At 71.1% G+C, this 56265-nt stretch carries 53 protein-coding genes, 1 tRNA gene and 1 riboswitch (1 of these 55 only partly in view); of the genes, 32 read left to right on the top strand and 22 right to left on the bottom strand.

The features are described from left to right. The first annotated feature begins 24 nt into the window (after positions 1-24). On the top strand, positions 25-1491 hold the full coding sequence (locus tag ACF08F_RS00735) for an aminopeptidase P family protein (protein ID WP_392296344.1): 1467 nt from the start codon (positions 25-27) through the stop codon (positions 1489-1491). Between the two features lie 246 nt (positions 1492-1737). Here the strand turns inward: ACF08F_RS00735 and ACF08F_RS00740 are convergent, their stop codons facing one another. Beyond that, entirely contained in the window at positions 1738-2199 is a 462-nt protein-coding gene (locus tag ACF08F_RS00740; RefSeq protein ID WP_392296345.1) for an ATP-binding protein, read from the bottom strand. Between the two features lie 203 nt (positions 2200-2402). Here ACF08F_RS00740 and ACF08F_RS00745 point away from each other — a divergent pair, with 203 nt between their 5' ends. The 9 genes from ACF08F_RS00745 (at position 2403) to ACF08F_RS00785 (ending at position 12245) form a co-directional block, all read left to right on the top strand. Further along, positions 2403-3176: a hypothetical protein gene (locus tag ACF08F_RS00745; protein WP_392296346.1), complete on the top strand. Its 774-nt coding sequence runs from the start codon at positions 2403-2405 to the stop codon at positions 3174-3176. 113 nt (positions 3177-3289) lie between these two features. Beyond that, positions 3290-4078 (top strand): YcnI family protein, encoded by a 789-nt coding sequence (locus ACF08F_RS00750; RefSeq protein ID WP_392296347.1) that lies wholly within the window; start codon positions 3290-3292, stop codon positions 4076-4078. 36 nt (positions 4079-4114) lie between these two features. Next, positions 4115-4834, top strand: coding sequence for an SCO family protein (locus ACF08F_RS00755; protein WP_392296348.1), 720 nt, complete (start codon positions 4115-4117; stop codon positions 4832-4834). Then, complete coding sequence (locus tag ACF08F_RS00760) at positions 4831-5283, top strand: copper chaperone PCu(A)C (RefSeq protein ID WP_392296349.1); 453 nt, start codon at positions 4831-4833, stop codon at positions 5281-5283. The genes ACF08F_RS00755 and ACF08F_RS00760 overlap by 4 nt, the downstream gene beginning before the upstream one ends. A 24-nt stretch (positions 5284-5307) precedes the next feature. Further along, complete coding sequence (locus ACF08F_RS00765) at positions 5308-7308, top strand: copper resistance CopC/CopD family protein (RefSeq protein WP_392296350.1); 2001 nt, start codon at positions 5308-5310, stop codon at positions 7306-7308. Between the two features lie 68 nt (positions 7309-7376). Then, the gene (gene efeB / locus ACF08F_RS00770) at positions 7377-8624 is read left to right on the top strand and encodes an iron uptake transporter deferrochelatase/peroxidase subunit (RefSeq protein WP_392296789.1); all 1248 of its coding nucleotides are present in this window, start codon (positions 7377-7379) and stop codon (positions 8622-8624) included. 96 nt (positions 8625-8720) lie between these two features. Then, positions 8721-9656 carry a prephenate dehydratase gene (gene pheA / locus ACF08F_RS00775; protein ID WP_392296351.1) on the top strand — a complete coding sequence of 312 codons (936 nt, stop codon included), beginning with the start codon at positions 8721-8723 and terminating at the stop codon, positions 9654-9656. A 496-nt stretch (positions 9657-10152) separates the two neighbouring features. Then, complete coding sequence (serS, locus tag ACF08F_RS00780; protein WP_392296352.1) at positions 10153-11442, top strand: serine--tRNA ligase; 1290 nt, start codon at positions 10153-10155, stop codon at positions 11440-11442. Beyond that, the gene (locus tag ACF08F_RS00785; RefSeq protein ID WP_392296353.1) at positions 11439-12245 is read left to right on the top strand and encodes an HAD family hydrolase; all 807 of its coding nucleotides are present in this window, start codon (positions 11439-11441) and stop codon (positions 12243-12245) included. The genes serS and ACF08F_RS00785 overlap by 4 nt, the downstream gene beginning before the upstream one ends. A 113-nt stretch (positions 12246-12358) precedes the next feature. Here the strand turns inward: ACF08F_RS00785 and ACF08F_RS00790 are convergent. The 3 genes from ACF08F_RS00790 to lpdA all read right to left on the bottom strand — a co-directional run bounded on the left by ACF08F_RS00790 (position 12359) and on the right by lpdA (position 14628). Next, positions 12359-12443: transfer RNA gene (locus tag ACF08F_RS00790), tRNA-Ser, on the bottom strand. An 83-nt stretch (positions 12444-12526) separates the two neighbouring features. Beyond that, entirely contained in the window at positions 12527-13189 is a 663-nt protein-coding gene (locus ACF08F_RS00795; protein WP_392296354.1) for a rhomboid-like protein, read from the bottom strand. A 35-nt stretch (positions 13190-13224) separates the two neighbouring features. Continuing rightward, positions 13225-14628 carry a dihydrolipoyl dehydrogenase gene (gene lpdA, locus ACF08F_RS00800; RefSeq protein ID WP_392296355.1) on the bottom strand — a complete coding sequence of 468 codons (1404 nt, stop codon included), beginning with the start codon at positions 14626-14628 and terminating at the stop codon, positions 13225-13227. A 123-nt stretch (positions 14629-14751) separates the two neighbouring features. On the opposite strand from lpdA, the gene ACF08F_RS00805 reads away from it, so the two are divergent. Further along, positions 14752-15441, top strand: coding sequence for a FadR/GntR family transcriptional regulator (locus tag ACF08F_RS00805; protein WP_392296356.1), 690 nt, complete (start codon positions 14752-14754; stop codon positions 15439-15441). 179 nt (positions 15442-15620) lie between these two features. Beyond that, complete coding sequence (locus ACF08F_RS00810) at positions 15621-16823, top strand: CynX/NimT family MFS transporter (RefSeq protein ID WP_392296357.1); 1203 nt, start codon at positions 15621-15623, stop codon at positions 16821-16823. 168 nt (positions 16824-16991) lie between these two features. On the opposite strand, the gene ACF08F_RS00815 is transcribed toward ACF08F_RS00810, so the two are convergent. Genes ACF08F_RS00815 through ACF08F_RS00830 form a run of 4 tightly spaced genes read right to left on the bottom strand, consistent with a single transcriptional unit; the run spans position 16992 to position 20507 of the window. Then, the gene (locus ACF08F_RS00815) at positions 16992-17711 is read right to left on the bottom strand and encodes an ABC transporter permease (protein WP_392296358.1); all 720 of its coding nucleotides are present in this window, start codon (positions 17709-17711) and stop codon (positions 16992-16994) included. A gap of 14 nt (positions 17712-17725) precedes the next feature. Continuing rightward, positions 17726-18637 carry an ABC transporter ATP-binding protein gene (locus ACF08F_RS00820; RefSeq protein ID WP_392296359.1) on the bottom strand — a complete coding sequence of 304 codons (912 nt, stop codon included), beginning with the start codon at positions 18635-18637 and terminating at the stop codon, positions 17726-17728. Further along, positions 18634-19545, bottom strand: a complete 912-nt coding sequence (locus tag ACF08F_RS00825) for an ABC transporter permease (RefSeq protein ID WP_392296360.1) — start codon at positions 19543-19545, stop codon at positions 18634-18636. Before ACF08F_RS00825 ends, ACF08F_RS00820 begins: the two co-directional genes overlap by 4 nt. Next, complete coding sequence (locus ACF08F_RS00830) at positions 19542-20507, bottom strand: ABC transporter ATP-binding protein (RefSeq protein WP_392296790.1); 966 nt, start codon at positions 20505-20507, stop codon at positions 19542-19544. The genes ACF08F_RS00825 and ACF08F_RS00830 overlap by 4 nt, the downstream gene beginning before the upstream one ends. Positions 20508-20758: 251 nt before the next feature. On the opposite strand from ACF08F_RS00830, the gene ACF08F_RS00835 reads away from it, so the two are divergent. The 6 genes from ACF08F_RS00835 to ACF08F_RS00860 all read left to right on the top strand — a co-directional run bounded on the left by ACF08F_RS00835 (position 20759) and on the right by ACF08F_RS00860 (position 26533). After that, positions 20759-21604 (top strand): M24 family metallopeptidase, encoded by an 846-nt coding sequence (locus tag ACF08F_RS00835; RefSeq protein ID WP_392296361.1) that lies wholly within the window; start codon positions 20759-20761, stop codon positions 21602-21604. Beyond that, positions 21604-23442, top strand: a complete 1839-nt coding sequence (locus ACF08F_RS00840; RefSeq protein ID WP_392296362.1) for an SDR family oxidoreductase — start codon at positions 21604-21606, stop codon at positions 23440-23442. The genes ACF08F_RS00835 and ACF08F_RS00840 overlap by 1 nt, the downstream gene beginning before the upstream one ends. An 80-nt stretch (positions 23443-23522) precedes the next feature. After that, complete coding sequence (locus ACF08F_RS00845; protein ID WP_392296363.1) at positions 23523-24452, top strand: MerR family transcriptional regulator; 930 nt, start codon at positions 23523-23525, stop codon at positions 24450-24452. A 116-nt stretch (positions 24453-24568) separates the two neighbouring features. Further along, entirely contained in the window at positions 24569-25111 is a 543-nt protein-coding gene (locus tag ACF08F_RS00850) for an RNA 2'-phosphotransferase (RefSeq protein WP_392296364.1), read from the top strand. A gap of 37 nt (positions 25112-25148) precedes the next feature. Then, on the top strand, positions 25149-25601 hold the full coding sequence (locus tag ACF08F_RS00855) for a hypothetical protein (protein WP_392296365.1): 453 nt from the start codon (positions 25149-25151) through the stop codon (positions 25599-25601). Positions 25602-25630: 29 nt separating this feature from the next. Further along, a complete protein-coding gene (locus ACF08F_RS00860; protein ID WP_392296366.1) occupies positions 25631-26533 on the top strand; it encodes an LLM class flavin-dependent oxidoreductase in 903 nt (300 codons plus the stop codon). 57 nt (positions 26534-26590) lie between these two features. On the opposite strand, the gene ACF08F_RS00865 is transcribed toward ACF08F_RS00860, so the two are convergent. Further along, positions 26591-27019 carry a DUF6083 domain-containing protein gene (locus ACF08F_RS00865; RefSeq protein WP_392296367.1) on the bottom strand — a complete coding sequence of 143 codons (429 nt, stop codon included), beginning with the start codon at positions 27017-27019 and terminating at the stop codon, positions 26591-26593. Positions 27020-27271: 252 nt separating this feature from the next. Between ACF08F_RS00865 and ACF08F_RS00870 the strand changes: the two genes are divergently transcribed. Further along, positions 27272-28153, top strand: coding sequence for a Cof-type HAD-IIB family hydrolase (locus tag ACF08F_RS00870; RefSeq protein ID WP_392296368.1), 882 nt, complete (start codon positions 27272-27274; stop codon positions 28151-28153). Between the two features lie 45 nt (positions 28154-28198). Here ACF08F_RS00870 and ACF08F_RS00875 read toward each other — a convergent pair whose 3' ends face one another. From ACF08F_RS00875 to ACF08F_RS00890, 4 genes are all read right to left on the bottom strand, one after another. Further along, positions 28199-29911: a GAF domain-containing sensor histidine kinase gene (locus ACF08F_RS00875; RefSeq protein ID WP_392296369.1), complete on the bottom strand. Its 1713-nt coding sequence runs from the start codon at positions 29909-29911 to the stop codon at positions 28199-28201. A 61-nt stretch (positions 29912-29972) separates the two neighbouring features. Further along, positions 29973-33626 (bottom strand): thiol reductant ABC exporter subunit CydD, encoded by a 3654-nt coding sequence (gene cydD, locus ACF08F_RS00880; RefSeq protein ID WP_392296370.1) that lies wholly within the window; start codon positions 33624-33626, stop codon positions 29973-29975. A 29-nt stretch (positions 33627-33655) separates the two neighbouring features. After that, positions 33656-34657, bottom strand: a complete 1002-nt coding sequence (cydB, locus tag ACF08F_RS00885) for a cytochrome d ubiquinol oxidase subunit II (protein WP_392296371.1) — start codon at positions 34655-34657, stop codon at positions 33656-33658. A 17-nt stretch (positions 34658-34674) separates the two neighbouring features. Next, positions 34675-36183: a cytochrome ubiquinol oxidase subunit I gene (locus tag ACF08F_RS00890; protein ID WP_392296372.1), complete on the bottom strand. Its 1509-nt coding sequence runs from the start codon at positions 36181-36183 to the stop codon at positions 34675-34677. Positions 36184-36385: 202 nt separating this feature from the next. On the opposite strand from ACF08F_RS00890, the gene ACF08F_RS00895 reads away from it, so the two are divergent. Further along, on the top strand, positions 36386-36763 hold the full coding sequence (locus tag ACF08F_RS00895) for a cyclophilin-like fold protein (protein ID WP_392296373.1): 378 nt from the start codon (positions 36386-36388) through the stop codon (positions 36761-36763). On the opposite strand, the gene hisC is transcribed toward ACF08F_RS00895, so the two are convergent. Further along, positions 36760-37857 carry a histidinol-phosphate transaminase gene (hisC, locus tag ACF08F_RS00900; protein WP_392296374.1) on the bottom strand — a complete coding sequence of 366 codons (1098 nt, stop codon included), beginning with the start codon at positions 37855-37857 and terminating at the stop codon, positions 36760-36762. The genes ACF08F_RS00895 and hisC overlap by 4 nt on opposite strands. Before the next feature lie 369 nt (positions 37858-38226). Here hisC and ACF08F_RS00905 point away from each other — a divergent pair, with 369 nt between their 5' ends. The 3 genes from ACF08F_RS00905 (at position 38227) to ACF08F_RS00915 (ending at position 41891) form a co-directional block, all read left to right on the top strand. Continuing rightward, positions 38227-39333, top strand: coding sequence for a LacI family DNA-binding transcriptional regulator (locus ACF08F_RS00905; protein WP_055642419.1), 1107 nt, complete (start codon positions 38227-38229; stop codon positions 39331-39333). 266 nt (positions 39334-39599) lie between these two features. Continuing rightward, positions 39600-41081: a metallophosphoesterase family protein gene (locus ACF08F_RS00910; RefSeq protein WP_392296375.1), complete on the top strand. Its 1482-nt coding sequence runs from the start codon at positions 39600-39602 to the stop codon at positions 41079-41081. Positions 41082-41240: 159 nt separating this feature from the next. Continuing rightward, complete coding sequence (locus ACF08F_RS00915; RefSeq protein WP_392296376.1) at positions 41241-41891, top strand: hypothetical protein; 651 nt, start codon at positions 41241-41243, stop codon at positions 41889-41891. Between the two features lie 120 nt (positions 41892-42011). On the opposite strand, the gene thiC is transcribed toward ACF08F_RS00915, so the two are convergent. After that, the gene (gene thiC, locus ACF08F_RS00920; protein WP_392296377.1) at positions 42012-43781 is read right to left on the bottom strand and encodes a phosphomethylpyrimidine synthase ThiC; all 1770 of its coding nucleotides are present in this window, start codon (positions 43779-43781) and stop codon (positions 42012-42014) included. Beyond that, positions 43775-43909, bottom strand: a riboswitch (TPP riboswitch). It overlaps the preceding gene by 7 nt. Positions 43910-43980: 71 nt before the next feature. Here thiC and ACF08F_RS00925 point away from each other — a divergent pair. After that, positions 43981-45423, top strand: coding sequence for a YibE/F family protein (locus ACF08F_RS00925; RefSeq protein WP_392296378.1), 1443 nt, complete (start codon positions 43981-43983; stop codon positions 45421-45423). 39 nt (positions 45424-45462) lie between these two features. On the opposite strand, the gene ACF08F_RS00930 is transcribed toward ACF08F_RS00925, so the two are convergent. From ACF08F_RS00930 to ACF08F_RS00945, 4 genes are all read right to left on the bottom strand, one after another. Next, complete coding sequence (locus ACF08F_RS00930; RefSeq protein ID WP_024760447.1) at positions 45463-45897, bottom strand: SsgA family sporulation/cell division regulator; 435 nt, start codon at positions 45895-45897, stop codon at positions 45463-45465. 138 nt (positions 45898-46035) lie between these two features. After that, positions 46036-46806 (bottom strand): IclR family transcriptional regulator, encoded by a 771-nt coding sequence (locus tag ACF08F_RS00935; RefSeq protein ID WP_376316592.1) that lies wholly within the window; start codon positions 46804-46806, stop codon positions 46036-46038. 235 nt (positions 46807-47041) lie between these two features. Then, positions 47042-47260 carry a DUF5326 family protein gene (locus ACF08F_RS00940; RefSeq protein WP_392296379.1) on the bottom strand — a complete coding sequence of 73 codons (219 nt, stop codon included), beginning with the start codon at positions 47258-47260 and terminating at the stop codon, positions 47042-47044. A 148-nt stretch (positions 47261-47408) separates the two neighbouring features. Further along, positions 47409-47726, bottom strand: a complete 318-nt coding sequence (locus ACF08F_RS00945; protein WP_392296380.1) for a cupin domain-containing protein — start codon at positions 47724-47726, stop codon at positions 47409-47411. Between the two features lie 51 nt (positions 47727-47777). Between ACF08F_RS00945 and ACF08F_RS00950 the strand changes: the two genes are divergently transcribed. From ACF08F_RS00950 to ACF08F_RS00970, 5 genes are all read left to right on the top strand, one after another. After that, positions 47778-48155, top strand: a complete 378-nt coding sequence (locus tag ACF08F_RS00950) for a phage holin family protein (protein WP_392296381.1) — start codon at positions 47778-47780, stop codon at positions 48153-48155. Between the two features lie 10 nt (positions 48156-48165). Then, positions 48166-48657 (top strand): low molecular weight protein-tyrosine-phosphatase, encoded by a 492-nt coding sequence (locus ACF08F_RS00955; RefSeq protein WP_392296382.1) that lies wholly within the window; start codon positions 48166-48168, stop codon positions 48655-48657. Then, entirely contained in the window at positions 48654-49823 is a 1170-nt protein-coding gene (locus tag ACF08F_RS00960) for a cystathionine gamma-lyase (protein ID WP_392296383.1), read from the top strand. Before ACF08F_RS00955 ends, ACF08F_RS00960 begins: the two co-directional genes overlap by 4 nt. Positions 49824-50068: 245 nt before the next feature. Further along, positions 50069-50965, top strand: a complete 897-nt coding sequence (locus tag ACF08F_RS00965; protein ID WP_392296384.1) for a LysR family transcriptional regulator — start codon at positions 50069-50071, stop codon at positions 50963-50965. Positions 50966-51000: 35 nt separating this feature from the next. After that, positions 51001-51480, top strand: coding sequence for an NUDIX domain-containing protein (locus ACF08F_RS00970; protein ID WP_392296385.1), 480 nt, complete (start codon positions 51001-51003; stop codon positions 51478-51480). Here the strand turns inward: ACF08F_RS00970 and ACF08F_RS00975 are convergent. Both ACF08F_RS00975 and ACF08F_RS00980 read right to left on the bottom strand, forming a co-directional pair. Further along, a complete protein-coding gene (locus ACF08F_RS00975; protein ID WP_392296791.1) occupies positions 51423-52643 on the bottom strand; it encodes a globin domain-containing protein in 1221 nt (406 codons plus the stop codon). The genes ACF08F_RS00970 and ACF08F_RS00975 overlap by 58 nt on opposite strands. 108 nt (positions 52644-52751) lie before the next feature. Beyond that, entirely contained in the window at positions 52752-53423 is a 672-nt protein-coding gene (locus tag ACF08F_RS00980; protein ID WP_392296386.1) for an HAD family hydrolase, read from the bottom strand. A 101-nt stretch (positions 53424-53524) separates the two neighbouring features. Between ACF08F_RS00980 and ACF08F_RS00985 the strand changes: the two genes are divergently transcribed. From ACF08F_RS00985 to ACF08F_RS00995, 3 genes are all read left to right on the top strand, one after another. Then, positions 53525-54388 carry a GNAT family N-acetyltransferase gene (locus ACF08F_RS00985; RefSeq protein WP_392296387.1) on the top strand — a complete coding sequence of 288 codons (864 nt, stop codon included), beginning with the start codon at positions 53525-53527 and terminating at the stop codon, positions 54386-54388. Positions 54389-54572: 184 nt separating this feature from the next. Further along, a complete protein-coding gene (locus ACF08F_RS00990) occupies positions 54573-55031 on the top strand; it encodes a MarR family winged helix-turn-helix transcriptional regulator (RefSeq protein ID WP_392296388.1) in 459 nt (152 codons plus the stop codon). 49 nt (positions 55032-55080) lie between these two features. Continuing rightward, positions 55081-55533: a GNAT family N-acetyltransferase gene (locus ACF08F_RS00995; RefSeq protein ID WP_392296389.1), complete on the top strand. Its 453-nt coding sequence runs from the start codon at positions 55081-55083 to the stop codon at positions 55531-55533. A gap of 98 nt (positions 55534-55631) precedes the next feature. On the opposite strand, the gene ACF08F_RS01000 is transcribed toward ACF08F_RS00995, so the two are convergent. Next, on the bottom strand, positions 55632-56265 hold the 3' end of the coding sequence (locus ACF08F_RS01000; protein WP_392296390.1) for a serine hydrolase domain-containing protein. Its footprint extends 749 nt past the window's final position; 634 of the gene's 1383 nt are visible here — the last part of the coding sequence; its start codon lies off the right edge, out of view; it ends in the stop codon at positions 55632-55634.

Raw genomic sequence — 56265 nt, forward strand, 5'->3', positions numbered from 1 at the left:
GTCGTACCAAGAGGAGGCAGACCCGTGGCCGAGGAGCTCACGCCGGAGACCCCGGAAGAGTCGACCGAAGAGCAGGCGATCAAGCAGCGGAAGAACGGCCTGTACCCGGGCGTGTCCGACGAGCTCGCCGAGAACATGAAGTCCGGCTGGGCCGACACCGAGCTGCGTGACCTCGCGCCGATCGCGCAGGCCGACAAGACGGCCGCGCGCCGCGCCGCGCTGTCCGCCCGCTTCCCGGGCGAGCGCCTGGTGGTCCCCGCCGGAAACCTGAAGACCCGGTCGAACGACACCGAGTACAGCTTCCGCGCCTCCACCGAGTACGCGTACCTCACCGGCGACCAGACGCAGGACGGCGTCCTCGTCCTGGAGCCCGTCGCCGCGGGTGGCCACGAGGCGACGATCTACCTGCTGCCGCGCTCCGACCGCGAGAACGGCGAGTTCTGGCTCGACGGCCAGGGCGAGCTGTGGGTCGGCCGCCGTCACTCCCTCACCGAGGCCGAGCAGCTCCTCGGCGTCCCCGCGAAGGACGTCCGCGAGCTCGCCGCCCACCTGAAGGAGGCCACCGGCTCCGTCCGCGCCGTCCGCGGCCACGACGCCGGCATCGAGGCGGCGCTGACCGACAAGGTCACCGCCGAGCGCGACGAGGAACTGCGCGTCTACCTCTCCGAGGCCCGCCTGATCAAGGACGACTTCGAGGTCGCCGAGCTCCGGAAGGCCTGCGAGGCCACCGCCCGCGGCTTCGAGGACGTCGTCAAGGTCCTCGACAAGGCCGAGGCCACCAGCGAGCGCTACATCGAGGGCACGTTCTTCCTGCGCGCCCGCGTCGAGGGCAACGACATCGGCTACGGCTCCATCTGCGCCGCCGGCCCGCACGCCACCACCCTCCACTGGGTGCGCAACGACGGCGACGTCCGCTCCGGCGACCTGCTGCTGCTCGACGCCGGCGTGGAGACCAACGAGCTCTACACCGCGGACATCACCCGCACCCTGCCGATCAACGGCCGGTACACCGAGCTCCAGCGCAAGATCTACGACGCCGTGTACGAGGCGCAGGAGGCCGGCATCGCCGCGGTGAAGCCCGGCGCCGCCTACCGCGACTTCCACGACGCCGCCCAGCGCGTCCTCGCCGAGAAGCTCGTCGAGTGGGGCCTCGTCGAGGGCCCGGTCGAGCGCGTCCTGGAGCTGGGCCTCCAGCGCCGCTGGACCCTGCACGGCACCGGCCACATGCTCGGTATGGACGTCCACGACTGCGCCGCCGCGCGCACCGAGGCGTACGTCGACACGACCCTCGCGCCGGGCATGTGCCTGACCGTCGAGCCGGGTCTGTACTTCCAGGCCGACGACCTGACCGTGCCGGAGGAGTACCGCGGCATCGGCGTCCGGATCGAGGACGACATCCTCGTCACCGAGGACGGCAACGTGAACCTCTCGGACGCGCTGCCGCGCCGCTCCGAAGAGGTCGAGGCGTGGATGGCCGGCCTGAAGGGCTGACCTCCGCGATCACGCGTACGTTGGAGACGAAGGGCCCCCGCCGACCGACCGGCGGGGGCCCTTCCCCGTACGCGTACGTCCTCGTACGGCAGTCCTTGTACGGCTGACCTCGCACGTCCTGCCCTTGTACGGCTGACCTCGCAGGTCCTGCCCTTGTACGGCTGACCTCGCACGTCCTGTCCTTGTACGGCTTGTCCTCGCACGTCTTGTCCTCGTACGGCTGCCAGGCGCACGTCCGTCCCCGGCTCAGACCATCAGGAGCGAGGGCCCGTCCTTCCACTTGAGGATCTTGTCGAAGCTGACGACCGCGCCGCCCCGGCCCGAGCGGTTGCCGAACTGCACGTGGTCCGCGAGCTCCTCGATCAGCCGCAGCCCCCGGCCGTGCTCGGCGTCGTCCGAGGGGGCCGTCGGCGCCGAGGCCGTCTCGGCACCGGGGAAGCCCGGGCCCGAGTCCGCCACCTCGATACGACAGGTCTCGCCGTCCAGGTAGGCCGTCACCCGATACGCCCTGCCCGTCCCGCCTGTCCCGCCGTCGACGTCACCGCCGTGCTCGACCGCGTTCGCACAGGCCTCGGTCAGCGCGACCGACAGCTCGTACGACACGTCCGGATCGACCCCCGCGGTCTCCATCGTGCCCAGCAGAAGCCGGCGGGCCAGCGGCACGCTCGCGGCCTCGCGCCGCAGATGGAGTGACCACCAGATGCTCATGCTCCAGCCTCCCGGCAGCGGCTCGACATACCGATACCTATTGCCGGACGGAACCCTTCGTAAGCCCCCGAAGGCGACAAGAGCGCTCGTTCGGCGGATGCACCCGCCGGGACGCCGGTGTATGTCACCCCGAAGACGCCCAAGAACGACCTTACGGACCTGCCTCATGACGGGCCTGCCCCTGGTGCGATGATGGGCCCGCCATGACTGCCCCCGCGCTCGCTCCACGGCTGCTGAGGGCCGCGGTGTTCACCGCGGTCTGCGTCGTGCTGTCCGCGCTGGGACACGCCCTCGCCGCCTGTGCGGGGATCGCCCTGTGGACCATCGTCGCCGGCTTCCTCGGCGTCTTCGGGGTCACCGTCCTCTTCACCGGACGCGACCGCTCCCTCGCCTTCGTCGTCGGCGCCCTCGCGGGCGGGCAGCTCGGCCTGCACACCCTCTTCAGCCTGGGTCAGCGCCCCCTCGCGCTGAGCCCCACGGCCGACGACGCGCTCGTGCGGATGGCCGCCAAGCTGGTCTGCGGCGCGGGCGCCGGGGCCATCAGCCCCGCCGACGCCGCCCGGATCGTCGGCGACGCCGGACTCACCCCGGCCACCGCCCACGGCCACCTGGCGCACGCGGCGGCCCCGGCCCCCGGGCTGCTGCCCGGACTGCCCATGCTCCTCGGCCATCTGCTCGCGGCACTCGCCGCGGGCTGGCTGCTGCGCCGCGGCGACCGGGCCCTGGTCCGGCTCGTCCAGCTCTCCGAGCAGGGCGCGACGGAGCTCGCCGAGTGCGCCCTCGTGCGCTCCCTGCGGGCCGCCCTCCGTCTCGTACGGGGCCTGCTCGCCGGACTGCCGGCGAGCCCGCACGCGGGAGCGCTGCTGTCCGCCCGTACGGCCTTCGACTCCTCGCCGCCGCCCGTGTTCGAGGCGCTCGAGGACACGGTGATCAGGCGCGGCCCGCCGGCCGCCGCCGACTGCGTCCTCGCAGCCTGACGCGGACCGCTCACCAGGAGCGGCGCCGCGTGCGCCCGCGCGCCTCGACCGGGGTACCTCCCCTCGGCGCGCCGGGTCCCGCCGTCCTCCTCAGAGCCGGAGTGTCCTCTGCCATGACCGTTTCCGTTTCCGCCTCCCGTGTCGCCCTCGCCGGTGGCATCGCGCTCTCCTCCGTCGTGCTGCTGTCCGGCACGGCCTTCGCGCACGTCAGCGTGCAGCCGCAGGGCGAGGCCGCCAAGGGTGGCTACGCCACCGTCAACATCAAGGTCCCGAACGAGCGGGACAACGCCTCCACCGTGAAGCTGGAGGTCAACTTCCCGCTCGACCACCCGCTCGCCTCCGTCATGCCGCAGCCCGTCCCCGGCTGGAAGGCCGAGGTGACGAAGAGCAAGCTCAGCAAGCCGCTGGAGCTGCACGGCAAGAAGATCAACGAGGCCGTGTCCAAGGTGACGTGGACCGCCGACGGCTCGAAGATCGGCCCCGGTCAGTTCCAGCAGTTCCCGCTCTCGCTGGGTCAGCTGCCCGAGGACACCGACCAGCTCGTGCTCAAGGCCATCCAGACGTACGACAACAAGGAGATCGTGCGCTGGATCGAGGAGGCGAAGGAGGGCGCGGACGAGCCGCAGAACCCGGCTCCCGTCCTGAAGCTCTCCGCCGCGAGCGAGGACCACCACGGCGCCGCCACCGCTCCCTCGGCCTCGGCGTCGACATCCGCCTCCGCCTCCGCTTCCGGGGACGCGAAGACCGGGCACGACGACAAGTCCGGCGACCACGAGGAGAAGACGGCCGCCGCCGCTTCCTCCTCCGACACCACGGCCCGGATCCTCGGCGTCATCGGCATCCTCGTCGGCATCGCCGGCGTCGCCTTCGGCGTCCTCGCCGGCCGCCGCCGCTCGGCCTGACGGCCCGCACCCTCACCTGAGAACCGAAAGAACCACATGTCTGAAGAGAAGACGTCCGGGGCGGGCACGGCCCGTCCCGGACGGCGCACCCCGCTGATCGTGGCCGCGGTCGCGATCGTCGCCGCGCTCGGCATCACCGCGGCCGTCGGCCTCGGCGGGAACGACGACAAGACCCCCGGCACCGGCTCCGGCTCGATCGCCGAGGTCTCCGGCGCCGAGGACTCCACCAAGGCCGCCACCGTGCTCGACCGGCCGTTCACCAAGCCCTCGCTCGTCCTCACGGACACCAAGGGCCAGAAGTACGACCTGCGCGAGCGGACCAAGGGCAAGCCGACACTCGTCTACTTCGGCTACACGCACTGCCCCGACGTCTGCCCCATGACGATGAGCAACATCGCCATCGCCAAGAAGCAGCTCCCCAAGGCCGACCAGGACAAGCTCCAGGTCGTCTTCGTCACCACCGACCCCGAGCGTGACACCTCGGCCGAGCTCGCCAAGTGGCTGCCCGCCGCCGGCGACTCCACCTTCACCGGTCTCACCGGCGACTTCTCCGCCATCCAGGCGGGCGCCCGCTCGATCGGCATCGGGATCGACCCGCCCAAGAAGGAGGGCGACAAGGTCATCTCCATGCACGGCGCCCAGGTCATCGCCTTCTCGCCCACCACCGACCAGGGCTACGTCCTGTACGGCGAGGACACGACCGTCGAGGAGTACGCCAAGGACCTGCCGAAGCTCATCAAGGGGGAGAACCCGTGAACCGCCGCACCACCGCCCTGACCGCCGCCGTCGCCCTCGCCGGCGCACTCGCGCTGACCGGGTGCTCGTCCGACAGCGACAAGCCCGAGCTGAAGGTCAGCGGCGCCTTCATGCCGCAGCCGGTGATGGACATGGCCGGCGGCTTCCTCACCATCACCAACGGCGGCGGAACCGCGGACAAGCTCACCTCCGTCACCAGCCCCATCTCGGACGACGTCACGATCCACGAGACGAAGGACCAGAAGATGGTGGAGGTGAAGTCCTTCGACATCCCCGCGAACGGGGAGCTGAAGCTCGAACGCGGTGGCAACCACATCATGTTCATGGAGCTGAAGACGAAGCCCAAGCAGGGCGAGAAGGTCAGCATCGAGCTCCACTTCGAGAAGTCCGGCCCCATCAAGGTCGACGTTCCCGTCGAGGCAGCCAACCACAACCCGCAGCAGCACTGAGCTCGTTGACGGAGTGACACAGAGATGACAACCACCGCCCCGCGCCTCGGTACCGCCGTGGCCCGGCTGCTGATCCTCGCGGCCGCGCTGCTCGGCACGCTGCTGGCCGGCGCCGCCCCCGCCTCCGCGCACGCGGCGCTCACCGCGAGCGACCCGAGGGACGGGGCGGTGGTCGCCACCGCTCCCAAGGAGGTCAACCTGACCTTCTCCGAACAGGTGGCCATGAGCGCCGACTCGATCCGGGTCCTCGACCCGGCGGGCCGGCGGGCCGACACCGGCGAGATGCGCGACCTGTGCAGCGGTTCCGTCGTCCGGTACGGAGTCGGGCTCCGCGCCGGGCTGCCGGACGGCACGTACACCGTGGCCTGGCAGACGGTCTCCGCCGACAGCCACCCGATCGCCGGTGCCTTCACCTTCTCCATCGGTGCTCCTTCCACCACCTCCGTCGCGCTGCCCGAGCCGAACGCGGGCGGCGGAGTCGTCGGCGCCCTCTACGGCATCGCGCGCTACCTCTCGTACGCCTCCTTCGCCGTCCTCGTCGGCGGCGGCGCCTTCGTCCTGGTGTGCTGGCCGCGCGGGGCGGGCGTCCGCCCGGTCCAGCGGACCGTGGTCCGGGCGTGGCTGACCCTCACGGTCGCCACCCTGGCGATGCTCCTCCTCCGCAACCCGTACACCGGCTCGGGCGAGCTCTCCGACGCCTTCGACCTGGCGGGCCTGAAGTCCGTCCTGGAGACCAAGACCGGGGCCGCGCTCACCTCCCGTCTGCTGCTGCTCGGCGCCGCGGCGCTCTTCGTCGCGGTCCTCTTCGGCTCCTACGCCCACCGCACCGATCCGAAGGAGCGGAAGGACCTCGCGTTCGGACTCGGTCTCGGCGGCACCGTCGTCGCCGCCGGCATCGCCGGCACCTGGGCGCTGGCCGAGCACGCCTCGACCGGCATCCAGCCCGGCATCGCCATGCCCGTCGACATCCTTCACCTGCTGGCCGTCGCCGCCTGGCTCGGCGGACTCACGGTGCTGCTGGTCGCCCTCTACCGGGCCCCCTCCGTCGAGCGCTCGGCGGTGGAACGCTTCTCGAAGGTCGCCTTCGGCTCCGTTCTCGTCCTCGCGGCCACCGGCGTCTACCAGTCCTGGCGCCAGGTCGGCTCCTGGTCCGCCCTGACCGACACCCGCTACGGGCAGCTGCTGCTGGTCAAGCTCGGCCTGCTGGCCGTGCTCCTCGGCATCGCCTGGATATCGCGCCGCTGGACCCAGCGCCTCGCCGACCCGACCCCCTCCGCGGCGGACCCCGCCACGGAGGAGGGTGCGACGACGGACGACGAGCCCGACGGGGAAGCAGAGCAGGAGGCAGAGGCGGAGAAGGCCGTCGCCCTCGTCGGCGCCGCTTCCGAGCCCGCCGAATCCGAGAGCGCATCCGCGCCCGAGACCGATCCGGAGACCCAGCCCGACCCCGAGCGGGCCGCTCAGCTCGCCCGGCAGCGCGCCGCCGTCGCCACCGCCCGCCGCAAGCGGGAGCGGGACGCCGACCCCGAGCGGACCGGTCTTCGCCGCTCGGTGCTGACCGAGGCCGCCGTCGCCGTGGTCCTCCTCGCCGTGACCACCGTCCTCACCTCCACCGAGCCCGGCCGCACCGAGGAGGAGGCCGGCCGGACCGGATCCACCGCCGGCTCGGCCGCCGTGCCCGACCGGCCCGTCGACATCCGGCTGCCCTTCGACACCGGCGGCGTCGAGGGCAAGGGCGTCGTCCGTCTCAGCCTCGACCCCGGCCGCACCGGCGCCAACGCTCTCCACCTCTTCGTCGAGCGCCCGAACGGCAAACCTCTGGACGTCCCCGAGATCAAGGTCGCCTTCACCCTGGAGGCCAAGGACGTCGGCCCCCTGCCCGTCGCCCCCGACCGCATCCAGACCGGACACTGGACCGCGAGCGGCGTCCAGATCCCGATGCCCGGCGAGTGGAAGATCCAGGTGACCGTCCGCACCTCCGACATCGACCAGACCACCATCGACAAGAACGTGAAGATCGGCTGACCCTCGTGACCGAGCACGACAACAGCGGCACCAGCGAAAGCAGCGACAGCGGCCGCAACAGCACCCCTGTGGACATCTCCCGACGGCGCCTGCTCGGCACCGTCGGCGCGGCGGGCGCGGCCGGACTCGTCATCGGCGCCGCCGGCGGCGTCGGGGTCTCCTCGGCGGTCTCGGGCGACGGGACCACCGGCGGCGCCGGCGGTCCGCAGGCCCTGACCTCCGTCGGCGCGACCGAGGTGATGTTTCACGGGAAACATCAGGCCGGCATCACCGACCCCCTCCAGTCCCGCGGCCATCTGATCGCCTTCGACCTCGCACCGGGAGCCGGTCGCAAGGAGGCCATGGCCCTGCTGCGCCGCTGGTCGGCCACGGCGAAGGTGCTGATGGCGGGGAAGGCCCCGGCCGAGGACACGGGCATCGCGCTCGACGCGGGCCCCTCCTCGCTGACGGTCACCTTCGGCTTCGGCCGTACGTTCTTCGACCGCACCGGGCTGGTCTCGCGCCGCCCGGCGCAGCTCGACCCGCTGCCCGCCTTCTCCTCCGACGCCCTCGACCCCCGGCGGTCCGAGGGCGACCTGTGGGTGCAGATCGGCGCCGACGACGCGCTCGTCGCCTTCCACGCGCTGCGGGCCGTCCAGAAGGACGCCGGCGACGCGGCCCGGGTGCGCTGGCAGATGAACGGCTTCAACCGCTCGGCCGGTGCCACCGCCAAGCCGATGACCGCCCGCAACCTCATGGGTCAGGTCGACGGCACGGGCAATCCGAAGCCCACGGAGCCCGACTTCGATCGGCGGATCTTCGTCCCGGCCGGGGCCACCGGGGCCCAGGAGTGGATGGCCGGCGGCTCCTACGCGGTGGTGCGGCGGATCCGCATGCTGCTCGACGACTGGGACAAGCTCCCGATCGACCGGCAGGAGCAGGTGATCGGCCGCCGGAAGTCCGACGGCGCACCGCTCACCGGCGGCAGCGAGACGACCGAGCTCGACCTGGACAAGTTCGGCACGGACGGCAAGCCGGTCATCGCCGACAACGCCCACTCCCGGATCTCCGCCCCCGAACAGAACGGCGGGGCGGCGATGCTCCGCAGGCCCTTCTCCTTCCACGACGGGATCGGCCCGGACGGGACACCGGACGCCGGGCTGCTCTTCATCTGCTGGCAGGCCGATCCGCTCCGGGGCTTCGTCCCGGTGCAGCGCAAGCTCGACCGGGGCGATGCGCTGTCGGCGTTCATCCGGCACGAGTCCAGCGGCCTCTTCGCCGTCCCGGGCGGCCCGGCCGCGGGCGAGTACGTGGGCCAGCGGCTCCTGGAGGCGTAACGGCCCGGAAGACCGCCCGCGATCTCGTGCGAGATGCCGTTCGAGATGTCGTTCGAGCAGGCGGCCCGCGCGCCCGGCGACCATTAGGGTGACGGTATGTCCGCCACCCGGTTCACGTATCTCGGCCCCGAAGGCACCTTCACGGAGGCCGCGCTGCGTACGCTGCCCGAGGCCGCGACCCGGGAGCTCGTCCCGATGGTCTCGGTCCCGGCCGCGCTCGACGCCGTACGGAACGGGGAGGCCGCCGCCGCGCTCGTACCGATCGAGAACTCGGTCGAGGGCGGGGTGACCGCGACGCTGGACGAGCTGGCCTCCGGCGAACCGCTGATGATCTACCGCGAGGTGCTGCTGCCGATCGCCTTCGCGCTGCTCGTGCGGCCCGGGACGAAGCTCTCGGAGATCAAGACGGTCACCGGCCACCCCGTGGCCCAACCGCAGGTGAGGAACTGGCTGCGGGCACACCTGCCCGACGCCCTGTGGGAGTCGGCCGCTTCGAACGCGGACGGGGCCCGGCTGGTCCAGGAGGGCCGCTTCGACGCCGCCTTCGCGGGAGAGTTCGCCGCGGCGACGTACGGGCTCGAGCCGCTGGTCACGGAGATCCACGACGCGGAGAACGCCGAGACGCGGTTCGTGCTCGTGGGCCGGCCGGCCCGCCCGTCCGCGCCGACCGGCGCGGACAAGACCTCGGTGGTGCTGTGGCTGGGTGACGATCATCCGGGTGCCCTCCTCGAACTGCTCCAGGAATTCGCGGTGCGCGGGGTGAACCTGATGCTGATCCAGTCCCGGCCCACGGGGGCGGGGATCGGGAACTACTGCTTCGCCGTGGACGCCGAGGGCCATATCTCGGACCGCCGGGTGGGCGAGGCGCTGATGGGGCTCAAGCGGATCTGCCCCAACGTGCGCTTCCTCGGCTCGTACCCGAGGGCGGGTGTCGCGGTCGAGGACGTGTCGGCGCTGCGGCGCGGGACTTCGGACGTGGAGTTCACTGAGGCCTCCGACTGGCTGGCGAGGGCCCAGGACGGTCGGGCCTGACCCGATAGTGACCGATCGCTCCCACTGGCGGGGGCGGTCGTCCACAGGCACGAACAACTAGTCCTACCTGCATACTTTTCAGTTACCCACAGAGGTTATCCACAGGGTGCGCCTCGACCTGGGGACAAGTCGACATCGCATTCCGACATGGTCGACAAATCACCCCGGTCACCCGCCCGTACCACCCCGGCCCCGCCCTGGTCGTCCACAGCACACCGATGACGCGTCCGTCACCGCGTTTCCCAGGATCAACTCTTTGGAGCGAGCAATTCCCACCCGAATGAGTGGTCGAATGACGTTTGATCACGGAATTGCCAGGTTCGCGGTGCGGAATCCCCATGATCTTCCCCGTAGTCCACAGAACTTCCGCACAGCCTGTGGATAAGTGAATCCGGCGACCGGTGATTCTCTTTTCCCGAAGTGGCAATTCGGGCAAAACAACACGCGCGACCTTATCCGGTGGGGGCACGCAAGCGGGCACCGGTAGCCTGGTGGGGTGATTGACCTTCGCCTGCTCCGTGAGGACCCCGACCGTGTTCGCGCCTCCCAGCGCGCCCGTGGAGAGGACGTCGCGCTCGTCGACGCCCTGCTCTCCGCCGATGAGCGGCGCAGGTCGTCCGGCGTCCGCTTCGACGAGCTCCGATCCGAGCAGAAGTCGCTCGGAAAGCTGATCCCCAGGGCCACGCCCGAGGAGCGCGCCGAGCTCCTGCAGAAGGCGGAGCAGCTCAAGATCGACGTCAAGGCCGCCGAGGCCGAACAGAACGAGGCCGACGAGACGGCCAAGCGGCTCCTGCTCCAGCTCGGGAACATCGTCCACACGGACGTCCCGGTCGGCGGCGAGGAGGACTTCGTCGTCCTGGAGACGCACGGCACCATCCGCGACTTCGCGGCCGAGGGCTTCGAGCCCAAGGACCACCTGGAACTGGGCGAGGCGCTCGGCGCCATCGACGTCGAGCGGGGCGCCAAGGTCTCCGGCTCGCGCTTCTACTACCTGACCGGCGTGGGCGCCCTCCTGGAGCTCGCCCTGGTCAACGCGGCGATCGCCCAGGCCACCGAGGCCGGCTTCATCCCGATGCTGACCCCGGCGCTGGTCCGCCCGCGCGCCATGGAGGGCACCGGCTTCCTCGGCCAGGCCTCGGAGAACGTGTACCACCTGGAGAAGGACGACTACTACCTCGTCGGCACCTCCGAGGTCCCCCTCGCCGCGTACCACATGGACGAGATCATCGACGCCGACAAGCTGCCCCTGCGGTACGCGGGCTTCTCGCCCTGCTTCCGCCGCGAGGCCGGCACGTACGGCAAGGACACCCGCGGCATCTTCCGCGTCCACCAGTTCGACAAGGTCGAGATGTTCTCGTACGTCGCGCCCGAGGACGCGGAGAACGAGCACAAGCGGCTCCTGGAGTGGGAGAAGCAGTGGCTGACGGGCCTGGAGCTGCCGTTCCAGGTCATCGACGTCGCCACCGGTGACCTCGGCGCCTCCGCCTCCCGCAAGTTCGACTGCGAGGCGTGGATCCCGACCCAGGGCAAGTACCGCGAGCTCACCTCCGCCTCGAACTGCGACAGCTTCCAGGCCCGTCGCCTCTCCGTCCGCATGCGCGACGAGCAGGGCGGCAAGAAGACCGTGCAGCCGCTGGCCACCCTGAACGGCACGCTGTGCGCCGTACCGCGCACGATCGTGGCGATCCTGGAGAACCACCAGCTGGCCGACGGCTCGGTGCGGGTGCCCGAGGTCCTGCGGCCCTACCTGGGCGGGCGCGAGGTCCTGGAGCCGATCGCCAAGTGAGCCGCTTCCCCTACCGCCTGGTGGCGACGGACCTCGACGGCACGCTGCTGCGCGCCGACGAGTCCGTCTCCGGCCGCACGCGGGACGCGCTCGCCGCCGTGACCGAGGCGGGCGCGGCGCACATCGTCGTCACCGGCCGGGCGGTGCCCTGGACGCGGCACATCCTCGACGACCTCGGCTACGAGGGGATCGCGGTGTGCGGGCAGGGCGCGCAGGTGTACCACGCCGGTGAGCACCGGCTGCTGACCTCGCTGACCCTGGACCGGCAGCTCGCCGGACTCGCCCTCTCCAAGATCGAGGCGGAGGTCGGCCCGCTGTCGCTGGCCGCCAGCCGCGACGGCCTGGAGGGCGAGGTCCTGATGGGCCCCGGCTACCGGGCCCAGGAGGGGCCCCTGCCGTACGTGCCGTACGAGGACCCGGCGGAGCTGTGGGCGGCGCCGCTGACCAAGCTCTACATCCAGCACCCGGCGCTGAGCGACGACGAGCTGACGCGGATCGCCCGTGAGACGGTCGGCGGGCTCGTGGACGTCGTCATGGCGGGTCCGGGGATCGTGGAGATCCTCCCGCTCGGTCTGAGCAAGGCGACGGGACTCTCCCTGGCCGCCCGCCGGCTGGGTGTGAAGGCCGCGGACACGATCGCCTTCGGCGACATGCCGAACGACATCCCGATGTTCGCCTGGGCGGCACACGGAGTGGCGATGGGCAACGCGCACGAGGAGCTGCGGGCGGTGGCGGACGAGGTGACGACCTCCAACGAGGAGGACGGCATCGCGGTCGTGCTGGAGCGTCTGCTGTCGGCCTGACGCCCCGACAGGCGCCACAGGACAGAAGGCAGCCGGCAGCCGGCAGACGGCAGCCGGCAGAAGTGAAGGCCACCCCTCGGGGTGGCCTTCGTCGTACTCGGCGTCGGACTCTGCGGAGGGTGCGCGGATCGAACGCGCGCGGGGTTTCCCCCGACTACGGCTTAGCAAGCCGCTGCCTTACCACTCGGCCAACCCTCCGGGAGGGAGCGGCCCGCACGGACCAGGTCCGCGCGCTCGAAGCGGCCGCTCCCTACGGGGGATCCCCCGTGCCCCCCGTACAACTAGTGTGCGCCGGGCCCTTGTTCGGGTGCGACCGATTTTTCTCCCCGGGTCAGCGGATAGCAGGCGAGGCCGATCACCAGCGAGACCGCGTGGCCGAGGTCGGTGTACGTCCGGTCGGTGGCGAGCGGGACGACGAAGAACGCGATCACGGCGGCGAGATAGAGCCAGCGCCAGGGGCGCGGCAGCCGGTAGGTCAGGATCCCGGCCGAGGCGGCGAGGCCGTAACTGACGCCGATGTCCACGACGTGCGCCATGCTGCGCGGCACGTCGTGGAGCCGGATGGCGACCAGGACGACCTGCTGACTGATCAAGGTGGCCGCGATGTGGGCCGTCGCGACGGTGAAGAGCCATTTCTCGGTGCCGAGCCAGCGTTCCACGGGCGCGTGCAGGACCTCGAAGAGCACCGCGTACAGCAGGAGGTCGGCGGGGTTCTCGATCCAGAACGCGCTGCCGAGCAGCGCCCGCACCGGGTGGTGCGAGAGCTGGTGGAGATTGCTGCTGTTGCGGTGGAGGAGATACGTCTCCAGACCGTCGGGCGAGAGCGCGATGACGAGGCTGGTGATCGCGATGACCGCCAGCCACACATGCGTACCGGGTGACGAACGCACCCACGACCTGATCGGCCGGGACGGTTCGCCACCCGGAGAGGTTTTGCTCGGCACCTCTCAGTGCCTATCACCCCAAGCTGGGAGAAACCTCAGAAATTGATCATGTGTCCGGCAATGCCGTGGATCGCTTCCTTCACGGCCTCGCCCAGCGTCGGGTGCGCGTGGACGTTCCGGGCGACCTCGTGGACGGTGAGGTCCCACTGCTGGGCCAGGGTCAGCTCGGGCAGCAGCTCGGTGACGTCGGGGCCGATGAGGTGAGCGCCGATGATCTCGCCGTGCGTGCCGTCAGCGATGATCTTGACGAAGCCCGTGGCGTCGCCGAGACCGTGCGCCTTGCCGTTCGCCACGAAGGGGAACTTGGCGACCTTGACGTCGTAGCCCTTCTCGCGGGCCTGCGCCTCGGTCCAGCCGAAGCTGGCGATCTGCGGCTGGCAGTAGGTCGCGCGGGGGATCATCGGGTAGTCGAGCTCCATCGTCTCGGCGTCCCCGATGGTCTCGGCCGCGATGACGCCCATGGCCTCGGCGGTGTGCGCGAGCATCAGCTTCGCGGTGACGTCACCGATCGCGTAGATGTGCGGCACGGAGGTGCGGCAGCGGCCGTCGACGTCGATCGCGCCGCGCTCGGTCAGCGCGACACCGGTGGCCTCCAGGCCGTAGCCGGTGACGTTCGGGGCGAAGCCGATGGCCTGGAGGACCTTGTCGGCCTCCAGGACCTTCTGGGCCCCGTCCTTGCCGGTGACGGTGACGCGGACCTGCGGGCCGGACTCGTCGATGGTCTCGACGCGGGTGGAGGTGAGGACGTCGATGCCGAGCTTGCGGTACTGCTTCGCCAGCTCCTTGGAGACCTCCTCGTCCTCCAGCGGGGCGATCCGGTCGAGGAACTCGACGATCGTGACCTTGGTGCCGTAGTTGTTCAGCACGTACGCGAACTCGATGCCGATCGCGCCGGCGCCGGCGATGACGATCGACTTCGGGGCGTCCTCGGCGAGGATCTGCTGCTCGTACGAGACGACGCGGTCGCTGAGGGCGGTGCCCGGCAGCAGGCGCGGGGTGGCGCCGGTCGCGATGATGCAGTTGTCGAAGGTGATCGTCTCCGAGGTGCCGTCGGACTTGGCCACCTGGAGGGTGTTCGCGTCGAGGAAGGTGCCCCGGCCGTTGAACTCGGTGATCCCGTTCTTCTTCATGAGGAAGTGGACGCCCTTGACCCGGCCGTCCGCGACGGAGCGGCTGCGGCGGAAGGCGTCGCCGTAGTCGAAGGTGACGGTGCCGTCGACCTTGATGCCGAAGGTCTTCGCCTCGTGGTTGAAGATGTGGGCGAGTTCGGCGTTGCGCAGCAGCGCCTTGGTGGGGATGCAGCCGACGTTCAGGCAGACACCGCCCCAGTACTTCTCCTCGACGACCGCGACCCGCTTGCCCAGCTGGGCGGCGCGGATGGCGGCGACGTAGCCGCCGGGGCCAGCTCCGAGTACGACGACGTCGAAGCGGTCTGACATGACTGACTCCCGAGGGTGGTGAGGGTGTTCGGTCCGCGTACGGGCCCACAGTAGTCCCGTGTTCCCCACAGGGTCAGTTGTAGGATGACTGGGCAACCGGGCGAATGGAGAGGTCGGAACGACATGGCACTCAAGGCGGCGGGGCGGACCTCGCTGGTGGACTCCGTCGTGGAGCAACTGCGGGCGCAGCTCACGGAAGGGGAGTGGGCGGTCGGCGACCGCATTCCCACCGAGCACGAGCTCGCCCAGCAGCTCGGCGTGGGCCGCAACACCGTCCGCGAGGCGGTCCGGGTCCTCGTCCACGCCGGCCTCCTGGAGTCCCGGCAGGGCAACGGCACCTTCGTCAGGTCGACCACCGACCCCGCCGCCGTGCTGCGTGGGGTGCGCCACGCGGGCGCGGCCGACGTCCTCGAACTGCGGGTCGCCCTGGAGGCGGAGGCCGCCCGGCTCGCGGCGGTACGCCGGGACACCCACGACCTGCTGCGGCTGCGGGCGGCCCTGACCACCCTGCGGGAGGAGGGCGACCGGGACGCCGACGCCGACCTCGCCTTCCATCTGGCGGTCGTGGGAGCGACGCACAACGCGACCTTCGTCGAGGTCTACCGCTTCTTCTCCGCGCAGGTGCACGAGGTGCTGGTGGAGGCGCTCGGCGACCAGGAGATGCCTCCCGTCGACATCGACGCGCACGAGGCCCTCGTGGAGGCGGTCGAGGCGGGCGACCCGGAGGCGGCGGAGCGCCAGGCGCGGGAGCTGCTGCGGGTCCCGATGGAGACGGTCGCGGCCCTGACCGACGGGGCGGGCCGGGACCGGTGAGTACCGAGATACGGACGGCGGACGCCACCCAGGGCGGGGGCGCAGGCGCCGAGCTCGATGCCGGGGCCGTTACCGTGGCCGATGCCGGGGTCGGAGCCGTTGTCGGGGTCGGAGCCGTTGTCGGGGGAGAGGCCGGGGGCCGGGCCGGGGCCGGGGTCCTGCGGGTGGCTGCCGGAGCCGTGTCCGCCCCACCCCGGTGGCGGGCGCGGCTCGCGCACCCGGCGGTGCTCCTGGTCGGGATCGTGCTGGCCTCGCTGAACATGCGGGTCGCCCTGGCGAGCGTGGCGCCCCTGGTCGGCGAGATCTCCGCCGCCTTCGGGCTCTCCTCGACGGCGACCTCGCTCGTCACCTCGGTCCCGGTCCTGTTCCTCGGGGCCGGCGCGCTGGTCGCTCCGTGGCTGGGGCGCCGCTTCGGCGCCGAACGGGTGCTGTTCGCCGCGCTGGTGCTGCTCGGCGTCGGGATCCTCGCGCGCGTGCTGCCGTCGGTGTACGCGCTGTACGGCGGCGGGATCCTCGTCGGCACGGCGATCGCCCTGCTGAACGTCCTGATGCCGGGGCTGATCAAGCGGGACTTCCCGGACCGGGCCGCGGCGATGACCTCCGTCTACACGGGCGCGCTGATCGCGGGCGCGACGGTTGCGGCGGCCGCCTCGGTGCCGCTGGAGGAGGCCCTCGGCGGCTGGGAGGCCTCGCTCGGCTTCTGGTCGCTGCTCGCCGGGATCGCGGCGCTCGCCTGGCTTCCGCAGGTGCTGATCGCCCAGAGCCGTGCGGGGCACGCGGTACGGGCCGTCCAGGCCGGCGGCGCCCGCCCGGTGAGCGTCTGGCGCTCGCCGCTGGCCTGGCAGGTGACCCTCTTCATGGGCGGCCAGTCGCTCTGGTCGTACGTCCTGATCGCCTGGATGCCGACGATCTTCACCGACCACGGGATGAGCCGCTCCACGGCGGGGGTGATCTTCGCCTTCAACACCCTGACCCAGATCGTCGGCGCCTTCGCGGTGCCGCTCCTCGCGGGCCGGATGCGGAGTCAGCGCCCGCTGATCGTCCTGGTCACGACGCTGGTCGCGGCCGGTTACGCCGGTCTGCTCGTCGCTCCGGCGGAGGGCGCCTGGCTCTGGGCGGCGCTGCTCGGCGTCGGCCAGGGCGGCGCGCTCGGCCTGGCCCTGACCCTGATCGTGCTGCGCTCGGGGGACGCGGTCACCGCGTCGAGGCTGTCGGGGATGGCCCAGACGGTCGGCTATCTGCTCGCCGCGGCGGGCCCGCTGGCCGCCGGAGCCCTGCACCAGGCCTCCGGCTCCTGGACCCTGCCGATCTCGCTCGTCCTGGGCGTCTGCGCCGCCTCGCTCGCCGTGGGTCTGCTCGCGGCCCGCGACCGCACGGTCTGAGCGCCGCGCCGGATCCCGCCGCGGGCCGGTCGGCCGCACGGCCCGCGGCCGGACGGATGGGGGGCGTTGGGCGGGTGGGGGGTGGCGGTACGGCTCCGGGTGGGCCTCCCGGAGCCGGGGCGACGACCCTCGGAGCCGTACCGCCGCTGTGTCGTCCCGGTCCTGGGCCTACTCCTCGCCCGCCAGGGTCAGCTTCCGCAGCTTGTGGCCGGCGAACCAGGTCGCCGCGACCGTGACCGCGGCGAGGAGGACGGTCGCCGTGGTCAGCCCGACCTCGGAGTCGATCAGGCCGTCGCCGGTGACCTTCTCCGCCAGCGCGAGCGACCACTGCTGGACGCTCAGGGTCTTCGCGCCGGAGATCAGGGAGCCGAAGAGGGTCTCCCAGACCAGGGCGTACACGAGGCCGATGACCACCGCGTGCCGGCTGATAGTGCCGAGCAGCAGGAAGATCGCGCTGTAGGCGATGGAGGCCACCAGGGCCGCCACCGTGTACGCCACCGCGACCTGCTGGCCGTTGCCGTTGAGGACGTAGCCGGCGATCAGCGTCGGCACCGCCGAGAAGACCATGGTGACGGCGATCGCCACGATGAGCTTGGTGAAGATGATCGTGGGCCGCTTCACCGGCTTGGACAGCAGGTAGACGATCGAGCCGTCGTCGATCTCCGGCCCTATCGCGCCCGTGCCGGCGATCACACCGATCAGCGGCACCATCGTCGCCAGCGCGAAGCCGCCCAGGACGTCGGCGGCGACCTGGTCGTCCGCGCCGTTGAAGGCGCGCACCGCCACGGCGATGAGCACCAGCATCGCCGGCAGGAGGAAGAGGATCAGCGCGCGCCGGCGGCCGAGCAGGCCCCGGTAGGTGAGCCGGGCGACTGTGGGGTTGTACATCGGTCAGGCTCCTTTCAGGCCGCGACGAGGTACGAGAAGACCGATTCGAGGGACTCGTCCGAGGGCGAGACCGTCAGGAGGCGGATGCCCCGGTCCTTCGCGACCTTGGGGAGCAGCTCCGTGAACCGCCCGAAGTCCACCGCCTGGACGCGCAGTCCGCCCTCCGCGTGGTCGACCTCGATCCCCGCCGTGGACGGGTCGGCGATCAGCGCGGCGGCCAGCGCCCGGTCGTCGCTGGAGCGGACCAGGTAGCGGTGCGGCCGGTCCGTCATGAGCCGGCGGATCTTGCGGAAGTCACCGGAGGCCGCGTGCCGTCCGGCCACGATCACCTCGATGTGGGAGGCGAGCTGCTCGACCTCCTCCAGGATGTGCGAGGAGAAGAGGACCGTGCGGCCCTCCGTGCCCATCCGCCGCAGCAGGTCCATCAGCTGCATGCGCTGGCGCGGGTCCATACCGTTGAACGGCTCGTCCAGGAGGAGCACGGACGGCTGGTGCACGAGGGCCGAGGCCATCTTCACGCGCTGCCGCATGCCCTTGCTGTACGTGGAGATCTTGCGGTCCTGGGCGTACTCCATCTCGACCGTGGCCAGGGCCTCCTGGGCCTCCTTGGCGCCGAGGCCCTGCAGTTCCGCGTTGGCCACGACGAACTCGCGACCGGTGAGGAAGTCGTACATCGCCTCCCGCTCGGGGACGACACCGATCTGGCGGTAGACGGACTCGTTCCCCCAGATCTTCTGGCCGTCGAGCGTGACGCTGCCCGTGGAGGGGTCGAGGAAGCCGCCCATCATGTTGATCAGGGTGGACTTCCCGGCGCCGTTGGGCCCGAGGAGGCCGGTGACGCCCGGGCCCACCGACATCGTGACGTCGTTCACGGCCACGACGTTTCCGAACCAGCGGGAGACGTGGTCGATGTGGAGGGTTGTCACAGCCCGACCTTTCGGTAGCGGCGCATCAGGATGCCGTACGAGCCGGCGATGAGCGCGAGGACGACCAGCAGGTAGACCGCGCCGACTCCGGCGCCCGGGCCCCCACCGTCGGGGAAGGCACTGGGCGCGCCGAGGAAGGCGGTCTGCAGACCGTCGATGAGGGTCATCGGCGAGAAGAGGCCGAGCCACTGGATGGCGCCCTGGTTGTCCGTGGCCCAGGCGATGCCCATGAGGGTGTTCACCGCTCCGTAGGAGACGGTCAGGACGGCGATGACGGCGGCGACGCCGAAGCCTCGGCGCGGCGTGAGGGCCGCCATGACGAGGCCTATGCCGCCGAAGAGCAGCGAGAGCATGGTCACGGAGACGAGACCCTGGCCGAACATCTTGGTCTGCTCGGCGAAGTCCAGCTTGGCGAGCAGCGAGCCGATCCAGAGGATCAGCAGCGGCGAGGCGGTGAGGACGAAGAGCGCCGAGGCCATCGCGCCGAACTTGGCGAGGACGTAGTCCGCGCGCTCGATCGGGCGGGAGAAGTACAGCGGCACGGTCCTGAACCGGAGGTCCCGGGAGACGGACTGGGGCGCCTGCGAGGCCAGGTAGATGCTGATGACGACCTGGAGGTAGATCGCGTACTCGGTGTACTCGATCGAGAGCTTGGACTGCTTCGCGACCACGGCGACGGCGACGATGATCAGCGCCGGGACGCACATCACCGCGAAGAGCAGCATCGGCAGCACCTTCGACTTGGCGCTGCGGCCGAGGCCGTAGGCACCGCGGAGGGACTGCGAGAAGAGCGACCGGCGCGCGTAGGCCCGGCCGAGGCGGGGGCCGTCGTAGGACCGGTAGCCGATGTTGTGGATCTGCGTCGTGTCGGGAGCGGCCTGGGAGGGGTGGGGCATCTGGGTGCTCATCGGGCCGGCACCTCCTCGTGCTGCGGGGGCGTCTCGGGCCGGAAGACCTCGGCGATGTGGTGGCGGCGCTGCTCCATGCGGACGAGACCGAGGCCGAGACCGGCGACGGTGTCCCGCACGAGGTCGTACGTCTCCTCGCCGGCCGCCTCCAGGAGCAGGATGTGGCCGGCGCCCGGCAGGCCGTCCTCCACGCCCGGGTGGATCACGACACCTGCTTCGGCGAGGGCCTCGCGGAGCGCGCCCGTGCCGTCGGGGTGGGTGTCGGAGTCGGTGACCTCGACCGCGAGCGTCGTGGTGGTCCGGGTGAAGTCGCTGGTGGAGCTGGAGCGGAGCAGCCGGCCGCCGTCGATGACGACGACGTGGTCGCAGGTGCGCTCCAGCTCGCCGAGGAGGTGCGAGGTCACGAGGACGGAGATGCCGAAGTCGGTCCAGACGCGGCGGATCAGGCCGAGCATCTCGTCGCGGCCGACCGGGTCGAGACCGTTGGTCGGCTCGTCGAGGAGGACCAGCTTCGGGTCGTGGACGAGGGCCTGCGCGAGCTTCACCCGCTGCTTCATGCCCGTCGAGTAGCCGCCCATGGGGCGGTACCGCTCCTCGTACAGGCCGACGTGGCGGAGGGTGTCCGCGGTCCGCTCCCGGGCGGCGGTCGCGGGAAGTCCCGACATCCGCGCCATGTGGACGACGAACTCGGTGGCCGAGACGTCCGGGGGCAGGCAGTCGTGCTCCGGCATGTAGCCGACCTGCTCGCGGATGCGCGCGCCGGAGGTGCTGACGTCGAGGCCGAGCACCTCGGCGCGGCCCTCCGTGGCGGGTGCGAGTCCGAGCAGGATCTTGATCATGGTGGACTTGCCGGCTCCGTTGGCACCCACCAGTCCGGTCACACCGGGCCCGATGTCCAGGGAGAGCCGGTCGAGCGCGGTCACCCGGGGGAACCGCTTGCTGAGGCTTTCGGTCGCGATCACAGTCACGCATACGACCGTAGTGGTGTGCGCCACAGCGGTCGTCAGCCCAACGGCTCGATCCTTCTCCGACCATAGGAGTACAAGCCCGTAAGGGAGTCGCGACAAAAGTCTTTTTCCACAGGCTCCGGCGCGGGCTTTTCCACAGGCCCGCGTCCGACCTCTTGACTCAGCCGCTGGTCATTGTCACATTCATCGGTGTCAAGTTACGGACGCGTAGTGCGATCGGGCGCTCACACGGGACGGCGGATGGCATGGGCTCAGCAGTGACAGGCGAACTCTCCGCGGAGCTACGGGGGTTCAGAGAAGTGCAGCGGCTCGCGTACGAGTGCGCGGAAGCCGTCGCGGCGCAGCTCAAGCCGGGCGTGACCGAGCGCGAGGCCGCCCGGATGCAGCGGGAGTGGCTGTACGAGCGGGGGGTTCGGGACTGGTTCCACCGGCCGTTCGCCTGGTTCGGGGACCGCACGGCCTTCGTCGACTTCAAGATCCCCCTGCAGTTCTTCCCGACGAACCGCCGCCTGGAGGCGGGGATGCCGTTCATCCTCGACATGGCGCCGGTCTACAAGGGCCGCACGGCCGACATCGGCTACAGCGGCTGCCTGGGCCTCGACCCGCTGCACGACAAGCTGCTCGCCGATCTCCGCGACCACCGCGAGCTGATCCTGCGCGAGGTCCGCGAGCGCCGCACACTGCGCGAGATATACGAGGACGTGGACCGCCTCATGGTCCGCCAGGGATATGCGAACCGGCATCGGGCCTATCCCTTCGGCGTCATCGCCCACAAGATCGACAGGGTGAAGCAGCGCCGCTGGTCGCCGACGCTCTTCGGCTTCGGCACGCAGGCGCTCAAGGGCCTGGCGAGCGACGCGATCCACGGCCACCGGGACGGGTGGTCGCCGCTCTGGTCGCCGTACACGTTCTCCGACCACCCGCCCGTGCCCGGGCTGTGGGCGGTCGAGCCGCACCTCGGATTCCGGGGGACGGGCGCCAAGTTCGAGGAGATCCTCGTGGTCACCGACTCGAAGGATCCCGAGCAGAGCGCTTTCTGGCTGGACGACGATCTGCCGCACGTGCGGCGTTGGAACGAGGGGGCGGTCTGATGGCAGGGCTCAGGGGCGTGGTGTCCGCGGGCGCGGGGAAGAGCGCGGGGCTCGACGGCGCGCGGGAGCGCTGGGTCCGCACCGGCGGGATCGAGCTGTGCGTCGCCGAGCTCGGCGACACGGACCGGCCGACCGTGGTGCTCGTGCACGGCTACCCGGACTCCAAGGAGATCTGGACGGAGGTCGCGGCCCGGCTCGCCGGGGAGTTCCACGTGGTGCTGTACGACGTCCGGGGCCACGGCCGGTCGACGGCACCGGCACCGCTGCGCGGCGGCTTCACGCTGGAGAAGCTGACGGACGACTTCCTCGCGGTCGCCGACGCCGTCAGCCCCGACCGGCCGGTCCATCTCGTCGGCCACGACTGGGGCTCGGTGCAGTCCTGGGAGTTCGCCACCGTCCCGCGCACCGAGGGGCGGATAGCGTCCTTCACGTCGATGTCGGGGCCGAGCCTCGACCACTTCGGGCATTGGATCAAGCGGCGGATGAACAGGCCCACCCCGCGCCGGGTCGGGCAGCTCCTCGGCCAGGGCGCCAAGTCCTGGTACGTGTACATGCTGCACACGCCCGTGCTGCCGGAGCTCGCCTGGCGCGGGCCGCTCGGCAAGCGCTGGCCGAAGATCCTGGAGCGGGTCGAGAAGGTCCCCGCCGGCGACTACCCGACGCCCTCGCTGCCGAGCGACGCGGCACACGGCGCCTGGCTCTACCGGGACAACGTCCGGTCCCGGCTCGGCCGGCCGCGCCCCGACGCGTACGCGCACGTGCCCGTGCAGCTGATCACGCCGACCGGTGACGCCTTCCTCTCCGAGCGGCTCTACGACGACCTGGGCTCCTGGGTGCCGGACCTGACCCGGCGCACCCTGCCCGCCAAGCACTGGGTGCCGCTCACCCGGCCGGACCAGCTGTCCGCCTGGATCGCCGACTTCGTCCGGGCCAACGAGGAACCGGCGGCCCCGGGTCCGCTCCGGGCAGCAGCGACGACTTCGGCGAAGGGCGGTGTGAAGCCGGAGTACGCCGAGCGGTTCGGCGGGCAGCTGGTCCTGGTGACCGGGGCCGCCAGCGGCATCGGTCGGGCCACCGCCTTCGCGTTCGCCGAGGCCGGCGCCCGGGTCGTGGCCGTGGACCGGGACGCCGAGGGCGCGGGCCGTACGGCCGAGATGGCTCGGCTGATCGGCGCGCCCGAGGCCTGGGGCGAGGCCGTCGACGTCTCCGACGAGCAGGCGATGGAGAAGCTGGCCGCGAAGGTGGCGAGCGAGTACGGGATCGTCGACGTGCTGGTCAACAACGCGGGCATCGGGCTCACCGGCTCCTTCTTCGAGACGACGAGCGAGGAGTGGAAGCGGGTCCTGGACGTCAATCTGTGGGGCGTGATCCACGGGTGCCGGATCTTCGGCGCGCAGATGACCGCGCGCGGCCAAGGCGGGCACATCGTGAACACCGCGTCCGCGGCGGCCTTCCAGCCCTCCCGGGCCCTGCCCGCGTACAGCACGTCGAAGGCCGCCGTGCTGATGCTCAGCGAGTGCCTGCGTGCCGAACTGGCGGACCAGGGCATCGGGGTGTCCGCGATCTGCCCCGGCATCGTCAACACCAACATCACCGCGACCACGCGGTTCGCGGGGGTCACCGACGCGGCGGAGGAGAACCGGCGCCAGAAGAAGGCGTCCCGGCTCTACGGCCTGCGGAACTACCCGCCGGAGAAGGTCGCGGACGCGATCCTGGGGGCGGTGCTGCACGACCGGGCGGTCGTTCCGGTGACGCCCGAGGCCCGGGGCATCCACGCCCTGTCCCGGCTGAGCCCCGGCGCCCTGCGGGCGTTCGCCCGCTGGCAGCCGCCCGCGTAGCGGGGCCGGGCGGTCGTACGATCCCTCCCAGGAGGGGCCCCGCTGCGACGGGGTGCGGGAAGCGGGCGGTGGGAGCGGGTTTGTCCGAGCAGTCAGCACAGCCGGAGTACCGGATCGAGGACCTCGCGCATCACAGCGGCGCCACGGTCCGGACGATCCGCGCCTACCAGGACCGCGGCCTGCTGCCCCGCCCTGAGCGGCGCGGCAGGTCGAACGTGTACGGGGACGCGCACCTCGCCCGGCTGCGCCAGATCGCCGACCTCCTCGACCGCGGCTACACCCTGGCCTCGATCAAGGAGCTCCTGGAGGCCTGGGACACCGGCCGGGGCCTCGGCGGGGTGCTCGGTCTGGTCGCGGAGGTCCACGGGCCGTGGACGGACGAGGAGGCGGCCCGGATCTCCCGCGCGGAGCTGGACGCCCGCTTCGGCGGCACTCCGGACGAGGACGCCATCCGGGAGGCCGTCGAGCTCGGCGTGCTGGAGCGGCTGCCGGACCGGGAGGCCGAGGAGTACCTCGTACCGAGTCCGCAAGAGCTGGCCGTGGCCGTCGAGTTGTACGCGGCCGGGGTACCGCTCCCGGCAATCACCGGGCACCTGCGGGAGCTTCGCGACCAGGTCGAACACATAGCCTCCCGTTTCCTGGAGTTCACGACCGAGCACGTCTTCGCTCGCTATCTGGAGCACCGGCCGCCGACGGACGCGGACGCGGCCGAGGCGGCGACGATGGTGCGCCGGCTCCGTCCGCTCGCGCAGCAGACGGTCGATGCCGAACTCGCTCGGGCGATGCGCCTGTTGGCGACCCGCCACCTCCAGCTCCATCTGTCCCCCGACGCCCCGCCGACGAAGGACTCCGAGCCCCGCTCGGTGACCCTTCCGGCCGACACGATTCGCGCCGTGCAGAGCCTGGTCGGCGCGGACGGCGTCGCGGCCTTCGTCACCGCCGCGACAGAACGAGAAGTCAACAAAAGGACATTGGACTCTCTCGCGTCAAATGGGCGCATTACCGGCTAAATATGCCAACTCGCTCGAAATAATTGAGGTGTTGTCCACAGAATCGCCAACTAGCCTGTGGATAAACAGCTTTGCTTGTGGATCAAACCTGCTCGCCTTTCTTGATTCGGAGAACAATGGACGAACGACGCACCGTGAAGGTGTCCAAGTACCTTTCCCAGCACCTGCGCCATCAGCCCGAACGCATCGGCCTCGCCCTCGACGCCCAGGGCTGGACCGAGATCGACGCCCTCCTGGGGGCGGCGGCCGCACACGGATTCCCGATCACCCGCGAGGAACTCGACCACGTCGTCGCGACCAACGACAAGAAGCGCTTCGCGATCGACGGGACCCGCATCCGCGCGAGCCAGGGCCACACCGTCGAGGTGGACCTGGACCTGCCGGTCGCCGAACCGCCCGCGTACCTCTATCACGGTACGGTCGCCGACCGGCTCCCCGCGATCCGGGCGGAGGGGCTGCGGCCCATGGCCCGACACCGTGTGCACCTCTCGCCCGACCGGGAGACCGCGACCAGCGTCGGCGCCCGGCGCGGCCGGCCGATCGTGCTGAGCGTCGACGCCGGCGCCATGCACCGCGCGGGCCACGTCTTCCACATCAGCGCCAACGGGGTCTGGCTGACCGACGCCGTGCCTCCGGAGTTCCTCCGCCTGCCCTCCTGACACCCCCACGCCGCACGGCTGGGGCATGATCGTTCCCATGGCACACCCGCATCTGCCCACCACCGAAGCGGCTGTCACCGCGATCCGCGAGATCGCCCGGGAGTTCCACCTGGAGATGACGGTCACCGACGACATCGGCGCGGACCAGACCTCCCGACGCACCTCGGCCGGCGCGTTCGCGGTCCTGGACCCGGACGGTTCGCTGCCGCACGAGGCCTACGTCGAGCTGGGCGGCTCCCCCGCGCTCACCGTCCGGATCTTCCCCGAGGACGACGCCCGGATCACCGTGGACGGCATCGCGTTCGACGACGTCCCCCGCGACGCGGTCCCCGCCTTCCTCCGGTCCGTCCTCGGTGGCCTCGCCCATGTGAAGGGACGGTTCTTCCCGCCGGGCTGGTGGCTGGTCGTCCCGCTCCCCGGCGACACCACCCACAAGGAACTCGTCCCGAGCAGCTCGCTCACCCCCTGGATGAACCGCAACGTCCGCTGACCCTTCGCGGACCGCCGTAGGCTCGAACCATGAGCCTGCGTCTGAGCACCGTGATCCTTCCCCGCGACCGTTGGCACGAGGGCGGCCGCGAGAAGTGGCGACGCGCCGAGGAGCTGGGGTTCCACACGGCGTACACCTACGACCACCTCTCGTGGCGTACCTTCCGCGACGGCCCGTGGTTCGGTGCGCTGCCGACCCTCACCGCCGCCGCCACCGCGACCGAGCGGCTCCGCCTGGGCACGCTCGTGACCTCCCCCAACTTCCGCCACCCCGTGACGCTCGCCAAGGAGCTGATCTCGCTCGACGACATCTCGGGAGGCCGGATCACCCTCGGCATCGGGGCCGGCGGCAACGGCTTCGACGCCACCGCCCTCGGACAGGAGGCCTGGACGCCGAAAGAGCGGGCCGACCGGTTCGGCGAGTTCGTGCCGCTGCTCGACCGCCTCCTCACCGAGGACGCGGTGACGGCCCGGGGGACGTTCTACTCGGCCGACGAGGCCCGGAACATCCCCGGCTGCGTCCAGCGCCCGCGGCTGCCGTTCGCGGTGGCGGCGACCGGGCCGCGTGGCCTGCGGCTGGCCGCCCGGTACGGGCAGGCGTGGGTGACGACCGGGGACCCGAAGATCTTCGAGGACGGCACCCCGGAGCAGTCGGTGGAGGCGCTGCGCGGCCAGGTCGAGAAGCTCGGGAAGGCCTGCGCCGAGACCGGCCGGGACGTGTCCGAGCTCGACAAGATCCTGCTCACCGGCTTCACGCCGGACCGCGGTCGCCCGCTGGAGTCGCTGGACGCCTTCGTCGACTTCGCCGGTACCCACCGGGACCTCGGCTTCACCGAGATCGTCGTCCACTGGCCGATCGCGGACTCCGACTTCGCCGCCGACCAGGCCGTCTTCGAGCGGATCGCCACCGAGGCCCTCGCCCAGCTGGGCTGACCCACCGGCCACCGTCCGCTCGCCGCCGGCCCTCGCCGTGCCCGGCGGTGCCCGAGGTCAGGGCGCGCGCCGGGCGTGCCCGCGCCGCAGGGCCAGCAGAACCGGTGAGCCGGTCGGCGCGGGCCGCCCGGGGCAGACGTCGAAGTGGCTGACCCGGCAGGTGTCGGACGGCACGGCGGGACCGAGATTGACCGCCGTACCGTCGCCCGCGACACGCCAGCGACTGCCCGCCGGCACCACCCGGGTCGGCAGCTCTCCCGGCTCGATCATCACCCAGCGCCCGCGCACCGTCCGGTGCCACTCGGCGCCGGCTCCGCACGCGTCGCAGGTCGCGGACGACGGTCTCCGGGCGTCCGGCACGGCCCTCCCGGTGCGGGCGGCGCGCGTCACGGCCTCGGTCAGCCCCGCCAGGACGTCGCCCACCAGCACCGGCTCACGCGCCGGATGCTCGGCCCCGGCCTGCTCGCAGCGCGTGCAGAGCGCCATCCCGAGACTCACGACCCATATGCCGTACGGCGCACCGCAGGCCTCGCACTCGTCGCAACGCCGGCCCGAGACCATGCCCCACCCCCTGGAGATGCCGTCAGCTCACCTGGGGTCTTCCCCGCGCGAGCGAGAACCGAACGAGCGTTTTACGGCCAGATCAGGACGCTCCGGGCCCGAGCGGGAGATCGAATTGGCCTACTCATATGTGCACCTCCTCGCACGCCCGTGCGTTCGGTGCGGAACAATGGTGCGGTGACCTCTCCCCGCTCTCCGCGTCCCTCCGCTCCGGCGACCCCGGCGACCCGGCTGATCGCCACCGACCTCGACGGCACGCTCCTGCGCGATGACAAGTCCGTCTCCGAGCGCACGATCGCCGCCCTCGCAGCGGCGGAGCGAGCCGGTATCGAGGTCTTCTTCGTCACCGGCCGCCCGGCCCGCTGGATGGACGTCGTCAGCGACCACGTCCACGGCCACGGCATGGCCATCTGCGCCAACGGCGCCGCCGTCGTCGACCTCCATGCGGGAGGCACCTTCCTGGAGGTCCGCCCGCTGGCGCGGCCCGTCGCCCTCGACGTCGTGCGGGCCCTGCGCGCCGCCGCGCCCGGCACCTCCTTCGCGGTCGAGCTCACCACCGGCATCCACTACGAGCCGGCGTACCCGCCCTTCTTCCTCGACCCCGGCGCCACCGTCGCCACCGCCGAGAAGCTCCTCTTCGAGGAGACGCCGGGCGCCGCCGCCCCGGTGCTCAAGCTCCTCGCGCAGCACCCGGAGCTCGACCCCGACGCGTTCCTGGCCCTGGCCAGGGAAGCCGCCGGCGCGCTGGCCTCCTTCACCCGGTCCAGCCCCACGGCCCTCCTGGAGGTCAGCGCCCTCGGAGTCTCCAAGGCCTCCACGCTGGCCCTCTGCTGCGCCGAGCGCGGCATCGCGGCCGAGGAGGTCGCCGCCTTCGGCGACATGCCCAACGACATCGAGATGCTCAGCTGGGCCGGCCGCTCGTACGCGATGGGCAACGCCCACCCCGACGTGATCGCCGCCGCCTCCGGCCGTACGGACGGCAACAACGACGACGGGGTCGCCGCCGTCATCGAGCGGCTCGTGGCGGAGGCCCTGGAGGCACGGCAGGACGCGCCCTGACCGGTACGCCGGCCACCACCCACCGGCCCCGGGCGCACCCCGTACCTACAGCGGGGCCTCCCACACCACCGTCGTGCCGCCGCCGTCCTCCCCGAGGCCCGGCCCGCACCAGCTCGCGCCGCCCAGCGACTCGGCCCGCCGCGCCAGGTTGCGCAGACCGCTGCGCCGCCCGCCCTCCGGGAGGCCGACGCCGTCGTCCGCGACCGAGAGCCGCACCCCGGCCGAGCCGTCGGGCAGCGTGACCGTCGCGTCGAGGACGACCTCGATGCGGCTCGCCTCCGCGTGCCGGAAGGCGTTCGAGAGGGCCTCGCGCAGGGCGGCGACGAGGTTCTTCCCGGTGAGTTCGCCGACCGCCGAGTCGATCACACCGAGGAAGCGGTGCGCGGGCTTGAAGCCGAGCGGCACGGCCGCCATGTTGATCTCCCGCAGGACACGGGTGCGCAGCCCCGAGGGCGCCTCCGCGGGGCCCTGCTGGAGCGCGAAGATCGCCGTACGGATCTCCTGGATGGTCACGTCCAGCTCGTCCACGGCCTTGCCGACGCCCTCCCGCACGGCCGGCACGATCGACTTCCGCTGGGCGCTCTCCAGCATCATCCCGGTGGCGAAGAGCCGCTGGATGACCAGGTCGTGCAGGTCGCGGGCGATCCGGTCCCGGTCCTCGTACACGGCGAGCCGCTCCCGGTCCCGCTGCGCGTCCGCCATCATCAGCGCGAGCGCCGCCTGCGAGGCGAACTGTGTGGCGAGCGTCCGTTCCGTCTCCGTGAACGGGCGGGCTCCCCGCGCCCGGGGTGTGGCGAGCGCACCGAGGACCCGACCGCCGCTCTGCAGCGGCAGCATCATGCTCGGGCCGTACGCGGAGGTCAGCCGGCTGATCATGCGCGGGTCCGTCGAGGCGTCCGCCACGAAGACCGCCTCGCCCTCCAGGAGCTGCTCGACCACGGCGCTCTCGGGCGGGATCACGACGCCCAGCGACTTGGTGGCGCGGGGCGAGGACACCGCGACGATCTCCAGGCCCCCCTCCTCGGCGGGCAGCAGCACGATGCCGGCGTCCGCGTCGGCGAGCCGGCGCGCCTGTTCGGCGACGACCGTGAGCGCGTCGTCCGCGTCGCCGCCGGAGAGCAGGGCCGTGGTGACCGCGACCGAGCCGTCGATCCACCGCTCGCGCTGCCGGGCGGCCTCGTAGAGACGGGCGTTGCCGATGGCGATGCCCGCCTCGGTGGCGAGCACCCTGACCATGTGGACGTCGTAGTCGTTGAACTCGCCGCCGCCGTGCTTCTCGGCGAGGTAGAGATTGCCGAAGATCTCTCCCTGGACCCGGATGGGCACCCCGAGGAAGCTCCGCATCGGCGGATGCCCGGGCGGGAAGCCGGCCGCGCGCGGATCCGCGGACAGGTCGGCGAGGCGGATGGTCTGCGGGTCGCGGATCAGCGCGCCGAGCAGCCCGGCGTGGCCGTCGGGGAGACGGCCGATCCGGCGGGCCACGTCCTCGTCGACGCCGAAGGTGACGAAGTCGGACAGTCCCGCGCCCTCATCGTCGACGACCCCGATCGCGGCGTAGCGGGCGTCGGCGAGTTCGGCGGCCGTCTCGCAGATCCGGTCGAGGGTGGAGTGGAGTTCGAGCCCCGTACCGACCGAGCGCATGGCCTCCAGGAGCTGCGGAACGCGGGCGGTGAGCTCCGTGGACAGCCCCTGGAGGCTGCGCGTGGCCTGAGTGGCGGCTTCCAGGGGGTCCGAGGGGTCGGACGCGGCGACGGTCATGGGCTTGAGCCTAGTTAGTCCGTTTTGACGAGAAAAGTCGGCCGGGAGTCGACATGCTTTCTCACGCCCCGGCCGCGAACCGGCCCGCCCCAGCTTCCGCCCCGACGACGAGCAGATCGGTCGCCCGTTCCTGCTCCAGCATCCGGCGCAGCGGGCCCTCCGCCTCCGCCAGCTCCGCGTACGGTCCGCGCTGCACGGTCCGGCCCTCGGCCAGGACCACCACCTCGTCGACGGCGTCGAGTCCGTGCAGGCGGTGGGTGATGAGGACGGTGGTGCGCCCCTCCGTGGCCCGGAGCAGATCGTCGGTGAGCGCGTCGGCAGTGGCGAGGTCGAGGTGTTCGGCCGGCTCGTCGAGGACGAGGACGGGGAAGTCCGCCAGCAGGGCGCGGGCGAGCGCGAGGCGCTGCCGCTGGCCGCCGGAGAGCCGGGAGCCGTGCTCGCCCACGAGGGTGTCGAGCCCGGCCGGAAGACCGTCCACCCAGTCGAGCAGCCGGGCCCGGCGCAGCGCGTCGCGCAGCTCCTCGTCGCTTGCCCCGACCTTCGCGAGCCGCAGGTTCTCGCGGACGGTGCTGTCGAAGATGTGGGCGTCCTGGGCGCAGAGCCCGACGAACCGCCGGACCGCGTCGCCCTCGAGCTCCCAGGCGGGCACGCCACCGATCCGGTACATGCCGTACTCCACGTCCAGGAAGCGCAGCAGCACCTGGGCCAGGGTGGTCTTCCCGGAACCGGAGGCGCCGACGACAGCCACCCGGCGCCCGGCCTCCAGGGTGAGCCCGAAGTCGGCGAGCGCCGCCCGGTCCTGCCCGGCGTGCCGGGCGGAGAGCCCGGTCAGCTCCAGCGGGAACGGATCGGCCGGGGGAGTGTCGGGCCTGGCCGGCTCGTGTACGGGGACGGGGGCGTCGAGCACCTCGAAGACCCGCTCGGCGCTGTGCCGGACGCGCTGCCGGTACTGGACGGCGAGCGGCAGGCCGGTGACGGCCTCGAAGGCGGCGAGCGGCGTCAGGACGACCACGGCGAGGGCCACTCCGTCGAGCCGCCCGTCCCGCACGGCCTGGACGCCGACGAGTGCGGCGGCCACGACCGTCAGGCCGCAGACCGTCGCCGAAAGCCCGGCACCGAGCGCGGTGGCGGCGGCCTGCCGGGAGGCGATGGAGGTGAGGTGCCGGTCGGCGGTCCGGGTGCGCTCGACCCGGTCGGGCAGCGCGCCCGCGACCGTCAGCTCGGCGCAGCCGCGGAGCAGGTCGGCCACCGCGGTCGCCAGGGTGCCGCGCGCGGGGGCGAGCCGGCGCTCGGCCCGGCGGGCGACGGCCCCGCCGATCGCCGGGACGGCGAGGCCCGCGACCAGCAGGCCCACGGCGAGGACGGCCCCGGCCTCGGGCAGCATCCAGGCCGTGAACCCGACGGAGGCGACGCCCACGACGAGGGCGGCGCCCACCGGGAGCCACCAGCGGAGCCAGTAGTCCTGGAGCGCGTCGACGTCCTGGACGAGCCGGGAGAGCAGGTCTCCGCGGCGGGTGCGGCGCAGCCCGGCCGGGGCGATCCGCTCCAGGCGGCCGTAGACGGAGACCCGGAGCTCGGCGAGCATCCGGAGCACGGCGTCGTGCGAGACGAGCCGCTCGGCGTACCGGAAGACGGCCCGGCCGATGCCGAAGGCGCGCGTGGCGGTGACGGCCATCATCAGGTAGAGCACGGGGGGCTGTTCGGAGGCCCGCGAGATGAGCCAGCCGGACACGGCCATGAGTCCGACGGCCGAACCGAGGGCCAGGCTCCCGAGCAGCAGGGCCAGCGTCATGCGCCCCTTGAGCTCTCCCGCCATCGCACGGACCCGCCCGAGCACCGACCTCCCGGAGCCTGCTCCGGAGTCCAGCGCGGGGTCCACCCCGGCCGGCTCTCCCGGCACCTCGCGGGACCGGGTCTCCGACGAGTCCGCTCCCGCGCCCCCCGGGCTTTCGAGGCCGCCGCCGGACGCACCCAACCCGACGACGCTCCCCGCCCCCGGGTCGTACGCCTCAGCGTCGGCCCCTGCCATGGAGCCGCCTACGACACCAGCGCCTTCCCCGACGCCCCTACCGTCCCCGGCCACCGGAACCAGGCTCACCACACGGTCCGCGACCGCGAGCAGCGCCGGGCGGTGGACCACCAGCAGGACCGTCCGGCCCGCCGCGAGGCGCCGGACAGCGTCGACGACGCCCGCCTCCGTCTCGCCGTCCAGCGCGGCGGTCGGCTCGTCGAGGAGCAGCAGGGGCCGGTCGGCCAGGAACGCCCGCGCGAGCGCCAGCCGTTGCCGCTGGCCCGCCGAAAGTCCGGCGCCGTCCTCGCCGAGCAGGGTGTCGAGCCCCTCCGGAAGCCCCGCGACGAACCCGTCGGCCCCGGCGTCCCGCAAGGCGTCCCGTACGGCCTCGTCGGAGGCGTCCGGGCGGGCCAGCCGTACGTTCTCGGCGATCGTCCCCGCGAAGAGGTACGGGCGCTGCGGCACCCAGGCGATCCGCGACCGCCACGTCTCCAGGTCCAGCGTCGCGAGGTCCTCGCCGCCGACCCGGACCGAGCCGCCCTCCTGCGGTGCCGCGAAACCGAGCACCACGTCGAGGAGCGTCGACTTCCCGACACCGCTCGGCCCGACCAGCGCCACCGTCTCACCGGGCTCGACCGTCAGCGTCGCGGCGTCGAGCGCCGGCTCGGCGCGCCCCGCGTGCCGTACGGTCACCCGGTCGAGCTCCAGCCGGAGGGAGTCCGGAACCGTACCCGTACCGCCGGCGCGCACCGGCTGCTCCAGGACCTCGAAGATCTCCTCCGCAGCCGCGAGCCCTTCGGCCGCCGCGTGGTACTGCGCCCCCACCTGCCGCAACGGGAGGTAGGCCTCGGGCGCGAGGATCAGGATGACGAGCCCGGTGTAGAGGTCGAGCTCGCCGTGGACGAGCCGCATGCCGATCGTCACGGCGACGAGCGCGACCGACAGGGTCGCGAGGAGTTCCAGGGCGAAGGAGGAGAGGAACGCGATCCGCAGGGTTCGCATCGTCGCCTGGCGGTACTCCGAGGTGATCGTGCGGATCGACTCCGCCTGGGCCTTCGCCCGTCCGAAGATCTTGAGGGTGGGCAGACCCGCCACGACGTCCAGGAAGTGGCCCGACAGCCGGGAGAGCAGCTTCCACTGCCGGTCCATCCGCGCCTGCGTGTACCAGCCGATGAGGATCATGAAGACCGGGATGAGCGGCAGCGTGACGACGATGATCGCCGCCGAGACCCAGTCCTCGGTGACGATCCGGGCGAGGACCGCCACCGGCACGACCACCGCGAGACCGAGCTGCGGCAGATAGCGCGCGAAGTAGTCGTCGAGCGCGTCCACGCCCCGCGTCGCGAGCGCGATCAGCGAACCGGCCTTCTGGCCGCTCAGCCAGCCGGGCCCGAGCGCGGCCGACCGCGCGAGGAGCCGACCGCGGAGCTCGGACTTGACCGCCGCGCTCGCCCGGTGGGCGGCGAGCTCGGTCAGCCAGGAGACGAGGCCGCGCCCCGCCGCGACTCCGGCGAGCAGCAGGAGAGGGGTGGTCAGATCGGAAACCGCCAGGCCCTTCTGGAAGGCCCCCACCACGACCTCGGCGATGAGCATCGCCTGGGCGACGACCAGCGCCGCCCCGGCCAGACCGAGCACGACCACCGCGGCAAGGAAGAAGCGGGTGGCCCGGGCGTACCGGAGCAGACGCGGGTCGATCGGTTTCACGTGAAACATGCCCCTCTGATGAGCGTCGGCTAGTGGGCGTCAGCGATGTGCTGCGTACCGATGCGCTTACGGAACACCCAGTAGGTCCAGCTCTGGTAGAGCAGCACCAACGGTGTCGCGATCGCCGCGCACCAGGTCATGATCTTGAGCGTGTACGGGCTCGACGACGCGTTCGTCACGGTGAGGCTCCACTCGGGATTGAGCGAAGACGGCATGACGTCGGGGAAGAGCGCGAAGAAGAGCATCGCCACTGCGGCGGCGATCGTCACCCCCGAGAGCGCGAACGACCAGCCCTCGCGCCCCGCCTTGATGGCACCGATCGCACCGATCAGCGCCACGACGGCGACCAGCATCGCCCCGAGGCTCCAGCTGTCCCCCGTGTCGACCTGGGTCCAGATCAGGAAGACGAGCGCGAGCACGGCCGTGACCAGACCCAGCTTCAGCGCGAGCGCCCGGGCGCGCACCCGGATGTCACCGACCGTCTTGAGCGAGGCGAAGACCGCGCCGTGGAAGGTGAAGAGGGTGAGCGTGACGAGACCGCCGAGGAGGGCGTACGGGTTGAGGAGGTCCCAGAAGCTGCCGACGAACTCCATGTTCTCGTCGATCTTCACGCCCCGGACGATGTTGCCGAAGGCCACACCCCAGAGGAACGCCGGGATCAGCGAGGTCCAGAAGATGGCCAGCTCCCAGTTGTGCTGCCAGTTCTCCTCGGGCCGCTTCACCCGGTACTCGAAGGCGACACCCCGGATGATCAGGCAGACCAGGATGATCAGCAGGGGCAGGTAGAAGCCGGAGAAGAGCGTCGCGTACCACTCGGGGAACGCGGCGAAGGTCGCCCCGCCGGCGGTGAGCAGCCACACCTCGTTGCCGTCCCAGACGGGACCGATCGTGTTGATGAGGACCCGCTTCTCGACCCGGTCACGGGCGAGCAGCTTGGTCAGGACGCCGACCCCGAAGTCGAAGCCTTCGAGGAAGAAGTAGCCGATCCAGAGGACGGCGATGAGTACGAACCAGACGTTGTGGAGTTCCATGCCTCGTTCTCCTGACCTCAGTACGAGAAGGCCATGGGCCGGTCGGGGTCACGGGAGTCCCCGCCGATCTTGGTGGGCGGGTTGAGGTCGTCCTCGGTGAGCTCCGGCGGGCCCGCCTTGATGTACTTCACGAGGAGCTTGACCTCGATCACGGCGAGGACGGCGTAGAGCGCGGTGAAGATGATCATCGAGGTGAGCACCTCGGCGGTGGTGGTGCCGGGGGAGACCGCGTCCCGGGTCCGCAGCACGCCGTAGACGACCCAGGGCTGGCGGCCCATCTCGGTGAAGATCCAGCCCCAGGAGTTGGCGATCAGCGGGAACGCCATGGTCCAGAGGGCGACGATCCAATACCACCGGGTGAAGCGGGGGCTGAGGGCCTTCCGCCTGAACAGGACCAGGTTCGGCACTTCGTCCTCACCGGTCCGCATCCCGGGCGACAGCATGAACTTCTTGCGGGTCAGCCAGAGACCGAGCATGCCGATGCCCAGCGAGGCCATGCCGAAGCCGATCATCCAGCGGAAGCCCCAGTACGCGACGGGGATGTTGGGCCGGTAGTCGCCGGGGCCGAACTTCTCCTGCTCCGCCTTGTTGATGTCGTTGATGCCCGGGACGTACGAGGTGAAGTCGTCGTTCGCGAGGAACGACAGCAGGCCCGGGATCTCTATGGCCACCTTGTTGTGACCCTTGTCGACATCGCCGTACGCGAAGATCGAGAACGGCGCGGGTGCCTCGCCGTCCCAGAGGGCCTCGGCGGCGGCCATCTTCATCGGCTGCTGCTTGAACATGACCTTGCCGAGCAGGTCACCGCTGATGGCGGTGCCGAGGCCGGCGATGATCAGCGTGATCAGGCCGAGCCGCAGCGAGGTCCGCATCACCGGGATGTGCTTCTTCCGCGCCAGGTGGAAGGCGGAGATGCCGACCATGAACGCGCCGCCGACCAGGAAGGCCGCCGTCATGGTGTGGAAGAACTGGGTGAGGGCGGTGTTCTGGGTCAGCACCAGCCAGAAGTCGGTGAGCTCGGCCCGGCCGCGCGCCTCGTTGATGCGGTACCCGACGGGGTGCTGCATCCAGGAGTTCGCCGCGAGGATGAAGTAGGCCGAGAGGATGGTGCCGATCGACACCATCCAGATGCAGGCGAGGTGGATCCGCTTCGGCAGCTTGTCCCATCCGAAGATCCACAGGCCGATGAACGTGGACTCGAAGAAGAAGGCGATGAGCGCCTCGAAGGCGAGCGGAGCACCGAAGATGTCGCCGACGAAGCGGGAGTAGTCGGACCAGTTCATCCCGAACTGGAACTCCTGGACGATGCCGGTGACCACGCCCATGGCGATGTTGATCAGGAAGAGCTTGCCCCAGAACTTCGTCGCCCGGAGGTACTTCTCCTTCTCGGTCCGCACCCAGGCGGTCTGGAGACCGGCGGTGAGGGCGGCGAGGGAGATCGTCAGGGGGACGAAGAGGAAGTGGTAGACGGTGGTGATGCCGAACTGCCAGCGCGCCAGAGTCTCTGGCGCAAGAGCGAGGTCCACGTCGTTTTCTCCTTACTCGCCGTGGTCACATCGGCAGTTTGCCCCGTTAATCCCACCAAATTAGGGAGGAACAGGACACGCTTGTGAACGCGTTCACATTCACAAGCATTATGGCTCATACGAAATCCGTACCTTCAGTCGGGGTCCCTCTACCGAAGGTCACCTCTTCCCAGGACCTTCAACATATTGTTGAATCCGGGGCATGACCCTTCGGATACGCATCGTCTGGCCGGCCGGACACACCACGGCCACCCTTGAGGAGACCCCCACGAGCACGGCGCTCGCGAGGGCCCTCCCGATCTCCTCCACCGCCCGGACCTGGGGAGAGGAGGTCTACTTCGACACTCCGGTCTCCGTCCCCGTCGAGGACGACGCGCGCCAGGTCGTCGAGCCCGGCACGGTGGCCTTCTGGACGGACGGCGACGCACTCGCCCTCCCCTACGGCCCGACGCCGATCTCCCGCGGGGACGAGTGCCGGCTCGCGAGCCCCTGCAACCTCCTGGGCGCGCTGGACGGCGACCCGCGGATCCTGGCCACCGTCAGGGACGGCGACCCGATCCGCGTGGAGCCCGTGGACTAGGGCGTGTTGCGGAAGCCCTCCGCCGCCTTCAGGAACAGGTCGTTCGCCTCGGTCTCACCGATCGTGACGCGCACGCCCTCACCCGCGAACGGCCGCACCATCACGCCGTGCCGCTCGCACTCCGCCGCGAACTCCAGCGTCCGCTCACCGAGCCGCAGCCAGACGAAGTTCGCCTGGGTGTCCGCCACGGTCCAGCCCTGGGCCACGAGCCCCGCGTGGACCCGCTCGCGCTCGGCCACCAACGAGCCGACCCGGCCGAGCAGTTCGTCCTCGGCCCGCAGCGAAGCCACGGCCGCGTCCTGCGCCAGCTGGCTCACCCCGAACGGGACCGCCGTCTTGCGCAGCGCCGCCGCCACCGGCTCGTGGGCCACCGCGAAGCCCACCCGCAGCCCCGCCAGGCCGTACGCCTTGGAGAACGTGCGCAGCACGGCGACGTTCGGCCGGTCGCGGTAGAGCTCGATGCCGTCCGGAATGTCGGTGTCGCGGACGAACTCGCGGTACGCCTCGTCGATCACGACCAGGACATCGGAGGGCACCCGGTCGAGGAAGCGCTCCAGCTCGGCACGGCGGACCGCGGTGCCCGTGGGGTTGTTGGGGTTGCAGACGAAGATCAGTCGGGTCCGGTCGGTGATCGCCGCGGCCATCGCGTCGAGGTCGTGCACCTCGCCCTCGGTCAGCGGCACCTGCACCGAGGTGGCGCCGCTGATCTGCGTGATGATCGGGTACGCCTCGAAGGAGCGCCAGGCGTAGATCACCTCGTCGCCCGGGCCCGAGGTGGCCTGGAGCAGCGACTGCGCGACCCCGACCGAGCCCGTGCCCGTCGCGATGTGCGAGACGGGCACCCCGAAGCGGTCGGCGAGCTCCTGCATCAGGCCGGTGCAGGCCATGTCCGGGTAGCGGTTGAAGTTCGCGGCGGCAGCCAGCGTGCTCTCCATGACCCCGGGCAGCGGCGGATAGGGGTTCTCGTTCGACGAGAGCTTGAAGGCCACGGGACCGCCCGTGGCGGCCGGCTTGCCCGGCTTGTAGGTGGGGACACCGTCCAGCTCGGCGCGCAGCTTGGGGCTGCCGGTGCTCGTCCCGCTGGTCTCGCTCACAGTGTGGCCTCCTCGACCGTCCGTACCGCCAATACTCCTCACCTTATGAGGATTCGCCTCCGCTGCGAATGGCCTGTGGACAACAGGAGGGACACGCTGTGGAGAGAGGGGGAGCGCGCGCTCGGGTGGCGCGCGCTGGTGGCGGGCGCCGTGGCGCGCATCCCCCGTAGAGGTGAGTTGAGACCTCTTCGAGACCTCGCCCCTTCGCCAGGCTTACGGCGTTCCGCAACCCTAGGTCGCATGCAAAGACCTACAACAACCTTCGATTACATGCCTGTTGAGCGTTTTTGATCATGCAGAAACGTGCCTGTCAATGCCTGCATATGCGACCGTCCCGACCGCCCCTCATCGCCCTACTATCGGCTCGCCATGACAGCAGCAGGGAAGCACCAGGTGAGCCGGGCACAGACCCGGGGAAGCCGGCAGGGCCGGGCAGGCATCCGGGACGTGGCCGCCGCCGCCGGGGTCTCCATCACGACTGTCTCCGACGCGCTCAACGGCAAGGGCCGACTCCCGGACGCCACCCGCCGCCACGTCCGCGAGGTCGCCGACCGGCTGGGCTACCGCCCATCCGCGGCGGCCCGCACGCTTCGTACGGGCAAGTCGGGACTCATCGGCCTGACCGTGACCACGTACGGGGATGAACCTTTCACCTTCACCGAATTCGCATACTTCGCGGAGATGGCCAGAGCAGCCACATCGGCGGCACTCGCCCGGGGCTACGCCCTGGTCATCCTCCCCGCCACCTCCCGCCATGACGTCTGGTCGAACGTCGCCCTCGACGGAACCGTCGTCATCGACCCCTCCGACCATGACCCGGTCGTCACCGAACTGGTCCGGCAGGGCCTCCCCGTCGTCTCCGACGGACGCCCCGCCGGCACCCTTCCGGTCACCGCCTGGGTCGACAACGACCACGAAGCCGCCGTCCTCGATCTGCTCGACCACCTCGCCGACGCCGGCGCCCGCCGCATCGGCCTCCTCACCGGAACCACCACCGACACGTACACCCGCCTGTCCACCACCGCGTACCTCAACTGGTGCGAGCGGGTCGGCCAGGACCCGGTCTACGAGGCCTATCCGGCGCACGATCCGTGCGCGGGCGCCGTCGCGGCCGACCGGCTGCTCGCCCGCCCGGACCGACCGGACGCCGTGTACGGCCTCTTCGACCCCAACGGAACCGACCTCCTCGCGGCCGCGCGCCGCTACGGACTGCGTGTCCCGGAGGACCTGCTGCTGGTCTGCTGCAGCGAGTCCACCGTCTACGCCACCACCGAACCGCCCATCACGACGCTCTCGCTCAAACCACGCAGGATCGGCACGGCCGTCGTCCAGCTCCTCATCGACGCCATCGAGGGGATCGATACGGACGGTCCGGTCGAGCAGGTGATACCGACCGAACTCATCGTCCGTACCTCTTCACAGCGGCGCTCGCCGCGCACCACCGTCAGCCCGCCGCGCTCACCTGCGAAGGACTGACCGAGGCTCACCGAAACACGCCGCCCCCGCGCCCCTGCCCGTGGGCCGGGGCGGCCAAACCGAGCACCGTACCGGCTTCAACCCTGGACTGGACCTTCTCAATTCGGGCGAAACAACCGGTGAACCCGGAGTGGACCCGGATTCACCACCCCTGGTGCGTCACACAGGAGGACCCTCATTCCTATGATGGGCGGACGACATCGTGGGCCGCCCCGACCAGGCCGGTCCACCATGTGCAGGGCATCGCGACGGTGGTGGAGGGGTCCATGACTCAGGGGGCCGGGCAGGAGCCCGTGGTGCGCACGGCGACATTGCGCGACTTCCGCGTACCGCCGTACGCCCGGGTGCCCGTACAGGGCCATGCCGCCGAGCCGACGGCCGAACACCTCCCACCGGCCGAGGCGCCCCACCGGGCACCGGCCGAGGCGCCGCGCCAGGCCCCGGCCGAGGCTGCGGCCCACGTCCCGGTCGAGACACCGCCTGCACCTCCTGCACCGCCCGCTCCACCTGCCCCTCCCGCACCGCCGATGCCGGCCGCCGCGCCCGCGCGGACCGTCGAGGCGGCACCGAGCGGCTCGCTCTCCGTCGTCGGCGCGCCCCCGTCCGCGCCCGCCGCCGACGCGCCCGCGCCCACCCACGCACCCGCGCCAACCCACGCACCCGCGCCCGCCGACCCGACCCTCCTCCTGGGCCGCCGCGTCGCGCCCGCGTTCACCGGTGCGGCCCCCACGACCAGCACGACCGGCTCCTCCATCGTCTCGGTCGCCACCGGCCACCCCGGCAGCGCCTTCCCCGAGGGCGACCTTCCCGAGGGCTACACGCCGACCGAGCGCGACCTCCCGGTCATCAACCGCGGCGACACCGTCCAGGTCCACGTCGCCCCCGACGCCGCCCCCGCGCCCGAGCCCGCCGCCACGACCGGCGACGGCCCCGGCCCCCTCTACGTCGTCGGCGACGTCCACGGCTACCTCGACGAACTCGTCGAGGCGCTGCGCGCCCAAGGCCTCGTCGACGAGAACGGCGGCTGGGCCGCGGGCAACGCCCGGCTGTGGTTCCTCGGCGACTTCACCGACCGCGGTCCCGACGGCATCGGCGTCATCGACCTCGTCATGCGGCTCTCCGCCGAGGCCGCCGCCGCCGGCGGCTACTGCAAGGCCCTCATGGGCAACCACGAGCTGCTGCTGATCGGCGCCAAGCGCTTCGGCGACACGCCGGTCAACTCCGGCGCGGGCACGGCCACCTTCCAGGCCGCCTGGCTGCTCAACGGCGGCCAGAAGCACGACATGGACCGGCTCCAGGACGTCCACCTCCAGTGGATGTCCCGGCTCGACGCCGTGGTCCTGGAGGACGACCACCTCCTCCTGCACTCCGACACCACCGCGTACCTCGAATACGGCGAGACCATCGAGGACGTCAACGAGACGGTCCACGAGATCCTCACCCGCAGCGACGCCGACGAGGTCTGGGACGTGTTCCGCAAGTTCACGAAGCGCTTCGCGTTCCGTGACGAGGGCGGCCCGCAGGCCGTCCAGGAGCTCCTCTCCACCTACGGCGGCAGCCGGATCGTGCACGGCCACAGCCCCATCCCGTACCTCCTGGGCCAGGTCGGCACGGAGGAGAGCGAGGGCAGCGGCGGCCCGGTCATCGACGGACCCCACGTCTATGCGGACGGGCTCGCGATCGCCATGGACGGCGGTGTGACCATGGCCGGAAAGCTGCTGGTCCGCGAACTCCCCCTGAACGGCTGACGCATAACCCTGCGCATCCGGGGAAGTCGATTTCCGGAAACACCCTGTCAGCACGTGGTGTCACCGCAATACCATCGGACCATCCGTAGCAGGCTCTCCTCCGTTTCTGCCCGGCCGGCCGTGGTCCACGGCTGATCCGGGCCCGCGGAGCATCGGGGGATGCACATGAACGTGGCTCCGTACCTGCTGACCGAGGACCGCGCCGAGTACGAGCGGGTCCTCGACGACGCACTGAGCACCGCCCACGCACGTCCGGATCTCGCCGGAGTAGGGACCCGGCTCACGGTGGGGCAACTGCGCTCCATGGCCCTGAACGCGACAGCGCTGATCACCACCGCGGCGTCGAGCGAGTACGACCACTTCGTCAAGGTCCGCGAGCAGGGCCGCATCGCGGTCGCCACCCGCATACCCGACCAGCAGGACGGCTCCGGCGCGGGGATCGTCGCGATCTTCACCGTCATGGTGCCCGTGCTCTCCGGGTCGGCCGCCTTCATCTTCCTGCTGGTCGGCGCGCTCCTGCACGCGATCGCGCCCACCGTGGTCTTCGGCGCGACGCTGCTGACGGCCGGGCTGGTCTTCGGCGCGGTCGCCGCTGCCGGGCTGCTCTGCGCGGCGGCGGGAATCCTCCGTACCGCCCTGCGCAACAGCCCGACCGCGACGGTCACCGCCGGTGCGCCGGCCGCCTCGGCGGACGACGAGCTGTCCCGCGCGCGGGAAGCCTGGCGCCTCGCCCTGCTCGAACGAGGCGTCGTCCCGTTCCTCCGCGCCGCCCTCGCGGCCACGGCCCAGGACGACGACACCTCGGCCTGAGGACGGCACGTCCACCGGACACCGGCGGCCGCCTCGTACAGGCGCAGCCCCCCGCGCACGGCAACGGCCCGCGACTCCCCCGTGGGTCGCGGGCCGTTGCCTGCTCGGATGCCGACGCGGTCAGTCCGCCAGCGGCAGGTAGACGCGGTTGCCGCTCTCCGCGAACTCCTTCGACTTCTCCGCCATTCCGGCCTCGATCTCCTGCTGCGTGCCACCGTGCTCACGCCGGATGTCCTGCGAGATCTTCATCGAGCAGAACTTCGGACCGCACATCGAGCAGAAGTGCGCGGTCTTCGCCGGCTCGGCCGGCAGCGTCTCGTCGTGGAACTCACGTGCCGTGACCGGGTCGAGCGCCAGGTTGAACTGGTCCTCCCAGCGGAACTCGAACCGCGCGTCCGAGAGCGCGTCGTCCCACTCCTGCGCGCCCGGGTGCCCCTTGGCGAGGTCCGCCGCGTGGGCGGCGATCTTGTACGTGATGACGCCCGTCTTCACGTCGTCCTTGTTGGGCAGGCCCAGGTGCTCCTTGGGCGTGACGTAGCAGAGCATGGCCGTGCCCCACCAGGCGATCATCGCCGCGCCGATGCCGGAGGTGATGTGGTCGTAGGCGGGGGCCACGTCCGTCGTCAGCGGGCCGAGGGTGTAGAACGGCGCCTCCTCGCAGATCTCCTGCTGGAGGTCGATGTTCTCCTTGATCTTGTGCATCGGGACGTGGCCCGGGCCCTCGATCATCGTCTGCACGTTGTGCCGCTTGGCGATCGTGTTCAGCTCGCCGAGCGTCCGCAGCTCCGCGAACTGCGCCTCGTCGTTGGCGTCCGCGATCGAGCCGGGGCGCAGGCCGTCGCCGAGCGAGTACGTGACGTCGTACGCCGCCAGGATCTCGCAGAGCTCCTCGAAGTTCGTGTAGAGGAAGTTCTCCTTGTGGTGCGCGAGACACCAGGCGGCCATGATCGAGCCGCCGCGCGAGACGATGCCGGTCTTGCGGCGCGCGGTGAGCGGCACGTACGGCAGGAGTACGCCGGCGTGCACCGTCATGTAGTCGACGCCCTGCTCGGCCTGCTCGATGACCGTGTCCTTGTAGATCTCCCAGGTCAGCTCCTCGGCCTTCCCGTCGACCTTCTCCAGGGCCTGGTAGAGCGGCACGGTGCCGATCGGCACGGGGGAGTTGCGCAGCACCCACTCGCGGGTGGTGTGGATGTTGCGGCCGGTGGACAGGTCCATGACCGTGTCCGCGCCCCACTTGGTCGCCCAGGTCATCTTCTCCACCTCCTCCTCGATGGAGGAGGTGACGGCGGAGTTGCCGATGTTGGCGTTGACCTTCACCAGGAACCGCTTGCCGATGATCATCGGCTCGATCTCCGGGTGGTTCACGTTCGCCGGGAGCACCGCGCGGCCCGCGGCGATCTCCTCCCGCACGACCTCGGGGGAGACGTTCTCCCGGATCGCGACGTACTCCATCTCCGGGGTGATCTCGCCCCGGCGGGCGTACGCGAGCTGCGTCACCGCCTGGCCGTCCCGGCCGCGGCGCGGCAGGCGCGGGCGGCCGGGGAAGACGGCGTCGAGGTTCTTCAGCCCGCCGCCGCGCGGCGAGGTGTGCTTGATGCCGTCGTCCTCGGGGCGCACGGGACGGCCCGCGTACTCCTCGGTGTCGCCGCGCGCGATGATCCAGTTCTCGCGCAACGGCGCGAGCCCGCGCCGTACATCGGTGTCGATGGTGGGGTCGGTGTACGGACCGGACGTGTCGTACAGCGTCACGTCCTTGCCGTTGGTGAGGTGCACCTGGCGGACCGGGACCCGGAGGTCGGGGCGCGAACCCTCGACGTAGCCCTTGTGCCAGCCCGGCGCGCGGCCGTCCTGGTCGGAGGCAGGCGTGCGTGCATCCTGAATGGTCATGAGACCGATCTCCCTACGCCGGCATTACCCGGTAACAGGTTCGGCGGTCGGCGCAGCCTCCTCCCGTACGTGCGTACGGTGATCAGCGCCCTCTCAGCCCGGTGCTCCGAGCTCCCGCGTGTGCAAAGGTGTCACCACGCTAGCGCCATCCCTGGCGTGCTGAACAGTGGGCCCCCACCGTTCTTGCGATGATCGGTCGGTGACTTCCCCCCAGCAGCCCCCCGAGCCGCACAGCCACGACCCCGGTCCCGACCACGGACAGGGGCAGGGACAGGGACGGGGACACCCAGCCGGCCACGGGCACGCACAAGCGGCAGAACACGGACACGGGCACGGACACGCGAGCGGTCACGGCCACGGGCACAGCCACAGCCACGGCCCCGCCGCCCCCGTCTCCCAGCATCTGCGCAAGGTCATCGCCGCGGTCCTGATCCCCTTCGCCACCGCGGTCCTGGTCGGCCTCGTGGTCCTGTGGCCGGGCGGCACCCCGCCGCACGAGCGCACCGGGGTCGGCTTCGACCGGCAGACCGAGCAGGGCACGGTCGTCTCCGTCGAGCAGGTCGACTGCAAGGACGTGAACGCCGCCCAGGTCCCGCCGACCGGGGACACCTCGACGCCGCAGGGGCGCGAGGCGGTCAACGCCGAGCAGGGGCAGTGCGAGAAGGCGACGATCGAGGTCACGAGCGGCCCGGAGCAGGGGCGTACGTTCACCGAGATCGTGCAGCCCGACGCGCCGCGCCAACTGCACGAGGGGCAGGGCGTGGTGGTGGCGTACGCCCCCGACGCCCCGCGCGACCTGCAGTACTCCGTGACGGACGTGAACCGGAAGCTCCCCCTGACACTGCTCGCCGGGATCTTCGCCGTCGCGGTCGTGGTCGTGGGCCGGATGAAGGGCGTGATGGCGCTCATCTCGCTCGTCGCGAGCTTCCTGGTGCTGACCTTCTTCATCCTGCCGGCGATCCTGGAGGGTTCGAATCCGCTGGTCGTGGCGGTGGTCGGGTCGAGCGCGATCATGCTGATCGCGCTCTACATGTGCCACGGACTCTCGGCCCGCACGTCGGTCGCGGTGCTCGGCACGCTGATCTCGCTGTTGCTGATCGGCCTGCTCGGCTCGCTCTTCATCGGCTGGGCCTCGCTCACGGGCAACACCGACGACAACACCGGCCTGATCCACGGCCTGTACCCGGAGATCGACATGTCCGGTCTGCTGCTCGCCGGCATCATCATCGGTTCGCTCGGCGTGCTCGACGACGTGACGGTGACCCAGACCTCCGCGGTCTGGGAACTGCACCAGGCCGACCCCCGCATGGGGCCGCGCGCGCTGTACCGGGCCGGGATCCGGATCGGCCGCGACCACATCGCCTCGGTCGTGAACACCCTGGTCCTCGCCTACGCGGGCGCGGCCCTGCCGTTGCTGCTGCTCTTCTCGATCGCGCAGAGCAGCATGGGGACGGTGGCCAACAGCGAGCTGGTCGCGGAGGAGATCGTCCGCACGCTGGTCGGCTCGATCGGTCTGGTCGCCTCGGTGCCGGTCACCACGGTCCTCGCGGCACTGGTCGTCTCCGCCGACCGGCCGGCGGCCGACGTCGCCGGGCAGCCCCGGGCGGCGGTACGGGGCGGTCGGCGCCGCCGCGCGAAGTAGGGATCCCGGGTGGGCACCGGGCCCCACGGGCCCGGAGGCTCAGCCGGCGTTCTCCTCCGCGAGGATCCGGCCGAGTGCCGCCTCCAGATTGTCCTCGAAGTCACCGAGTGTCCGTTCCTGACCAAGCGGAACAAGCTTGTCCGTGCGGTCGAGGAAGGCGACCAGCGGCGGAGCGCTGGCCCGGAACAGGGCGCGGTCGCCGCCGACCTGGAGGCGGATGGAGACGTCCGAGAGCCCCTCGGGGTCCGTCGGGGCAATGTGCACGTCCCCGTCCCCGCTCGGCCTGTTGATCCCGTCGAGCAGCAGTTCCCTACCGAACGCCCAGGTCACGGGCGCGTCTCCGGGGAGGTGAAAGGTCATACGGACCGCGTAAGGATCCCGCGTCTCGTAGCGCAGCTCGACTGGGATCTTGAAGCAGAGCTCCTCGGAAACGAGGAAGCTCATCAGAACCTCGGCCTGAACCGACTCTCGCATCATGTACCCCGCAGTAGATGAAGCAGTTGTGTAAACACAGCTGCTGAAAGCTGTGACCGAAACGGCCAGGAATGATCCCCCGTGGCCCTCTTGACGCAATCGTGCTGTACGCACTAGCAGATCACAAGGAGTGATTTTTCAGATACTGATAGAGAACGCGAGGGAACTGAAGAGCCTTCCGATCTCCGTGCGTAGCCGCTCGACTGCTGGGAGCAACCGTTCTTCCTGGTGAAGGGGGAGGGAAATGGCCATCGCGGCCGCCGCGGAGCCCGCCGTGATGGGAATGGCGGCGCATACCGTGCCGAGTGCATATTCCTGACGCTCCACCAGGGGCTCCATTCGCCCCAAACCGCCCAAACGATCCAAAAGGACATGGCGGTTACGCACCGTGTACGGAGTGATGGCTTCCACCGGATGGCGGTCGAGGTGGTCTTGACGGGCCTTCAGATCGAGTTGACTCAGCAGGCACTGCCCGATGGCGTGCGCGTGTGCGGTCTCACGGAAGTCGGCCCACTCCTCCACCGCGGGGGCCGAAGGGGTGTCCGCGACGGCGACGAGCTCGATCTCGCCCTCGCGGTAGAGGGCGAAGTACACCGGCACACCGATCTCGTCCCGCCAGCGGGCAAGGGAGTCTTCGATCTTGATGCGACGATTCTGCACAGCTCCGCCGCCGGCCAGTCGGACGGCGGCGTCGCCAAGGACGAACACACCCTTCTCGCGGCGTAGATAGCCCTCGTGCGTCAGGGTGCGGAGCAGGTGGTACGTGGTGGGCAGCGGGAGGCCCGTCTCACGGGCGAGCTGTTTGGCCGGGGCACCGTCCGCATGGGACGACACGGCCTCCAGAAGTCTCAGCGCCCGCTGCACCGAGCCGATCAACGTAGGTGCAGCTGTCTGCGTAGCCGTGGCCAAAGGTCACCCCCAGGCGTGACGACGGATGCTGTGCATCCGCCCGCGGGGGCCGCCCCCGCGCGCCCGCCGGGCCTGGGAAACCGCTGGTCAGCACGAGGTCTACGCCCGTAGTCCCCAACACGGCGGAGGGATTCCACTCTAGTGGCAGCCCTTGGGGCCCCGCCCGGATTCAACCCGCGCGTCCCCCGCCCGGGCTAATGCCCGTCGTCGGTTCCCTGTGGTGCAGCGGCTCGTGCTACCAGTCCTCGCGCGATCCGCCGGAGCCCTTGAACTTCCGCACGACGTAGACGAGTCCGGCGACGAGCGCCACGAAGAGCAGCACCTTGAACAGCAGCGCGACCACGAAGGTGAGGACGCTGGTGATCATTCCGCCGAAGACGACCAGGACGAGAGCGGGTATGGCGACCCACTTCACCCACCAGGGCATCCCCGCGAGAATCTCCTGTACGGCCATGGTCCCTACCTCGCTCTCGAAAGTCCGTCCCGCGCACTCCGCGCCGAACACCCTCAAGGCTAGGGGCGGAAAGCGCTCCGAGGGGGCCGCGGGGCCCCTGCTCTCCCCTGATCCGCCCCTTAGGGGGTCGCGGTCCCCGCCTAGGGGTTCAGCCCTCCGGCGGGGAGAAGACCACCAGGACCCGCAGGTCCTCGCTGATGTGGTGGAACTTGTGGGGCATCCCGGCCGGCACGTAGACCACGCTGCCGCGCGCCACCTGGGTCGTCTCCTCCCCGACCGTGATCGCCGCGCGGCCGCTGACCACGAAGTACACCTCGTCCTGGCCGTGCGGCTGCTGGGAGTCGAGCTCCCCGGCGTCCAGCGCGTACAGGCCCACCGACATGTTCCGCTCCCGCAGGAACTGGAGGTAGGCGCCCTGGTTGGCGGCGCGCTCCGCCTCCAGTTCGTCCAGCCGGAATGCCTTCATCGCCTGTCAGCCCCTGCCCTTGGCCCGATCATGTCTGCCACGATCACACACATGAAGAATTTCGTAGTCAAGACGCTCGCCAACGCGGGCGCCCTGGGAGTCGCCATCTGGGTGCTCCAGGACATCACCCTGACCGGTGAGAGCACCGGCAAGAAGGCCCTGACCCTCATTCTCGTCGCTCTGGTCTTCGGCCTGGTGAACGTCTTGGTCAAGCCGATCGTCAAATTGCTGACACTGCCGCTCTTCATCCTGACGCTCGGCCTGATCACCCTGGTGATCAACGCCCTGATGCTGCTCCTCACGTCCTGGCTGGCCGATCTGTTCGACCTCAGCTTCCACGTGGAGGGCTTCTGGACCGCCATCCGCGGCGGCCTGATCATCTCCATCGTCTCGTGGGCACTGAACCTCGTGCTCCCCGACGAAGACTGAGCGGGCGACCGTGACCTATCGCGTGTGCTTCGTCTGCACGGGCAACATCTGCCGCTCGCCGATGGCCGAGCACGTCTTTCGCCGTCGGGTGGAGGAGGCCGGCCTCGGCGGGGCGGTGGAGGTCGACAGCGCGGGGACCGGCGGCTGGCACGAGGGCGACGGTGCCGATCCGCGCACGGTCGCCGTCCTGGAGGAGAACGGCTACACCTCCGCACACGCGGCACGCCGGTTCCGGGCCTCCTGGTTCTCCGCCCTGGACCTGGTGATCGCCCTGGACGAAGGGCACCTGCGGGAGCTCCGGGCACTCGCCCGCACCCCGGAGGAAGCGGCGCGGATACGGCTGCTGCGCTCCTACGACCCGGCCGCGGGGGCCGCGCTCGACGTCCCCGACCCGTACTACGGGGGCCGGGAGGGCTTCGAGGAGTGCCTGGAGATGGTGGAGGCCGCGAGCGGTGGACTGCTCGCGGCCGTACGTGCGGAACTGGAGGAACAGACAGCGTGACAGACCAGGCAAGCGACCCCGGCCGGCGGACGGCCGCCGCGCTCGGGGACGGCACCCTCGCCGTGCGGGCCGGGCTCCCCGAGCCCGTGAAGTACGAACCGACCCTGCCGGGCCCCGTCTTCGCCGCCCACTTCCACCTGCCGGGCGAGCCGACGGGCGGCTACGCGTACGGCCGCGACGAGAACCCGACGTGGACCCATCTGGAACGGGCGATCGGCGAGCTGGAGGCGCCGGGGGAGCAGGACGTCGAGACGCTTGTCTTCGCCTCCGGCATGGCCGCGATCTCCGCCGTCCTCCTCTCCCAGCTGAAGGCCGGCGACGCGGTGGTGCTCCCGGTGGACGGCTACCAGGCACTGCCGCTGCTGCACGAGCAGCTGAGGGCGTACGGCGTCGAGGTCCGCACCGCCCCGACCGGCGGCGACGGACAGCTCGCCGTCCTCGAAGGCGCCCGGCTGCTCTGGATCGAGACCCCCTCCAACCCCGGGCTCGACGTCTGCGACATCCGGCGCATGGTGCGCGAGGCGCACGCCGCCGGAGCGCTCGTCGCCGTCGACAACACCCTCGCCACCCCGCTCGGCCAGCGGCCCCTGGAGCTCGGCGCGGACTTCTCCGTCGCCAGTGACACCAAGGGCATGACCGGGCACGGCGACGTCCTGCTCGGGCACGTGAGCTGCCGGGATCCGCAGCGGGCCGCGGAGGTACGGCGCTGGCGCAAGATCGTCGGCGCGATCCCCGGCCCCATGGAGGCCTGGCTCGCCCACCGTTCGCTGGCCACCCTCCAGCTGCGGATCGACCGCCAGTGCTCCACCGCCCTGTCCCTCGCACACGCGCTCGTCGAGCGCGAGGACGTGACCGGACTGCGCTACCCCGGGCTTCCGGGCGACCCCTCGCACGCGGTGGCGTCCCGGCAGATGCGGCGCTTCGGCCCGGTGGTCTCCTTCGAACTGGCGGACCGGAAGCGGGCCGAGCGGTTCCTCGAAGGACTGCGGCTCGTGGACGACGCGACCAGCTTCGGCGGTGTGCGCTCCACGGCGGAGCGGCGCGGGCGGTGGGGCGGGGACGCGGTCGCGGAGGGCTTCGTCCGCTTCTCCGTCGGAGCCGAGGATCCGGAGGATCTGATCGCCGACGTCCTGCGCGCCCTCGACGAGGCCGGAGCCGCGGGCTGAGTCCCGGAGGCCGCCCGGCCTGCGCCGGGCGCAAGGAACGGGGCGTTCCGAACCTCCCCCCTCGTGGCTCGGAACGCCCTCGGATTCCTGCGCGGAAACCGCCTGAACAAGGCTAGTTGACTGTGCGTCAGTGTCCAATCACGGTAGCGACAGAGACCTATCGACTTATTTATAGTTGGACGGTCCTGAGGCGCAGTCAGCCGACCGCCTGAGTCGAACGGCCGCACGGCCGGGAGGGGGCGGACATGGATCTGGCCCTGCTGCGCACGTTCGTCACGGTGCACCGGGCCGGTTCCTTCACCCGCGCCGCCGCGCTCCTGGGTCTCTCCCAGCCCGCCGTCACCAGCCAGATCAGGACCCTGGAGCGGCAGCTGGGCCGGCCGCTCTTCCTCAGACAGGCGCGCGGGGTCACACCGACCACGATCGGCGACGAGCTCGCGCACCGCGCGGCACCCCATCTCGACGCCCTGGTCGAGATCGCCGAGACCGGCCTCGACGAGGAGACCGGCGTCCGCACCCTCCATGTCGCGGGGCCCCCGGAGTTCACCGCGCTCCGCGCGCTGCCCGCGCTCACCCCGCTGGTCGGCCAGGGGCTCGCCGTGCGGGCGACCTTCCTCGGGAACGCGGAGGAGATCCTCGACGGCCTCGCTGCCGGCCACCACGATCTGGCCCTGACCACCGCCCGCCCGCGTGGCGGTCTCTTCGTGGCCACCCCTCTCTGCGACGAGGAGCACGTGCTGGTCGCGGCCCCGCGCTGGGCGGCCCGGCTCGGCCCCGAGGTGCTGCTCCGCAAGGGGGCGGTGGTCCTGGAGCAGCTCCCGGTCGTCGAGGTGCACGAGTCGCTGCCGTTCGTCTCCCGCTACTGGGCCGCCGTCTTCGAGAGCAAGCCCGCGGCGGCCGCGACGGTGATCGCCCCCGACCTCCGGGCCGTACGGGACTCGGCGGCCTCGGGCGCCGGTCTTGCCGTCCTGCCGCGCTATCTGTGCGAGGAGGCTCTGGAGCAGGGGCGGCTCGTCGCGCTGCTCGACCCTCCGGTGCCTCCGCTGCGGACGTACTTCCTCGTCGTGCGGACCGGGACCCTGGCGCTCTCGCACATCGCACGGGCCCACGAGGGTCTGTCGCGGGCCGCGACGGACTGGTGAGTTTCAGGACACCGCGGACGGGCCATTTTCTTCCCATGACCGAACGGCCCGTGATCAAGCGCACCGCACGCGCCATCCTGCTCGACGGGGACGACCTCGTCCTCATCAAACGCACCAAGCCGGGGATGGATCCCTACTGGGTCACGCCCGGTGGCGGCGTCGAACCCACCGACTCCACGGTCGTCGAGGCCCTGCACCGCGAGGTGCACGAGGAGCTCGGCGCCAAGATCACCGACGTGGTGCCCTGCTTCGTCGACACCATCGAGCACATCGTCGACGGCGGGGTCTCCGGGGTGAAGGTCCAGCACTTCTTCGTGTGCCGGCTCGGCTCCATGGACCCCACTCTCCGGCACGGCCCCGAGATCGACGAGCCCATCGGCGAGTACGAGATCGTCCGGGTGCCGTTCAGCCGGGTCGGCATCGCCGCCGTCCACCTCGTCCCCCTCTCCCTGCGCCACTACCTCGACGGCAACATCGAGGGGGTCCGCGCCATGCACGCCCCCGACCTGGGCTGATCCGCGCTCTCGGGGGTGATTTCCGCCAGGAAGTCGTGCCGGATGCGGTCCGACGCCACCCCCGCTCCCCGCAGGGCGTCGACCCCGCGGCGGACCATGCCGAGCGGGCCCGAGAGGTAGGCGTCGCGCTCCTCCCAGGGCCCGTAGCGGCAGACTGCGTCCGGGAGCCGGCCCTGCTCCTCGGTGACCGGGTGGACGGAGAGCCAGGGGAAGGTCTTCTGGAGGCGCAGCATCGTGTCGATGTCGTAGAGCTCGTGGCCGCTGCGCGCCCCGTAGAAGACGTCGACCGTCCGGCGGTCGCCGTGCTCGGCCACGTCCTCGACCAGGGCCCTGATCGGCGCTATCCCGGTGCCTCCGCCCAGACAGAGCAGTCCGCGGTCGGTGGAGTGGTCGACCGTCATGGAGCCGGCCGGCGAGCCGAGGCGCAGCACGTCCCCGGGGCGCGCCCGGTGGACCAGCGCGTTCGACACCCAGCCGGCCGGGACCGCCTTCACGTGGAGGGAGAGCAGTCCGTCGGGCCGGGGTGCGGAGGCGAAGGAGTAGTGACGCCAGATCCTCGGCCACCAGGGGGTCTCCAGCGTCGTGTACTGCCCCGCGAGGAAGGGGTACGGCTGGTCGGGGCGGAGCGTGACGACGGCGACGTCGGGGGTGCGGAGATCGTGGGACACCACCTCGGCCTGCCACCAGGCGGGCGCGTGTTCCTCGTTCTCCGCCGCGGCGTCGATCATGATCTGGGAGATCGTCGTGTAGGTGCGGACCCAGGCCGCCTCGGTCTCCGCGTTCCAGGCTGCGGTGGCGTATCGGACGAGCGCTCCGATGAGGGCCTCGCCGACAGCCGGGTAGTGGGTGGCCCGGGTGCCGTACTTGCGATGGCCTCGGCCGAGGTTCTCCAGGTACGCGGTGAGGACGGGTGTGTCGTCCATGTGCTCGGCCGCCGTCAGGAGGGCCTTCAGGAGCCGGTCCCGCTGGGTGTCCATGGCCGCGGGGAACATCTCGCGCAGCTCGGGGTTCCGGACGAAGAGCAGGGCGTAGAAGTACGAGGTCACCTGGTCGGCGACGGGGGCGATCTCCGCCAGCGTGCGGCGGACGAGAACCGCGTCGGGGGAGGCCTCTCCGGGTATTCGGGCCTCCGTCCCGTCCTTCGTGGTGGTCGGAGCATCCATCATGTGCCTCGCCTCGCGCTGGCCGGCTTCCGTGCTCGCAGCATGACCGTTCCTGGCACCGCTTCGGACAGAAAGCGGTGTTCTCGGGTCATAGGGCAGGGTTTCTGGCTAAGCTGCGCGCTTTTGGACCAGGTCGTAGGCCTCGCGCAGATCTCCTCCGGCATAGCTGTGGCGGGAGATTCCGGTGAGGTGATGGTCCGCGTTCACGGCCACGGTGTCCCGCACGATCGCGAAGAGCTCGGCGTCGGACATCGAGTCCCCGTAGGCCACGCAGTCGGCCCAGCCCACCCCGTACTCCGTGCAGAGCTCCCGGGCGATCCGCACCTTCGCCGCCGCGTCGAGGATGCCGGGCCGATGGATCGGCTCCGTGAAGGGGACGGCCGGCCAGCGGGAGCCGTGCACCGTGTCGACACCCCAGTCGAGCAGGCGCTCGACGAAGAAATCGGGCGAGAGGGAGATGACGGCACAGCGCTCACCCCGGGCTGTGATGTCGGCCCAGACCTCGCGAATGCCCGTCAGCCACGGCGCACCCGCGAAGGCGGCATCGACCTGCTCGGGGGTGAGTGCGGCCCAGAGGTCACGGGCCCGCACAGCGAACTCGTCCGGAGTGAGCCCCCGAAGGAATCCCTCCTCCAGCGCGGTGATCTCCTCCAGGAGCCCCAATTGCCGAGAGATCTCCACGGCCGCGGCCGAACCCCTGATCAGCGTGCCGTCGAGGTCGAAGAGGTGCAGTCTGCCGTGTCGGGATTCCATGGATTCACTCGGTTTCACGTGAAACATCGTCCGTATCCCGCAGGTCGGAATCAACGCCTCCCCGGGTAATCGGCTGGATCGCATAAACCGGTGGACGACCGATCAGCGTTTCGGACAGCCTGAAAGGCATGCCGACTTCCCCCTCAGCTCTCGCTCAGCTCCCCATCCGGCGCCTCACCACGGACGACCTCCTCAGCTGCGCCGACCTCTCCGAGAACAGGGGGTGGCCGCGTGAGGAGCACAAGTGGGGCCACCTGCTGACCGCGGGCACCGGGTACGGCATCGACGACCCCTCCGGCACGGGGCTCGTCACGGGCTGCGTGGTCACCTCGTACGGCCCCGAGCTCGCGGCCATCGGCATGGTGCTCGTCGCCGAGTCGTACGCCCGTCAAGGCGTGGGACGCCGGCTCATGCAGCACGTCCTGGCCGAGGCCGGCGACACCCCGCTCACCCTGTACGCCACGCCCAACGGACAGCCCCTGTACGAGCAGCTCGGGTTCGTCGAGACGAGCCGGTCCGAGATGATCCGTGGGCGGTTCAGCTTCACCACGCCCGCCCCGGGCGTTCCCGTCCGCCCGGCGACCGCGGAGGACCTCCCGGCCGTCCTGCGCCTGGACCACGAGGTCTTCGGCCTCGACCGCACGCACATCCTCACGCGACTGCCGGCGTTCGCCGACCATCTGCGGGTCGCGGAGGAGAACGGCGAGATCACCGGCTTCGCGGCGGCGTGGCCCAACATGGACACGCATGTCGTGGGGCCGCTGATCGCCAAGGATCCGGCCACGGCCCAGGCCCTGATCGCCTCGCTGGCCGCCGCCACGGACCGACCGCTGCGCACGGACGTCGACGTGCGGCACACGACGCTGCTGAGCTGGGCGAAGGAGAACGGCATCGAGTCGATCGCCACCAATGCCGTGATGGTCCGCTCCCTCCCGGACCTCCCCGGCGACTGGCGCCGACGCTTCGCTCCCCTGACCGTCGCGGCCGGCTGAGCCGGACCGGGCGGCCGGTCGGGACCGGGCGACGGAGTTGGACTGGGCGACGGAGCCGGATCGGGTGACGGAGCCGGACCGAGGAGCACCCCGGGAAGATTTACTTGCAGACGCGCATTATTGCGCGCCATCGTCTACCCTGGTTCGTGAGCCGCTCCGGCGCCGAGGAGACCGAGGAGAGACCATGACCGCGACGGACCCCGCACTGACCGCGCTCGCTCAGCGCTGGTGCGCCCTCTCCCTGCTCCACGGCCGGATCGAGTCGCACATCGAGCGCGCCCTGGAGTCCCGGCACGGTCTGAGCGTCCGCGAGTACTCCCTCCTCGACGTCCTCAGCCGCCAGCACAGCGGCCCGGGCGGCCACCTCCAGATGAAGCAGGTCGCCGACGCCGTCGTGCTGAGCCAGAGCGCCACCACCCGGCTCGTCACCCGGCTCGAGGACCGCGGTCTGCTCACCCGGTACCTCTGCGCCACCGACCGGCGGGGCATCTACACCGATGTGACCGAAGCCGGCCAGAAGCTCCTCGAAGAGGCCCGTCCCACCAACGACGGCGCCCTGCGCGAAGCCCTCGACGAAGCCGCGAACAACCCAGAGCTGGCCCCGCTGGTCCGGGTCGTCGAGGGCGTGGACGTCACCGTCTGAGCCGGGAGACGAGCGGCGGCCCGGGAAGAGCATGCGTACGCTGCGGGGCATGAGCGATCTTGAGATACGCCCCGCCGTCGCAGCCGATCTCCAGGCCATCGTCGCGATGCTCGCCGATGACCCGCTGGGTGCGCAGCGCGAGTCCCCCGACGACCTCTCCCCGTACCTCACCGCCTTCGAGCGCCTCGCGAACGATCCCCACCAGCACGTCGTCGTGGCGGTCCGCGCGGAGAAGATCGTCGGGACCCTCCAGCTGACCGTGATCCCCGGTCTCTCCCGCAAGGGCACCACCCGCTCGATCATCGAAGGCGTCCGTATCCACGCGGACGAGCGCGGCAGCGGACTCGGCACCCAGCTCATCGAGTGGGCCGTCGAGGAGTCCGGCCGCCAGGGCTGCGGGCTGGTTCAGCTGACCTCCGACGTCACGCGCACCGACGCCCGCCGCTTCTACGAGCGGCTCGGCTTCGAGGCCTCCCACGTGGGCTTCAAGAAGAACCTCTGAGACTCCCTCTGCCGGGCAGCGCGCCGGGCGACGACCCGGCGCGCTGTTTCACGTGAAACACGAGGTGACAGCGGGCACGGAGGCCAGGGCCGGACGGCTCAGAGGCCGCGCCAGCCCGCCTCGTCCACACCGCCCGGCACCGCGGCCCCCGGCTCGTACGGCTCCCGGGTGAAGACGAAGGACGCCAGGTCGAGATGGCTCACGCTGCCGTCGGGGCGCCGCACCACGCGAAGCGTCTCCCCCGCGTAGTAGCCGTTGAGCCCGACCCAGCCGCCCTCGGGCAGCGCACGGAAGCTCGCCCGCCGCCCGGCTCCCCGCAGCGGCTCCAGCACCACGGAGCGCTCGGGCCCGAGCCGGAGCCCGTAGGAGTAGGTGCCCCAGTACCAGGGCCCCGTCAGGGAGAGCAGCTCCTCGTCGACCTCCGCCGCCGGAAGGGGGCGCCAGGGCTCCGGGAACCTCGGCTCGGCGTCCGCCACGATCCGCACGAGATCGGCCGCCACGGCGGCCGTCAGCGGCCCGGAGGTGGCATTGGCGAGGGCGATAGCCGCCAGTCCGTCCTCGACGCTCACCCAGAGGCAGGCGACGAAGCCCGGCAGCGAGCCGGTGTGCCCGATCAGCGTCCGGCCGTCCCGGCGCAGCAGCTGGAGCCCGAGCCCGTAGCTCCCCTCCCAGTCCCCCTCGCCTGCGGGGGACGCCGGGGCCCGCATCTCCTGCACGGAGGCCGCCGCCAGG

Origin of the sequence: Streptomyces sp. NPDC015130, from assembly GCF_043080005.1 — a bacterium.
Lineage (GTDB): Bacteria > Actinomycetota > Actinomycetes > Streptomycetales > Streptomycetaceae > Streptomyces.

Excerpts from the sequence above, each read along its gene's own strand:
- ACF08F_RS00740 (WP_392296345.1), bottom strand. The coding sequence starts at position 2,199 with ATGAGCATCTGGTGGTCACTCCATCTGCGGCGCGAGGCCGCGAGCGTG.
- ACF08F_RS00910 (WP_392296375.1), top strand. The coding sequence starts at position 39,600 with ATGACTCAGGGGGCCGGGCAGGAGCCCGTGGTGCGCACGGCGACATTG.
- ACF08F_RS00865 (WP_392296367.1), bottom strand. The coding sequence starts at position 27,019 with ATGGCGCTCTGCACGCGCTGCGAGCAGGCCGGGGCCGAGCATCCGGCG.
- ACF08F_RS00965 (WP_392296384.1), top strand. The coding sequence starts at position 50,069 with ATGGATCTGGCCCTGCTGCGCACGTTCGTCACGGTGCACCGGGCCGGT.
- cydB (WP_392296371.1), bottom strand. The coding sequence starts at position 34,657 with ATGGAACTCCACAACGTCTGGTTCGTACTCATCGCCGTCCTCTGGATC.
- ACF08F_RS00915 (WP_392296376.1), top strand. The coding sequence starts at position 41,241 with ATGCACATGAACGTGGCTCCGTACCTGCTGACCGAGGACCGCGCCGAG.
- ACF08F_RS00860 (WP_392296366.1), top strand. The coding sequence starts at position 25,631 with ATGAGCCTGCGTCTGAGCACCGTGATCCTTCCCCGCGACCGTTGGCAC.
- ACF08F_RS00970 (WP_392296385.1), top strand. The coding sequence starts at position 51,001 with ATGACCGAACGGCCCGTGATCAAGCGCACCGCACGCGCCATCCTGCTC.
- ACF08F_RS00930 (WP_024760447.1), bottom strand. The coding sequence starts at position 45,897 with ATGCGAGAGTCGGTTCAGGCCGAGGTTCTGATGAGCTTCCTCGTTTCC.
- lpdA (WP_392296355.1), bottom strand. The coding sequence starts at position 14,628 with ATGTCAGACCGCTTCGACGTCGTCGTACTCGGAGCTGGCCCCGGCGGC.
- ACF08F_RS00990 (WP_392296388.1), top strand. The coding sequence starts at position 54,573 with ATGACCGCGACGGACCCCGCACTGACCGCGCTCGCTCAGCGCTGGTGC.
- ACF08F_RS00850 (WP_392296364.1), top strand. The coding sequence starts at position 24,569 with ATGGACGAACGACGCACCGTGAAGGTGTCCAAGTACCTTTCCCAGCAC.
- ACF08F_RS00975 (WP_392296791.1), bottom strand. The coding sequence starts at position 52,643 with ATGGATGCTCCGACCACCACGAAGGACGGGACGGAGGCCCGAATACCC.
- ACF08F_RS00940 (WP_392296379.1), bottom strand. The coding sequence starts at position 47,260 with ATGGCCGTACAGGAGATTCTCGCGGGGATGCCCTGGTGGGTGAAGTGG.
- ACF08F_RS00835 (WP_392296361.1), top strand. The coding sequence starts at position 20,759 with ATGGGCTCAGCAGTGACAGGCGAACTCTCCGCGGAGCTACGGGGGTTC.
- ACF08F_RS00855 (WP_392296365.1), top strand. The coding sequence starts at position 25,149 with ATGGCACACCCGCATCTGCCCACCACCGAAGCGGCTGTCACCGCGATC.
- ACF08F_RS00825 (WP_392296360.1), bottom strand. The coding sequence starts at position 19,545 with ATGAGCACCCAGATGCCCCACCCCTCCCAGGCCGCTCCCGACACGACG.
- ACF08F_RS00755 (WP_392296348.1), top strand. The coding sequence starts at position 4,115 with ATGTCTGAAGAGAAGACGTCCGGGGCGGGCACGGCCCGTCCCGGACGG.
- pheA (WP_392296351.1), top strand. The coding sequence starts at position 8,721 with ATGTCCGCCACCCGGTTCACGTATCTCGGCCCCGAAGGCACCTTCACG.
- ACF08F_RS00895 (WP_392296373.1), top strand. The coding sequence starts at position 36,386 with ATGACCCTTCGGATACGCATCGTCTGGCCGGCCGGACACACCACGGCC.
- ACF08F_RS00985 (WP_392296387.1), top strand. The coding sequence starts at position 53,525 with ATGCCGACTTCCCCCTCAGCTCTCGCTCAGCTCCCCATCCGGCGCCTC.
- ACF08F_RS00945 (WP_392296380.1), bottom strand. The coding sequence starts at position 47,726 with ATGAAGGCATTCCGGCTGGACGAACTGGAGGCGGAGCGCGCCGCCAAC.
- ACF08F_RS00805 (WP_392296356.1), top strand. The coding sequence starts at position 14,752 with ATGGCACTCAAGGCGGCGGGGCGGACCTCGCTGGTGGACTCCGTCGTG.
- ACF08F_RS00905 (WP_055642419.1), top strand. The coding sequence starts at position 38,227 with ATGACAGCAGCAGGGAAGCACCAGGTGAGCCGGGCACAGACCCGGGGA.
- ACF08F_RS00840 (WP_392296362.1), top strand. The coding sequence starts at position 21,604 with ATGGCAGGGCTCAGGGGCGTGGTGTCCGCGGGCGCGGGGAAGAGCGCG.
- ACF08F_RS00875 (WP_392296369.1), bottom strand. The coding sequence starts at position 29,911 with ATGACCGTCGCCGCGTCCGACCCCTCGGACCCCCTGGAAGCCGCCACT.
- ACF08F_RS00980 (WP_392296386.1), bottom strand. The coding sequence starts at position 53,423 with ATGTTTCACGTGAAACCGAGTGAATCCATGGAATCCCGACACGGCAGA.
- ACF08F_RS00995 (WP_392296389.1), top strand. The coding sequence starts at position 55,081 with ATGAGCGATCTTGAGATACGCCCCGCCGTCGCAGCCGATCTCCAGGCC.
- ACF08F_RS00765 (WP_392296350.1), top strand. The coding sequence starts at position 5,308 with ATGACAACCACCGCCCCGCGCCTCGGTACCGCCGTGGCCCGGCTGCTG.
- ACF08F_RS00950 (WP_392296381.1), top strand. The coding sequence starts at position 47,778 with ATGAAGAATTTCGTAGTCAAGACGCTCGCCAACGCGGGCGCCCTGGGA.
- ACF08F_RS00815 (WP_392296358.1), bottom strand. The coding sequence starts at position 17,711 with ATGTACAACCCCACAGTCGCCCGGCTCACCTACCGGGGCCTGCTCGGC.
- thiC (WP_392296377.1), bottom strand. The coding sequence starts at position 43,781 with ATGACCATTCAGGATGCACGCACGCCTGCCTCCGACCAGGACGGCCGC.
- ACF08F_RS00750 (WP_392296347.1), top strand. The coding sequence starts at position 3,290 with ATGACCGTTTCCGTTTCCGCCTCCCGTGTCGCCCTCGCCGGTGGCATC.
- ACF08F_RS00745 (WP_392296346.1), top strand. The coding sequence starts at position 2,403 with ATGACTGCCCCCGCGCTCGCTCCACGGCTGCTGAGGGCCGCGGTGTTC.